This window comes from Cupriavidus sp. a3 (assembly GCF_051015765.1).
In the GTDB taxonomy this organism is placed as follows: Bacteria; Pseudomonadota; Gammaproteobacteria; order Burkholderiales; family Burkholderiaceae; genus Cupriavidus; species Cupriavidus oxalaticus_A.
The window spans coordinates 556,242-612,698 of record NZ_CP170643.1; the positions used below are offsets into that span (position 1 = coordinate 556,242).

Consider the following 56,457-nt stretch of genomic DNA (forward strand, 5'->3'; position numbering starts at 1 on the left):
CTATCGCATGCTCGCAACAATCAAAAAAATTTTTGTGAAATGTGCAGTTGCGAACGGTTTCGCTGAAACCCTTGTGTGTACTAGGCTCCCGGGCATGTGGCGCTGCCGCACGCGGCGGCCCGACCGCGAAACGACCCCGAAATAACGGTTGTCAAGACTGGTCATTCGGATTCGTTTCACTATACTTAGCCAAGTTTTCAGCAGTACCCACTATATCTAGTAGTCAAACCGGGGAGCTGGCCCAAGTGTGAGGTGCCGGTTGCACAGCGAGTGCAACCCGTCCGGAAACCTCCGCAAAGCTAGCGAATCACAAAGAGTCCCTGGCGAAATGTTCACGCAAAGGCAGTTTGTCCGTGCGCGGTCACACCGAAACGGATCCTTCTTTCCGCCGCATTTCGCCAGGGACTCTTTTGTCTCTTAAATCCAGGGTAAAAACAGGACTTCACATGCAAACGGCCCAGAACGAACTCACCACGGGTGGCGCCGCCGCCGGCGTTGCCAGCCAGGCACCGAACGCACAGACCTCCAGCGCCGCTTCCACCAGCTACCCGGATCACAAGATCATCCGTCGCAACGGCGCCGTGGTGGCGTTCGAGCCGTCCAAGATCAACGTCGCCATGACCAAGGCCTTCCTCGCCGTCAACGGCGGGCAGGGTGCAGCTTCCGCGCGCGTGCGCGAGATCGTCGAGCAACTGACCGACAGCGTGGTGCGCGCGCTGGTGCGTAGCCGCCCGAGCGGTGGCGCCATCCATATCGAAGACGTGCAGGACCACGTCGAGCTGGCCCTGATGCGCTCGGGCGAGCATGAAGTGGCCCGCGCCTACGTGCTGTACCGCGAGAAGCGCGCCCAGGAGCGCGCCAGCGCCAGCGCCCAGGCCGTGGCCCGCGTGCAGCAGTCCGGCATCCAGATCAATGTGACAGACGCCGGCGTGACCAAGCCGCTGGACATCGTCGCGCTGCACGCCCTGATCGACAACGCCTGCTCCGGTTTGGGCGATGCGGTCAGCGCCGAGCCGATCCTGAAGGAAACCCTGAAGAACCTGTACGAAGGCGTGCCGATGACGCAGGTGTACGACTCCGCCATCCTGGCTGCGCGTACCCTGATCGAAAAGGACCCCAACTACAGCCAGGTCACCGCCCGTATCCTGCTGCACACCATCCGCAAGGAAATCCTGGGCGCCGAAGTGACCCAGACGGAGATGTCGGCCCGCTACGTCGAGTACTTCCCCAAGTTCATCGCCCGCGGCATCGAAGCCGAGCTGCTGGACGAAAAGCTGGCCACCTATGACCTGGCCCGCCTGGGCGCCGCGCTCGACGCCGGCCGCGACTTCCAGTTCAACTACCTGGGCCTGCAGACCCTGTACGACCGCTACTTCCTGCATATCGATGAAACCCGCATCGAAATGCCGCAGGCCTTCTTCATGCGCGTGGCCATGGGCCTGGCGCTGAACGAGAAGGACCGCGAAGCGCGCGCCATCGAGTTCTACCAGCTGCTGTCGTCGTTCGACTTCATGTCGTCCACGCCGACCCTGTTCAACTCCGGCACCCGCCGCTCGCAGCTGTCGTCGTGCTACCTGACCACCGTGTCGGACGACCTGGAAGGCATCTACGAAGCGCTGAAGGAAAACGCGCTGCTGTCCAAGTTCGCCGGCGGCCTGGGCAATGACTGGACCAACGTGCGCGCACTCGGCTCGCACATCAAGGGCACCAACGGCAAGTCGCAAGGCGTGGTCCCGTTCCTGAAGGTAGTGAACGACACCGCTGTCGCCGTGAACCAGGGCGGCAAGCGCAAGGGCGCCGTCTGCGCCTACCTGGAAACGTGGCACCTGGACATCGAAGAATTCCTGGAGCTGCGCAAGAACACCGGCGACGACCGCCGCCGCACCCACGACATGAACACGGCCAACTGGATCCCGGATCTGTTCATGAAGCGCGTGATGGAAGGCGGCGAGTGGACCCTGTTCTCGCCCGCCACCTGCCCGGACCTGCACGACAAGGTCGGCAAGGAATTCGAAAAGGCCTACCTGGGCTATGAAGCCAAGGCCGCCAGCGGCGAACTGAAGCTGTTCAAGAAGCTGCCGGCGCTGCAACTGTGGCGCAAGATGCTGGGCATGCTGTTCGAGACCGGCCACCCGTGGATCACCTTCAAGGATCCTTGCAACATCCGCAGCCCGCAGCAGCACGTCGGCGTCGTCCACAGCTCCAACCTGTGCACGGAAATCACGCTGAACACCAACGACAGCGAAATCGCCGTCTGCAACCTGGGCTCGGTCAACCTGGTGGCCCACCTGGCCAAGCAGGCCGACGGCTCGTACGCGCTCGACCACGCCAAGCTGCAGAAGACCATCCGCACCGCCATGCGGATGCTGGATAACGTCATCGACATCAACTACTACGCTGTCGAGAAGGCGCGCAATTCCAACCTGCGCCATCGTCCGGTCGGCATGGGCATCATGGGCTTCCAGGACTGCCTGCACGTGCTGCGCACGCCGTACGCAAGCAAGGCCGCGGTGCAGTTCGCCGACACCTCGATGGAAGCGGTGTGCTACTACGCCTACCAGGCTTCGACCGAGCTGGCCGAAGAGCGCGGCCGCTACAGCACCTACGAAGGCTCGCTGTGGGACCGTGGCATCCTGCCGCAAGATTCGCTCAAGCTGCTGGCCGAAGAGCGCGGCGGCTACCTGGAAGTGGACCTGTCCAGCACCATGGACTGGGACAGCCTGCGCGCCCGCATCAAGCAGCACGGCATGCGCAACTCGAACTGCATCGCGATCGCCCCGACCGCGACCATTTCGAACATCATCGGCGTGTCCGCTTGCATCGAGCCGACCTTCCAGAACCTGTACGTCAAGTCCAACCTGTCGGGCGAGTTCACCGTGGTCAATGACTACCTGGTGCGCGACCTGAAGGAACGCGGCCTGTGGGACGAGGTGATGGTTGCCGACCTGAAGTACTTCGACGGCTCGCTGTCGCGCATCGACCGCATTCCGCAAGACCTGCGCGACATCTACGCCACCGCGTTTGAAGTCGAGCCGACCTGGCTGGTGGAAGCCGCCAGCCGCCGCCAGAAGTGGATCGACCAGGCCCAGTCGCTGAACATCTACATGGCCGGCGCGTCGGGCAAGAAGCTGGACGACACCTACAAGCTGGCATGGGTGCGCGGCCTGAAGACCACGTACTACCTGCGCACCATGGCTGCCACGCACGTGGAGAAGTCCACCGTGTCGCGCGGCTCGCTGAACGCGGTGTCGTCGGGCAGCGACAGCGGCTCGGCCCTGGACGCAGCGGCCGCCTCGGCCCCGGCCATGCCGGAAGCCGAAGGCGCGGTCTGCACGATGCGCCCGGGCGACCCCGGCTTCGAAGAGTGCGAAGCCTGTCAGTAAGCCTTACCTAACCCCCCGCTCCCCTCTCCCGCCCGCGGGAGAGGGGCCGGGGGAGAGGGCCGGCGCAACCACGAAGTTGCACAAGTCAAAAAACACTGACCACCGCCGCCCCCAAACCGAATCACGGAGAACCACATCATGCTGAGCTGGGACGACGACGTTCAAGCCACCCCGCAGGCCGCACCGCAGCCTGCCCTGCAACCCGCTGCATCGGCTGCCACCGCTGACCAGCAAGGCGTCCTGCCGCCGAGCGCCACGCAAGCCGGCATCCTGGGCAACAACCCCAACGCCGCCGCCGCGCAGAGCAACCGCCGCGTCAACGCCGCCGACAAGCGCGTCATCAACGGCTCAACCGACGTCAACCAGCTCGTCCCGTTCAAGTACAAGTGGGCGTGGGAAAAGTACCTGGCCGGCTGCGCCAACCACTGGATGCCGCAGGAAATCAACATGTCGCGCGACATCGCCCTGTGGAAAGACCCCAACGGCCTGACCGAAGACGAGCGCCGCATCATCAAGCGCAACCTGGGCTTCTTCGTCACCGCCGACTCGCTGGCCGCCAACAACATCGTGCTGGGCACCTACCGCCAGATCACCGCGCCGGAATGCCGCCAGTACCTGCTGCGCCAGGCCTTTGAAGAGGCCATCCACACGCACGCCTACCAGTACATCGTTGAATCGCTGGGCCTGAACGAAGCCGAGATCTTCAACGCGTACCACGAAGTGCAGTCGATCCGCGACAAGGACGAGTTCCTGATCCCGTTCATCGACACGCTGACCGACCCGTCGTTCAAGACCGGCACGCCGGAAAACGACCAGAAGCTGCTGAAGTCGCTGATCGTGTTCGCCTGCATCATGGAAGGGCTGTTCTTCTATGTGGGCTTCACGCAGATCCTGGCGATGGGGCGGCAGAACAAGATGACTGGGGCTGCGGAGCAGTATCAGTACATCCTGCGGGATGAGTCGCTGCACTGCAATTTTGGTATCGACCTGATCAATCAGATCAAGCTGGAGAATCCGCATCTTTGGACGGCGGAGTTCAAGGCCGAGATCACCGAACTGTTCAAGAAGGCGGTGGATCTGGAGTATCGCTATGCGGAAGACACGATGCCGCGTGGGGTGCTTGGTTTGAATGCGCCGATGTTCAAGTCGTATCTGCGGTTTATCTGCAATCGTCGTTGCCAGCAAATTGGTCTTGATCAGCTGTTCCCGAACGAGGAGAACCCGTTCCCGTGGATGAGCGAGATGATTGATCTGAAGAAGGAACGCAACTTCTTCGAGACGCGCGTCATTGAGTATCAGACGGGTGGGGCGTTGAGCTGGGATTGAGTTTTTTTGCTTTGATGATGAGAAATGGGAGCTGATGGCTCCCATTTTTTATGGACCTACCAAGACAAAAGGTGGCTGCAATCGGCCAGTTTGAGACATATCCCTACGCTCTTCGAATGTCCCATCTTGGCCAAAGCTGCCATTATGGGGCCTGAGTGGATACATTCTCAAAGCCCACGTTGTGTCGTAGGCCTTATAGGAAAAGAGTCCCGGCAAAGCCGGGACCCCCTCACTATCGATCAGTCTGCAAAGTCGGTAGCCTCGGACGAGCCCCTCCAGGTGTCGAGATCCTTTGCAACAGCGTTAGCTTTCGCAGCCGCAAGTTCATTGGCGATCTTGCCGGCGAACAGATGCAACGGCGCCGATTCGACCGCAGCGGCCTGCATGATCAGCAGGGCGAGCTTGTCAGGATCGCCGGCCTGATGGCCATGTAGAGTATCGAGATGCAGGTCCAGCGAAGCCTTGGCCTCCGAGTAGTCGTCGATCTGTCGCTTGGCCACTGCGAGCGCACCGTTCGACAGAAAGTCCGTGCGCACAGGCCCCGGATAGACCACAGTGGCTCGGATACCCAGTTCCGCGACTTCCGCCGCCAGGGATTCCGTCAAGCCTGACAGTGCGAACTTGCTCGCGACGTAGCTGCCCCAGCCCGCATACCCGCCCTGGTAGCCCACGATGGAGGAGATGTTGATGATGTGCCCGCTGCGCTGGCGACGAAGCTGCGGCAGCGCATGGCGCAGTACAGCCATCGGTGCGAAGAAGTTGACCTCGAAATTGCCGCGCAGTTCGTCGTCGGACAGTGCCTCGACCGTGCCTTGCTGGGCATAGCCGGCATTGTTGACGACCACGTCGATCACGCCGAACCATTGCACTGTCTTCTCGACGGCCGCCTGGACACTGCGGTCGCTGGTCAGGTCAACTTCCAAAGGTAGAAAGCGGTCGGATGCGCCACCAAATGTCTCCGTCAGCGATGCGGCTATGCGGGACGTTGCCGCTACCCGGTGGCCTTGCTCCAGCAGGTGGGCAACGAGTTTCTGACCGACGCCCTTCGACGCGCCTGTGATGAACCATGTACGGGATGCTTGTTTCATGATGAAAATTCCTTCAGATAAATATGCGGTCAAGACGTTGATCAAGGCAGGGCCACGCTCATGCCACCGTCGGCCATGACCACGGCGCCGACGATAAAGCTGGCCTTTTCCGATGCGAGGAAGGCGATTACCTCGGCGATTTCCTTGGGCTGTGCCGCGCGGCGGATCGGTGCCTTCTTGCCATGCTCTGCGAGGAACGCCTGGCCGTCGGCATGGATGTGGTTGGTAATGTTGGTAATGACATCGCCGGAGCCCACCGCATTGACGCGAATGCCGTGTTCGATGGCTTCCAGCGAAAGGGCCCGCGTCAACTGCGCCAGCGCGCCCTTCGACGCCGCATAGGCCGCAATCAACGGAAAAGCCTGATAGCAGGCGTAGGACCCCACGTTGACGATGGCGCCTGTCTTTGCCGGCAGCATGGCGCGCATGGCTTCCCGCGAGAATAGGAAAGCGCCCGTGGCATTGACGGCCTGAATGCCATTCCAGTCTTCCAGCGACATGTCCACCAGTGGCTTGTTGATGATGACCGCGGCGTTGTTGACGAGGATGTCGAGCTTGCCAAACCGGTCGATTGCCGTGGCAACGGCCTGTACGGCACTTTCCTCGCGCGCCACGTCGGCGACGATGGGAACGATGCCAGGTCGCGCCAGTGCTTCCACGTTGCTGCTGCGGCCAACGGCAATCACATTCGCGCCTTCGGCGTGAAGCAGTTCGGTCGTGGCCAGGCCGATGCCACTGGCTGCACCGGTAACGATGGCGACCTTGCCTGCAAAGGCGCCGCCTGCCGTGTTTCGTGATGTCATGATGTTCTCCTGATTGATTTGGGTTCCGCGTGCTGCCTGGATCAGAACGGGCTGGCGGTGGGCCGTACGACGATCTCGCTGACGTCGACTTCGGCGGGCTGCTCCACCGCGTATGCAATGGCGCGAGCGATGGCGTCGGGCGTAATGGCGATGCGACGGAACTCCTGCATCGCGCAACGCGCGGTGTCATCAGAGATCGAATCGGCCAGCTCGGACTCCACGACGCCGGGGCAGATCACCGTCACGCGGATCTTGTCGGTCTCCTGGCGCAGCCCGTCGGAGATGGCACGCACGGCGAACTTGGTCGCGCAGTAGACCGCGGCAGTGGGCGACACGGAGAGTCCACCAATCGAGGAAATATTGATGATCTGGCCGAGCCCTTGCGCCTCCATCGTCGGCAGCACGGCGGCAATGCCATGCAGCACCCCACGAATGTTCACGTCGATCATCCGGTTCCATTCGCTGACCTTCAGGGCGTTGAGGGGCGAAAGCGGCATCACGCCCGCGTTATTGATGAGGACGTCGATGCGGCCGAAGGCATCGAGCGCGAAGCGGGCGAATGCCGCCACGTCATCGGCCGACGTCACGTCGAGCTCGCGGTAACGAACCACGCCGCCGGAGGCTTCGATCGATGCCGCCAACTCGGCGAGCCGGTCGGTCCGGCGTGCACCGATCACGAGCCGGTGTCCTTGCGCGGCGAGCAGGCGAGCGGCGCCCTCGCCGATGCCGCTGCTGGCGCCGGTGATCAGAATAACTTTCGATTCGTTGGTGGCGATTGCCATGTTGCATACTCCTATTGTTGGTTCGGATCTGACCGCAGGGTTCAGCGCTTGATGCGGCGCGCTCTGCAGTCACGTTTCGGCCTTCAATGAAGCGGTATGGTTCGTCGGCCGGTGAATGAATGATAGGGATGACCTGCCTGCAGGCGAATACACGGACCGATGCCGTTATTGCCTATTCCTATTGATCCGGCTGGTACGGTGTGCAAGACGCGGCTAGAATGGCGGCTGCAGGCAAACAACAGGAGGCTTTGTGTCCAAGGTCCGCTCCCCCGCTTCCGTCAAGATGATTCGTTTGATCGAGAAACTGGCGCCCAACGAGGGCTACACGCAGTCGACGCTCGACAGCGTGCGGCTGATGCGTTCGGATCGGCCCCTTGGGCGCACACCGGTGCTATACGAGCCAAGCATCGTGATCGTGTGCCAGGGCCGCAAGCTTGGCTTTCTGGGCAATGAGGTCTATGTCTACGACGCGCAGCACTATCTTGTACTGTCGGTACCGCTGCCGTTTTCCACGGAAACCCAGGCTTCGCCAGAGGAACCCATGCTGGCGGTGTCCATCCGTCTGGACCTCCTCGAACTCAGCGAACTGATCACGCAGATCGGTGCAGCGGGAGATCTGCCTGAAGAGCCACCCAACGGCATGGTGTCTACGGAGCTGGACGAGAATCTGGCCGGTACAACCGTCAGGTTGCTGGAGGCATTGACCGTGCCGATGGATGCCCGGATCCTGGGTCCGGGCCTGGTGCGGGAAATCTGCTACCGCGTGTTGACGGGGGCACAGGGAGGCGCGATGCGTGCCGCTCTCGCTCACCACGGGCGCTTCGGCCGCATCGCAAGAGCGCTGAAGCGTATCCATGCGGATTATGCGGCGCCCCTGAATGTCTCATGCCTGGCTGAAGAGGCCGGCATGAGCGTGCCAGCGTTTCACGCCAACTTCCGCACGGTGACCCAGACGTCGCCAATCCAGTACATCAAGTCCACCCGCCTTCATCAAGCGCGCCTGATGATGATTCGCGACGGCGTCACGGCTGCGGCAGCATCGGGACGCGTCGGCTACGAGAGTACTTCGCAGTTCAGCAGGGAGTTCAAGCGGCTTTTCGGGCGAACGCCGGTTGAGGAGGCACGCGACATGCGCGAGTCTTTCACCCTGTCACCGGCGGTTCGCTTTGGCGCCTAGGCGCACTCTACTGGGCCACGGCCACAACGACCTTGCCTTTCACGTGGCCGCCCTTGCTGTGGTCGAGCGCCTGGCTAACGTCTGAGAGCACAAAGACCGAATCGATCTGGGTACGCAGATCGCCCGATGCATGGAGCGTAGCCAGTTTCTCGAGCTGGGGCGCGTCGCTACGCGTAGCGAAATGTCTGCCGGTCGCCTGCGTTCCTTTGGCTCGAGCTGCGTCGGGCCTTGCCACCGTCGACACCAGGGTGCCGCCCGGCTTCAGCACCGACCATGAACGCTCCTGAGTTTCACCGCCAATCAGGTCGAGGACGAGGTCCAATCCCGAGACCCGCGCGGCGAAATCCTCGGTGCGGTAGTCAATAAAGGCATCGGCGCCGAGGCTTGCTACATATTCGCGGCTCTGGGCTGAACCGGTGCCGATGACGTGGGCGCCGGCCAACTTGGCAAGCTGCACGGCCGCAGTGCCTACGCCGCCTGCGGCCCCGTGGATTAGGACCGACTGCCCGGCATGCAAGCCCCCATGCTCGTGGAGCGCCTGCCATGCCGTCAGCGTTGCAGCGGGAATCGCCGCGGCTTCCGCGAAAGCCAAGGACGCAGGCTTGCGCGCCAGGCGGGTGGCCTCCACGACGGCGCGCGTGGCGAAAGCCCCGACAATCCCGATGAATCCCATCACTTCATCGCCCGGCTTCAGTCTTGTGACGTTGCGCCCCACGGCGATGACGGTCCCTGCAGCATCAACCCCAGGGGTGAAAGGCAACGGCAGTGGAATAAACGCCCGCATGGCGCCACTGACGATCTTCCAGTCAATCGGATTCACCGATGCCGCGGCAATGTCGATCAAGACTTCGTTGTCGCCCGGTACGGGGTCGTCCGCCTCGACCAGCGTCATGCCGCTGGGGCTGCCGTAGCCAGTTACTTGGATGGCTTTCATCAGATGCTCCTGGAGGCGACGCCCACTACAGGCGCGTCAAGGGCAAGGGCTGCCTGAACCGGGTCGAAATACTCGCGCAGATGCACGATGCGACCGTCGCGGGCTGTCAGAAACACGACATACTCCTGGCGGTAGGTACGGCCGGTCGCCGCGATCAGGCCCTCCCCACGCACCCGAGCAATCGCCTGCTGCGGATCGTCCGTCGCAGTCACGATGGCATCGGAGAAGCGAAAGTTCCTGACCGCCCCCACGAACCAGCTCGCATGCCGCAGCACAGATTCACGTCCTTCGAGTTTCAGCGGATGACCCAGGCTGGGTGCGTACGGCAGATCCCAGACGATGCTGTCGGCGATTAGTTCCTGCCATTGCTCCGGCTTGTCGACTAGGAACTGGAGATGTTGCTCCAGAAGCGTTGTGGCAATGCTCATGATGTCTTCTCCTGCGATGTGTCAGGCGGCAACGCGCTTGGCCGGCGCGCGACGGTTGTCCAGACTGAAGGCGCCGGGGCCGAACGCCACTACCTGCAGGAGACCACCGGCCATCGCCAGGTTTTTCAGGAAATGGAACATCTGATTCTGGTCAGCGAGCGCGTGGTGAAAGATCAGCGCGGTCACGACAGCGTAGGCAGCAAGCAGGAGAGCCACCACGCGCGTCTTGTAGCCAATGACCAGGAGTGCGGCGCTCGCCAGTTCCAGCACCAGTGCGCCAATCAGTCCGAGCGCTGGCGCGGGCAGACCCAGCGATCCGATATAGGCCATCGTTGCGCCAGGTGCCATCAGCTTGCCGAAGCCGCTGATGAAAAAGATGACCGCGATGAGGGTGCGGCCAACGGCGGGGATGGCGGAGTTTTCGTTCAGCGAGGTGTTCAGGTTCGAGTTCATAGTGTTCATCCTTTCAAAGAGTGGATGAACGAAGATTAGAGACTTGACAACCATCAAGGTAGCCTATATTTCTAGATGCAATCCATCTACTCCATAGATATATGCTCGATGCCGTCTCGCTGGACCAGCTTCGCACCTTCATCGCTGCCGCCGACGAAGGCAGTTTCTCCGCCGCAGGCCGCAAACTCCGGCGAGCGCAATCCGTGGTCAGCCATACGCTGGCCAACTTAGAGAGTCAGATCGGCGTGCAGCTCTTCGATCGGGCGGGCCGTTATCCAAAGCTGACGGACGAAGGATCGGCCTTACTTGCGCAGGCGCGGCTGGTGGTGGGTGGCATGGACGGGTTTAAGGCGAAGGCGCGGACAATTTCCGACGGACTCGAGCCCGAGCTCTCTGTCGTGGTGGACGTCATGTATCCAATGACATCACTGACAGACGCCGTCGGTGCATTTCGAAGCGAGTTTCCGCACACACCATTACGCCTTTACGTCGAAGCGCTGGGTGCTGTCATGCAGCCGGTACTCGCCCAGACATGCCGGCTCGGAATCAGCGGCTCGATGCCATCGGTCCCAGAAATTCTCGATGCCGAGAAATTGCTGGATGTGCCAATGATTACGGTCTCTGCCTCGTCCCATCCCCTGGCATCAACGAATCGGATCCTAGGGCCGGTGGATCTCAAGGAGCACGTCCAACTCGTGCTGACGGACCGCACGACCCTCACAGAGGGCACCACTTTCGGCGTTTTCTCTCCACAGATATGGCGCCTTGCCGATCTAGGAGCCAAGCACGCATTCTTGCGCGCTGGCTTTGGATGGGGCCATATGCCGGTGGCAATGGTTCAGGATGACCTGGACAGCGGCAAGCTAGTGCCCCTGCGACTCGAAGCGTTCCAGCCACATACGCCGCCCATCGCCATGTTTGCAGTCTTTAGGAAGGACACACCGCCCGGGCCTGCTGGAAGGTGGTTTCTCAAGCGCCTCAGAGACGCAGGCGACACCCACTAACGAGCATCACTGCGGGGAGGCTATGTCTCCTAGTCATCCGTTGCCAGCCAGACGCAGTAACGACATGACGGACCAAGATGGGTCGGTAGGTGCCGTCGCCGGCGCCCACCGGATTGACTGTCTACGTTACTCCACCCAAATAACTATCCGCTTATGCTGAACTCTAACCTTCAGGGATTGGCCGACGCTGAATCCAGCCCGCTCCAACCAAAGACCTCGCAAGCGAATCCAAGGGATCGTCCGCAGACCAGTGAAGTTATTGTTGTTACTTGGAACAGCCGGGAATTGAGTCCGACTAATCTTGATAGTCCGTACGTGCGTGCCAGTGGATTTGATTTTCATGGCGGCTCCTGAGAGGATGACCGCAAGCTGTCCGGGTGCGGTAAGGCCGCTGCGAGAGTGTGTTCATCACTTGACGATGAAATAGGCTACGCATGACCGTTGCCGCTGGCAATCTCCTATAAGGGCACGTCAGGCACCACGATGGCCCGGCGATCGGCTAGGAGGCCAAGACGTCAAAGATCCCTCGGAAGAATTACGCGAAGGAGGCTGGGCACATGCTCCCCACGCGCGTGGGCCTGTTCATCGGGATAGCCGCTGCGGCCGCCGCGATTGCGCACGGGGCACCCAACTCGTTTGATGACGTAGTCTCGCTTCCGTCATGCGACATCGGCACCGCCATCGAAGCGCACCTCATCCGACAAGGGCCAAAACGCCCCAGCGAGCCTTTCACGCGGAAACGACGCAATCGCAGCTGTACTCAAGCCCTCACTGTCGACAGAAATGATCTGCTTAGCCACCGTCCGATATCCAGCACGGAAGTGGTTGGCCCCCTTGATCGCAACGAGCTTGTACCCAGTGACATCCAGCCCATGCAGCACAAACGGCTCGACATCAAAGATCTGCTCGGCACGCGAAGCCACGATGACATCGACACCGTTGATGATGAGGCGACACATCACCCCCAGGTCGAAGCGAACACCTTCGAACATCGATCCAGGGCGATTCACGAAGCGCCCGTCCGTGATGCATTTCACATAGGCATCGGCCTCAATGGGCGCGCCCTGGAAGCGGCCTTGCTTGCCACCCAGTGAGACCCTGATCGTGACGCCGACACCCGCGCGCTGTGCTTGTGCAACCACGGCAGCATCATTGATCGACGCGAAACAGCACGTGCCGGCGGGCGGATTGGCGTCCAGTAACGCACGAAGCAGATGCGTGCCGTCTCCGGGTGTGCCGCCGCCCGGGTTGTCTGCGTACTCGTTGACAACGACAGGCCCCTCTGCCGCCGACAGGGCAAGGGCGACGCCCTGTGCGGGGGGCGGAAACGTCGAACGGAACGCCTCGCGATGCGACCAGATCCATTGCGCGACTTCGTCGACGCAACGCTGCGCAAGCGCGGCGTCTCCGGTTGTGGTGCACACGACCGCCGGGCAGGGGGCCGCGATATCCGCGTAGGGGAAGCCGTGGAACCACGAGCAGTCGATGACGCCGGGCTGTGCGGCCAGCTTCCGGCAAACGTCGTTGACTTCCGCTGGGATGAACCCGTCTTGTGTCGTCACGATGTACGGCAGCATCGGCAGGCGTCGCATTGCGGTGACCGGTTTGAGCCCGCCCCGAATCATCTCAAGCAGCAGCTCGACGGCTTCGACGCCCCGGTCATGGAAGTCGGTATGCGGATACAGCTTGCACGGCAATGTCAGGTCGCAAGCGTCGCGCATCGCGTCCGTCATGTTGCCGTGCAAATCGTAGACCGCGGCAATCGGGACACCCGGCCCGACCAGCGCACGAACGGCAAGCGCCAGATCGCCTTCGACGTCTTCAGTGCCGTCGGCGACACCGGCGCCATGCAGGGCCAGCAGCACGCCGTCAACCGGCAGCGCAGCGCGAATGCATTCGAGGATGTCTTGCTTCATGGCGGCATACGCGCCGGCTTCGATCGTGCCCGAGGGCGTCGCCTGCCCGACATAGGTGGGAATGAGCGTGGCGCCGGTCCTGCGCGCGCCTTCGATAAAGCCGCCCACCTGATGATTCGATTTGTCGAACGCCGCCAGGATTTCGTCGCCCCGATACTGTTCGAACGCGCGCAGCGGCGTCATGCCCGCGAATTCGGCGGCGTACGTGTTGGTCTCGTGGATGAGTCCGGCAACGGCCAGGCGGACGGGCAATTGGTCTGAAGTCACGGGAATGCCTCCGGGAGCTATGTGTTGCGCGCGATCAGCGATTGACCTTCTTTGGATCAAAGCTTAGGGCGATCAGGGCGCTGGAGACAAGCGCGGCGGCGATGATGAAGATGGCAGGCGCGGTGCTGTGGTACGTGTCTCTTCGCCAAACGGGCCGCGTTCCCGCGCTTCAAGAAGAAGGGGCAACGCGACAGCTTCCGCTACTCGGACCCGAAACAGATCAAGCTGGATCAGGCCAACAGTCGTATCTTCCTGCCCAAACTTGGATGGCTGCACTACCGCAACAGCCGGAATGTGCAGGGCGAGGTGCGCAACGCTACAGTATCCATGAGCGCGGGCAAGTGGTTCGTCTCGATCCAGACGCAACGTGAGGTCGAGCAGCCCGTGCCTCAGGGCACCAGCGCCGTCGGCATCGATGTTGGCGTGACACGCTTTGCGACACTCAGCGACGGCAGCTACCTTGCACCGCTCAATAGTTTCAAGCGGCACGAAGCTCGGCTGGGCCGAGCGCAGCGGACGATGAGCCGCAAACAGAAATTCAGCAGCAACTGGAAGAAGGCGAAAGCCCGCGTCCAGCGCATTCTCGCCCGCATCGGCAATGCCCGCCGCGATTACCTGCACAAAGCCACGACCACGATCAGCCAAAACCACGCGATGGTGTGTATCGAGGACTTGCAGGTGAGGAGCATGTCCAGGTCGGCAGCGGGCAGTGCCGAGAAGCCGGGCAAGAACATTCGGGCCAAGTCCGGCCTGAACAAAGCGATTCTGGATCAGGGCTGGTTCGAATTCCGCCGCCAGTTGGAATACAAGCTGGTATGGAACGGCGGCTGGCTTGTCGCAGTGCCGCCCGAGAACACGAGCCGGACGTGTCCGGCGTGCGGTTGCGTAAGCGCGGACAACAGGCTTACGCAAGCTCGGTTCGCCTGCATCGAATGCGGTTTCGAGGAAAACGCCGACGTGGTCGGCGCGATCAACGTTTTGGCGCGGGGACACCGCGTTGCAGCCTGTGGAGAGCCGGTGCAGTTAGGCCGCTCTGCGAAACAGGAACCCACCGAAGTGGCTGCGCAGCTCACCGCGTAGCGCCGTAGGAATCCCCTTCCATTCCGCCGACAAGCGGCGACCGAAGGTCGAGGGAGAGGAGGATGTCAACGTCGGGGACGGTGAACACGCCGGCGAGTTGGGAACCCATCAACGGGCTGACCAGATGCGATGCCTGGCCGACGGCGAGGCCATCGGCGTCGGTCCGGTTATTCCAGGCCGATGTGGTAGACGGATACGGGAGCTTGCGCACCTGAGGCCAACTGCACCAGTACGCACGGGGAGGCCACGGGCTCGGCGAAGAAGCAGTGCACATGTTCGCCGAACAGTGCCTTGAGACCGTAAGTGATACCACCCGGTGCGCCGCCGACACCGCAGGGCAGATAGACGAAGAGCGGATGCGCGGCATCCACGACGCGGCCGGCTTCGGACGCGGAAGACATTGACGTGGCAGTTCGCTACGACCCCGTCCGCTACAGACAGTTGCACGCTGACGTTTTGCTGGATGAGTACCTGATTCCTGTGGCCACGCCCGAGTACCTCGCCCGGCATTCTGGGTTATCTGATGGCGCTTCGCTCGACGGCGTTGTGTTGCTGCATGACGCATCTCCATTGGTCGGCGCAGCCGAGTTCGTGGAATGGCGGACGTAGCTTGAGGCCTTTCATCCGGCATGGATTGCGCAGCTGGAGGGGCCGCAATTCAATCTGTCGAGCCTTGCCATCAGCGCGGCGCTGAACCACCAAGGGGGTGGCGATGGGGCGCACGGCCCTGGTCTATGACGAGATCAGGAGCGGACGGCTGGTGAATGTCTTCGGCAAGCACGTACGCGCGCCGGCGCGCTACATGCTGCATTCTCGTAATCCTGAGGATCGGCGCACGACCATTTTCTCTACGTGGCTTAAGGCCGAGTGTGCGCGCTTTGATGCTGCGCGAATGGAGTTGTTTTCGCTGGATGCCGTACCGCGAAGAGCCGGGTTGGGGGCGTTGATTCGATAGCCCCTTGGAGGAGAGCCCTTCCAAGCCAGGCTTGACGAGATTGCGGAGAAGCGGATAGATTGACGCAACCATGAGCCGCCGCCCCGCCTCCCTCTCTCTTGATCTCACTGCGAACCAGCCGCAGTGGGGCGCGCGCGCCAAATTCAAAAAACAGTCGCTCATCTGACCGGAGCGCGCTGTTCCGTCAGTTGAGCGACGGAACAGCATCAATGTAAAAGACGGTCTGCCAATCCCCCTTACTGTCTTGAGCGCATCTTGCTCCGTCGCTTGCCTGTGCGGTTTCCGAATCGGTCGATCCGGAGCATGCAATGCAAGAAGTGGAATATCTCTATCGTGGTATCTGGCTACCCCTGGTCACCCCTTTTCGCAACCATGAGGTTGATCACGTCGCGCTGCGGCGGCTAGTGGCCTATTACCGCTGCAGCGGCCTGGCGGGATTGGTGGTGTGCGGCAGCACCGGCGAAGCCGCCGCGCTCGATGAGGCGGAACAGTTGGCGGTGCTGGATACCGTGCTGGCCGAGGTCGGGGAGTTGCCGGTCATGATGGGCCTGGCTGGCAACAATCTCCGGCATGTGCTTGGCCGTCTGGACAGGATTGGCGAACGTCCGCTGGCGGGGGTGCTGGCGCCTGCACCGTACTACATAAGACCGTCGCAGGAAGGATTGAAGGGGTATTTTCGCGAGCTGGCCGACAGATCTCGGGCACCCTTGGTGCTTTATGACATCCCCTACCGAAGCGGTGTGACGCTGAGCGCCGAAACGCTGCTCTCGTTGGCAAGCCACGGCAATATTCGAGGAATCAAGGACTGCGGCGGCAATGCTGAAACCACGCAAGCGTTAATCGCCGATGGCCGCCTGGCAGTTCTCGCGGGAGAGGATCACCAACTGCTTGCCACGCTATGCATGGGCGGGCAGGGCGCGATCGTTGCGTCAGCGCACATTCGGCCTGATCTCTTTTCGGAGCTGTGGCGCGCTGTGGATGACCAGCGCCTGAGCGTTGCCCGCGAGCTTTTCCATGCCCTGATGCCGCTGATTCGGCTGATGTTTGCAGAACCTAACCCTGGACCGGTCAAGGCATTACTGGCCAGGCAAGGCTTGCTGTCTGAGGAACTGCGTTTGCCAATGATGCCGGCTTCAACAGCGCTCGCCGAGCAATTGGCAATTGTTTGTGATGCCTTGGACGCGGTACACGCGAATGCGTTGTAACTGAGCAGGTTAGATGTGGGCGTACGGTCGCCCGTATGCCTTCATAAGCGCAGCCCGGAGATATTCGGCGCAACACTGGACTATGGCCGCCGTGCTCAATCGACGGCGCTTCCTTAGCCATTGACTCCCGCCATCTTGCGACATCGGCACCGCCATCGACCCGCACCTCATCCGACGAAGGCCAGAATTCTCCAACGAGCCTTTCACGCGGAAACGACGCAATTGCAGCCGTACTCAAGGCATCTGCTTCGATCGAAGCAACAGGAAGCGGCCTTGCTTGCCGCCAAGTGACACCCTGATGGTGGCACCGACACCTGCGCGCTGTGCTTGTGCAACCTAAATTCTGATACGAATTCATTTCATTCAGATTCGGAACCGTCCTATGGCGGGGCGGGCGCCCCTAGTGGAAGCATGGCTGTGTCGAATTGGGTCGTTGAATGTTGGTCCGATTCGCTCATCCTTTTCCCTCTAAGGAATGCTAAACCTTGCGTAGCGCTGTCCACAGCGGCCCACCCTTGCGGACACATCCCCACACTACGCCGGACCTATGTATTTTGGTCCGCTACCAACCCAAAAAAGACGACGTCTTTTACGCCAACACCGCCATAAGGAGTTGTAATGCCTGATATTCGCTATGCTCTGCTAGATGGGGACAAGACCAACGCAAACGGTGTACTCATCGCCACCGGCGAGAGCATGTTCCATCACGGTGTGAAGGTGGGTGTCGAAGGCGACTATGCAACCTGTCTGGCCTGCAAGGCTGGCGGGCCTGTGATGAACGACTGTTACCCTGCCTTTGATCTGCGTGGGAAACAAATATTGGTGAGCGGCGCGCGCGTCTATTGCAAGTGCCCGACCAACCCGATAGTCATCCACTCCCAGACCAATTTCACCATAGAAGTAAACCGGATGGGGCACTATGCGCCGCCACTCTCATCGGGGCCAAGCTCCAGCGTAGTATCGGCAAGTCACGATACGCAAATCATTGAGCAATACTACGAGCTTGTTGATGCCGAGACCGGCGCGGGGGAGGAAGGTTATCGCTATGACCTATTTGTTGAGGGGCAGCGGATTAGCCAGGATACCCCGTTTGGCAGCGGAGCAACCCCGACGGTGCGCGGTGGCGTGTCCATGGAAATCGTCATGTGGCTGGACAAGGCAAAGGAAACACGAGCATGACAGAAGTATCAAGATCGGCGTCGGCAAGTTCAGCTCTGTCTTCTGAGGAGCGTCTGTTGGCAGCTATCGCCTATGGCGAGTCGTCAACAAGGGACCTGTACGAAGAAATGGCCGCACTGGCAAGTGTGATGGTCCGTCAGATGAAAGCCAGGGGCTATTCCACCATCGATGCCTTTACATCGAAGGACAAGAATTTTTCATTTGTGAGAGCAGACGGCAACGCGCGCTACGCTAAGTTAATGAAGGCCACGGAGAAAGACATTGAAAAGAGCCCGCCTATGTCCGATGCAGTCAAGGCCGCACGAAATGCTTTCTCAGGAGGCGTAGACTTCTCGAATGGCGCGTATTTTTGGGATGGAGCAGACATAAAGTCTAACTACAAGCATCACGCGAAAGTAAAGTCCGGAATCCATATCACGGATCCTGTTCACAATATTTACGGAATCAGCGACTCAGGGAAGACGAAAATTCTGTACAAAACAGTCAAGAAGAAGGTAGGCGGACAGGTGAAGACTGTGCGGGAGGAGGTTGGACGCTACTCCTGGGTCTATGAATCCACCGCAGGCGTAGGCGGCACCATCTTCTGGCGTTATGGCCGGGATTGGGTGACAGTCACCCGTGCGAAGGAGTACAGATGATACGGCCCACCATTCTGGCTTTGCTTGTCGCACTTTCAGTTTCTGCACATGCCGAACTGGTGCCGGAGGCGGTCATCGATAGTTGCCTGCTATTTGACAAATCGACTGACGCTTCGGTTTCTATTGTCCCAATTGAAGGGGAGGCGCATCTGATTGATGATGTAACGGTACCCGGCCATCGGCTATTTATACCTGCCAGCGACAGAAACAGGCTTCGGATTGGCTATGCGACCAGCAAGCGCGGACTCAAGGATTATATCTTCGTAGGTACACATCGTGGCTACATCATGCGAGCGGTTGCGGTCGGCAAATTCCGGCCAGCAAGAGTTGAGGAACCGGGCCTTGCAGCTTTTGCATTGTTGCGCCAGCGTGGACTTCAATATGTGTGCCTGATGGAAAGCAACGGCAACGGCAGTGCGGCTTTTGTGAGATCGGCCTTTGTAGGCCGAATTCCACCCTCGAAAGGCTCCGCACTGAAACTGTTCTACAAGGTGGCAGACGTGAAGAAGTTCAATGCATTCGATGGCGCAGAGCGCTTTTGATGCGGACTTAGCTTCCATCGCTTCAGACAACAAGCTTAGATGTAAGGAGGATGGCGGGACGACACAACGATTACAGTCCGGCCTAGCCGCGAAGCGCATCAATCATCAGCGGCTGCCCCGGTCCCGCCCAAATACTCGTTCGAGGGTTGCATGGGAATCTGCAATTGCCGAGATCGCTTGAGCGGTGGAAAATCGGGCCGCCACGGCTCTTTTTTCGAAGGGCCCAACCCCAGCCCGGCAGCCTTTCTTCCGCAACGACGCAGCAGATGCGACCATCGTGACGTCCTCCGCCTCCTCTCGCCTTCCTCGGCTGCATTTCGACCTGACCACTGTCCAGCTCTTCATTGCCGTCGCCGACCTGGGCAGCATCACCCGCGGCGCCGAACGCCTCCATCTGGCTCCCGCCGCCGCCTCCCGCCGCATCCTCGAACTGGAAGCCCAACTAGGCGTCTCGCTGTTCGAGCGCCTTCCCCATGGGATGGCTTGCACTGAAGCCGGCCGCGCACTGTTAGCCCACGCCCGCGGCATCACCCACACCGTCCAGCGCATGCAGGACGACGCCGCCTCCTTCGTCGGCGGCGACCTGGGCGTGGTACGCGTTGCCGCCCCAAAGTCAGCAGTCATCCAGTTCCTCCCCTTCGACATCCAGCGCTGCGCCACCGACTGCCCCGGCGTCCGCATCGACCTCCAGGAAATGAACAGCCTGGAAGTCCAGCAATCCCTGCGCCGCGGCACCGTGGACATTGGCATCTACGAAGGCAGCCTGGGCGTCGTGGACCTGCCGACCGCGCTCTACCGGACCGACAAGCTGGTGCTGGTGGTGGCGCGCGGCCACGCGCTGGCCAAGCGCAAGCAGGTCACCTCGGAAGACGTGCTCGACTGCGACCTGATCGTCCTCGGCGAAAGCTCGGCCATCTCCATCGGCCTTGAACGTCTGGCCGAGGAAGCCGGCCGCGTGCTCCATATGCGGATGCGCGTCGGCGGCTTCGACAGCATCGCCGCACTGGTGGCCCAGAACCTGGGCGGCGGCGTGATGCCGGAGGCGATTGCGCGCGAGGTGGCAGGCGGTAGCCGCTTCGTGCGTTTGCCGATCGCGGAAGATTGGGCGCGACGCCAGTTCGTGCTATGCCACCGGCCCCATGGCGCACTTTCCTCCGCCGCGCTCAGCGTCCTGGAAGTGCTTGCGCAAAACGCGAAACCAGAATCCCCAAAATAGCGATAGCCCTTGGCGCGCGCATTGCGGAAGATGGCTCCATAACGATTAGTACTACGGAGACACGCAATGCAGCGCAGACAATTCATCCTGGCCGCAGCGGCCGGACTGGCGATGCCCGGCCTGGCGCGCGCCGCCGCTGACGTACAAGGGCCGGTGCGCATCGTAGTGGGGTTTGCCCCCGGTGGCGGCACGGATGTGCTGGCGCGCGTGATCGGGCAGAAGCTCGGGGTCATGTGGAATACCAGCGTGCTGGTGGAGAACAAGCCCGGCGCGACCGGCGCGATCGCCGCTGCCTATGTGGCCAAGCAACCGCCGGATGGCACCACGCTGCTGATGGCGCATGTCAACAGCCATGCGATCGCCCCGGCGCTGCTGGACGTCAAGTACGACCCCCGCGCTGATTTCACCCCGATTTCGATGGTGGGCGTCACGCCCAATATGCTCACCTGCCGTCCGGAACAGAAGATGCGCACCGTTTCGGACATCGTGGCGCTGTGCCGCAAGAACCCGGGCAAGATTTCCTTCGGCTCGTCCGGCATCGGCTCGGCGCAGCATCTGGCGCTGGAGATGTTCCGGATGCAGGCCAGGATCGACGTGGTGCACGTCCCGTACAAGGGCTCGGGCCCGCTGGTGGCGGACCTGATGGGCGGCCAGATCGACTATGCGTTCGACACGATGACCGCCGCCACGCCCTTTATCCAGCAGGGCAAGGTGATCGCAATCGCGCAGACCCGGCTCAAGCGCGCGGCCAGCCATCCCAATGTGCCGACGCTGGCGGAGTCGGGCTTCCCCGGCCTGGACGCTGCGTCGTGGTACGGCCTGGTGGGGCCGAAGGGCATGCCGCCGGCGCTGGTGCAGCGCATGAACGCGGACGTCAACCGCGTGCTGGCGATGCCCGATGTGGCCGAGCGCCTCAAGAGCTTTGGCGCCGAGGACTCCGGCGGCACGAACCAGCAGTTCGGCGCCTTCATCGCGTCCGAGTCTACCAAGTGGGCCAAGGTCGTGAAGGACGCCGGCGTGAAGGCCGAGAGCTGATGGCGCGGAGCCGCCGCGCCCACATCCGCCGACTTGTCGAATTTCCCAGGAAGCACCCGATGACCGATTTCACCGATTCCGGCGCGCAAGCGCCTGCCACCAAACTGCCGCTGTCCGGCGTGCGCGTGCTCGACGTCAGCCAGGTCATGGCCGGGCCCTACGCGTGCATGCTGCTGGCCGACCTCGGCGCCGACGTGATCAAGATCGAACCGCCAGAAGGCGGTGACCAGACGCGCGGGGCGATGGGGTTCAAGATGAAGGGCCCGGACAGCATGGGCTTCCTCAACATGAACCGCAACAAGCGCAGTGTCACGCTGGACCTGAAGACCGAGTCGGGCCGGGAGGTGCTCTATCGCATGGCGGAATCGGCCGACATCCTGGTGGAGAACTACCGCCCCGGCGTGATGAAGCGCCTGGGGATCGACTACGAGACGCTCAGCAAGATCAATCCGAAGCTGGTCTATTGCAGCATCTCGGGCTTCGGCCAGAGCGGGCCGTGGGCCGGCCGGCCGGGCTTCGACCTGATGGCGCAGGCGATGTCGGGCGTGATGAGCGTCACCGGCTACCCGGGCGGCGCGCCGGTGAAGGCGGGCGTGCCGGTGGCCGATATCGGCTGCGCGCTGTTCGCGACCTACGGCATGCTGTCGGCCTATATCGGCGCCAAGGAGACGGGGAAGGGGCAGTATGTCGACGCGTCGCTGTTCGACTCGGCGCTGGCGTTCTCGGTGTGGGACACCTGCGAGTACTGGGGCACGGGCCGCGAGCCCGAGCCGCTTGGCACGGCCAACCGCATGAGCGCGCCCTACCAGGCGATGAAGGCCGCCGACGGCTACTTTGTGATGGGGGCTACCAACCAGAAGCTGTGGCAGCTTCTGTGCAACACGCTCGAGCGGCAGGACCTGCTGGCGGATGAGCGCTTTGCCACCGTGGCGCTGCGGCTGGCCAACCGGCAGGCACTGATCACGGCACTGGAAGAGAGCTTCGCCAGGCAGGGCGCCGACTACTGGATCGAACAGTTGCTGGAAGTCGGCATCCCGGCCGGGCCGATCCTGACCTACCCACAAGCCTTCGACAGCGAGCATGGCCGTCACCGCCAGATGCGTATCGAGATCGATCACCCGATCGAGGGCAAGGTGCCCAATATCGGCTTCGCGGTGAAGATGGGCGGCACACCGCAGCAGGTACGCCGGCCGCCGCCGCTGCTGGGCCAGCATACGGAAGAAATCCTGGCCGAGCTGGGGCTGTCGAAGGACGAACAGCAGTCGCTGGCCGCGGCCGGCGCGTTCGGCGCATGAACGCCGCGCAGCCGCCGGGAGGCGGTCAATCCGGGGCGAGCCAGCGTGAAGGCGGTGCTGGCAGCGACGGGCAAGTCCGGCTCACGGTGCAGGGGCAGGTCGCGACGCTGACCTTCGACCGCCCGGCCGCGCGCAACGCGATGACGTGGGCGATGTACGAGCAACTCGCCACGCACTGCCGCGCGCTCGCGGCGGATGGCAGCGAGGGCGTGCGCGTGGTGGTGCTGCGCGGGGAGGGCGGGGAGGCCTTTGTCGCGGGCACTGATATCGCGCAGTTCCGGCAATTCTCGAATGGCGATGACGGGGTGGCCTACGAAGCGCGCATCGACGAGGGCATCCGCCTGGTCGAACAGCTGCCGATGCCGACCGTTGCCGTGATCGAGGGCTGGGCGGTGGGCGGCGGGCTTGCCATCGCGACCGCCTGTGATTTCCGCGTGGCGACGCCCAAGGCCCGCTTCGGCGTGCCGATCGCCAAGACCCTCGGCAACACACTGTCGGCGATGAATCTTGCCAAGCTGCGTGCGGCGTGGGGTTTGCAGCCGGTGCGGCGCATGCTGCTGCTGGCGCAGATCCTGGATGCCGATGCGGCGTTGGCGTGCGGATTCCTGGAAGGCGTCTATGCTGCCGAGTCGCTGGAGAGCGAGGTCGCTGCGCTATGCAGCCGGCTTGCCGCGCTGGCGCCTGTTACGCAGACGGTCGTCAAGGAGGCCTTGCGGCGGCAGACCGTGGAGGCGGTGGCCGATACCGATGATCTCGTGCGCCTGTGCTACGGAAGCGAAGACTTCCGCGAAGGGGTGGAGGCGTTTGTAGGCCGGCGGCCGCCGGAGTGGAAGGGGCGTTAAACGTGCAGGCTGGCCCGGCGCGAATGATGGTTCGCGCCGGGCCATTATCGTTTACCGTCAAGCGGCCTTCCTCGCCTCGGAAGCATCCGGCTGTGTGCGCGCATCACCGCGCTGGCACTTCATAAATCAGCCGCACATATTTCGGCGCAGGCTGGCTGTCCACTACCACGCCGCCCATCGCCTCCGGAATCCGCCGGCTTGCCCAATTCTCTTCCGCCACCGGATAGATGAACCGCGGCGGCTGCAAGGCAGCCATCGCCCAGTCTTTCACCGCCAGCACGGCCTCCATTCCATAGCCGTGGCCGTGGGCGTCTTCCCGGATCCAGATGCCGAATTCCGGCGCGGGCGTATCGGCGTGATGCAGCCCGGCCAGTCCCAGGAATTGGCCGTCACTCGTGCGGCGGATGGTAAAGATAAAATCCGATCCGTCGTCCATGGCCGGCAGCCAGGCTTGCCAGACGTCACGGAATGCGGCCGGGGACGGGGCGGGTTCCCATTCCATGTAGCGTGCCAGGGTTGGCGTGATGCAAGGCCATACTTCGTCGGCATCGGCGCGGGAGAAGGGGATCAGGGCGAGGCGTGCCGAATGGATCGTTGGTGCGGACATGGCGTTCTCGATGGGAGATCAGGCACCTTCATTATTGCGCACAAGAATCCATTCGACCGGTACTACGCATTGCTTTGGGGGAATCAAGCGGCTGTCATTCGTTGACCGTACGCATGGGTGTACCTGGGCGTTACCCTGCCCGATCCAGCACTCCTTCCCGCGCCTGCATCGTCCGCTTTGCAATATTCAACTGGTGAATCTGCGTGGTCCCCTCATACAACCGGAACAACCGCACATCGCGATAAAACCGCTCCGCCACGGTACGCGCCATATACCCGCTGCCGCCAAAGGTCTGCACCGCACGATCCGCCACGCGTCCGCACATTTCAGAGGCGAACAGCTTGCACATCGATGCCTCCATAGTCACGTCCTCGCCGTTGTCGCGGCGGCGGGCGGTTTCCAGTACCAGCGCGCGCGCGGCGTGGATGTCGGTGTTGCTGTCGGCAACCATTTGCTGCACCAGCTGGTAATCGGCGATCGGCTTGCCGAACTGGCGCCGCTGGCTCGCGTAGCGCACCATCTCGTCCACCAGGCGGATGGCAGGGCCGATGCACAGGCCGGCCAGGTTGATGCGCTGCTTGTTGAGCGCCTTCATCGCCGTCTTGAAGCCGACGCCAGGCTGGCCGCCGACGATGGCGGTGGCGGGCACGCGACAGTCCCGCAGGTAGACGTCGCCCACCGGGGAGCCGTGCTGGCCCATCTTGCGTTCCGGTTCGCCGGTGCTGATGCCGGGCGTGCCGCGTTCGACCAGGAAGGCGCTGATGCCGTGCGCGCCAGGGGTATCGGAGTCGGTGCGCGCGAAGACGGTGAACAGGTCGGCGATCGGTGCGTTGGTGATGAAGCATTTGCTGCCGTTCAGCACGTAATGGTCGCCCTCGCGCCGGGCCGATGTCAGCAGCGAGGTGGCGTCGGATCCGGCTTCGGGCTCGGTCAGCGCGAAGCAGCCGGTCAGCTCGCCCGATGCAAGCCGCGGCAGGTAGCGCGTCTTCTGCGCTTCGGTGCCGTCGACGACCAGCGACTCGGAGGCGATGCCGGTGTTGCCGCCGAAGCGCGCGCGGAAGACGGTCGCGGCCTGCGAAACTTCGATGTTGACGAGCGTCAGTTCTTCGGACGTCAGCCCCGCGCCGCCATAGGCCTCGGGGATGCTGTGTCCGAACAATCCGAGTTGTCGCATGGCGTCGACCACTGGTTCAGGGATGACGTCGTCGCGGTCGATGTCGGCTTCTAGCGGAATGCAGGTATTGAGGACGAACTGGCGGAGGTCGGCAAGCAAGGCTTGCATGCGGGCGGCGTCGCGGATCATGGGAGTGTCAGCTGGGTAGGTGTCTGGGAAGGAGCGGGATGTGTCTTGCCGTGTGGACGACAGGCGCTACTGGGCGCTGATGCCGGCGGTCTTCAGCACGCGGGTCCACTTCTTCGACTCGCTGTCCAGGTAGCGGTCAAAGGCCGGTGCGGATTGCGGGGCTACGTCCATGCCGATGTCGGCCAAACGCTTGACCACGGCAGGATCGCTGACGGCCTGCGCCGCGGCGTCGGCGAGCTTGCGCACGACGGCGTCGGGGGTGGCGTGCGGCGCGACCAGTCCGAACCACGCGCCTACTTCATAGCCGGGCAGGCGCGCAACTTCGGCGACGGTGGGAATGTCCGGCAACGCCGCGGACCGCTTGGCGGAAGTCACCGCGAGTGCGCGCAGCTTGCCGCTCTGGACCTGCTGGCGGGCGATCGCCGCGGTCAGCGCCATCATCGACACGCGCGCGCCCAGCACGTCCGTCAGCGCCTCGGGCTGGCCCTTGTACGGCACATGCATCAGCTTGACCTCGGTCATTTGCGTGAGCAATTCGCCGGAGAGGTGGTTGGAGGTACCCACGCCGGCGCTGGCGTAGGTCAGCGCACCGGGCTGGCTGCGCGCGGCGTCAAGCAGTTCAGGCAGGGTGCGCAGGCGCGACGATGCGGGGACCACGATCACGTTGGGCACCACGCCAAAGCCGGCAACCGCGCGGAAGTCGCGGGTGCCTTTCCAGTTGATCGCGCTGTTGAGCAGCGGCCCGACCACGTAGCTGGGACTGACGGCAAGCAGGGTATAGCCGTCAGGCGTGGCCTTGGCAGCGATGTCGGTGCCGATGGATCCGCCCGCGCCGGTGCGGTTCTCGACGATGACAGGCTGGCGCAGCAGCAGGGCCATGCGCTCGGCGGTGACGCGGGTGACGGTGTCGACCACGCCGCCGGCCGAGAACGGCACGATGATGCGAATGGGGTGGGCGGGGAACCTGTCGGCACTGTCGGCGGCGCCAAGGGCCACGGCAGGCGCGAGCGCGGCGCAGCCGCACATGGCGGCCAGCAGGCGCCGGCGTGCTGTTTGAGAGGATTGCATCTTGTCTCCTGGTCTGGGATGTTCCCGTGGTTTCCCGATAAGGCCGCAATCTCGCCGGATCGCTTGGCGCCTCCTTGCTACAACCTCCGCGGCGTCGTCACCGCTTGTCGTCACTGCCTGGCATCACATCAACGCGCGCACGCCAGCTCGATCTGCCTGACGCCTTCGCGCAACTTCTGCGCGACCGTGCGCGCCAGCATGTCGTCACGGTCGCGCGCGGCGGCGACGGTGCAGTTCAGCGCGAACGGGTCTTCATGCAGCGATTGCCGGATCGGCACGGCTATCGCGTGGATGTCCGTTCGCCATTCGCCGCGGCTAAGGCAAAAGCCGTGCGCCGCGTAGTGCGCCTGTTCCGCAATCCACATCGGCTGCTCCCGTTCGAAGCGCCCGGCATCTTCCACGCGCAGCCGGTTCAGCACCGCGGCGCGCTCTTCCGCCCCGCACGCCAGCAGCACGGCGCGGCCGATCGAGGTGGACAGCAAGGGCCGCGTACTCCCGATGTCGGGCTGGTACACGTTGCCCGGATCGACGCGGCAGCTGTCCACGTACACCACCGTCAGCCGCTCGCGCATCCCCAGGTTCACCGTGCACCCGGTTTCGCGGGCGATGGCTTCCATATATGGCCGCGCGATCTGGCGGATAGCCAGCCCGGCAAGCATCGGATACGCCAGCGCCAGCACGCCAGCGCCGAGCCGGTACTTCTGGTTGCCCGGCACCCGGCTCAGGAAGCCAAGCAGGCTGAGCGTGTACGTCAGGCGCGACACCGTTGCCTTGGGCAGTCCGGTCCGCGCCACGATGTCCTGGTTGCCCAGCACCGGGCTGCCCGGCGTGAACGCCCGCAGCACGTCCAGCCCGCGAGCCAGGTTGCTGGCGAACTGGCGATCGGTTGAGAGTTCGTCGGCGCTGGCAAGGCCGGGCAGTGGAGTGCGTTCCATGTCTGGCGGCGGTCTGTTGGCATTCATGCTCGGATCCGTGAGGGGGGCTCGTCAATGTTGTAGCACGACGGTTCCGCACAGCGAAACCGTGCTTGCGCCCGGCGAGCGGGGCTGTCAGTTTGGATCGCAGCAACCTGCGCCCAACCCCAAAACGAAGAGACAGATCCCAATGCCGAACGCGCCACCCGACCACGCCGCCACGGCGGCAACGCCTTGCAACACCCACACCGACGCCGGCACCGGCCCGCTGGCGGGCGTGCGCATCCTGGACATGGCCACCGTGGTGGCGGCACCGTTCTCGGCCACGCTGTGCGGCGACATGGGCGCCGAAGTCGTCAAGCTGGAGCTGCCGGATGGCAGCGATCCGCTGCGCTCGCTCGAGCCCGTTACCGACGCGCACGCGCTGTACTGGAAAGTGACCAACCGAGGCAAGCGCGGCATCTCGCTGGACGTGCGCACACCGCGCGGCAAGGAGATCTTCCTGAAGCTGCTGCCGCAGTTCGATGTCCTGGTCGAGAACTTCCGCACCGGCACGCTGGCGCGCTGGGGGCTGGATATCGAGACCCTGCGCGCGGCCAATCCCGGCCTGGTGGTATTGCGGCTGACCGGCTTCGGCCAGACCGGACCGTATGCGCAGCGGCCCGGGTTTGCGCGGATCTTTGAAGCGATGAGCGGGTTCACCAACCTGGCAGGCTCGCCGGAGAGCGGGCCGATGCACATGAACTACCCGGTCGGCGACATGGTCGCTGGCTTGTTCGGCGCCTTTGCCATCGCCACCGCCGTGGCGGAGCGGCGCGCGCGGCCGGACCTGCCTGGCCGCGAGATCGACCTGGCCGCCACGGAAGCACTGTTCCGGCTGCTGGAGCCGCTGGCGGTCGAGTACGAGCAACTGGGCCGCGTGCGCCAGCGCGCGGGCAATCGGACTACCTATGCGGCACCGTCGAATATGTACCGGACCTCGGACGATGTCTGGGTCTCGGTGGTGGCCTCGTCCGATGCCACCTTCCGCCGCCTGGCAGAGGCGATGGCTGCGCCGCAGCTCGCGCACGCGCCCGACTACGCCACCAACGCCGGCCGCGTGCGTAATCTCGATGCGCTCGACGCGCAGATCGCGGCCTGGTTTGCTGCGCGGTCCTACGCGGACGCGGCGTCGGCGCTCGAGGCGTGCCAGGTGCCGTTCAGCAAGGTGTTCAGCATCGCCGACATTGTTGAAGATCCGCAGATGCGCGCGCGCGCGGCGATCGTGCGCCTGCCGGATGCCGAGCTTGGGTCAGTGCCGGCGCCATGCGTGGTGCCGAGATTCTCCGGCTACGCACCGGCCGCGCCGCGCTGCGGTCCGGCCGTGGGCGAGCACAATGCGCTGGTCTATGGCGCGTTGGGACTGGGGGCGAGTGAGTTGCGCGCACTGAGGGAAGCGGGCGTGATCTGAATCGTTTCAGTTCTTGCCGACTGGTGCCGCCGAAAGAACTTAGCGTGCGCGAAGGACACACCGATTGCAGTGTCCTCTCAGTGCCGCTTTAAGTCCCTATTTCACACTCCTTCGATTCATAGGCTTTCGTCTGCGTTAGTTGTCAGTTGACAACTAACGCAGACGCACTTAATCTTGGAGACAGGACCACGGTTCAATCTGCAGAAGGCGAAGTAGCTATGGAATATTCTTTCACCCTCAGATATCAACTATCACCGGACGATAACAATCCCGATGCCCTGGTCGAACGCCTGTACGAGGCGGGATGTGACGACGTAATCGTCGGGACGGGCGTGGCGGGCCGGATTGCAGTCGCCTTTGACCGTGATGCGGAGTCCGCCATGGACGCCATCATGAGCGCGCTCGCCGACATAAAGCGTGCCATACCATCCGCAATGCTGATCGAAGCCGCGCCGGATCTGGTCGGCCTGACGGATATTGCCGATGCGATCGGAATGTCCCGCCAGAACATGCGCAAACTGATGATCGGCCATCCCGAGTCATTTCCGCCGCCGGTGCATGAAGGCGCCAGTTCGCTATGGCACCTGCGCGAGGTCTTGTTGTGGATGAGCAAAAACAGCTACGAGATAGAGCGGACACTGATTGAAACGGCATCCACGACCATGCAAGTCAATCTGGCAATGCGCGTCAGGGACGTGAGCCCTGCAATGGAGCGCCGGTTCCGGCCGTTGGTGGCCTGATCAGCGCTTCCGGTTGCCCCTGTCAGCGCACCACACCCCGCTGCGGCATGCCGTAGCCAGTTGGTGCGCTGGTTCCGCAATTACGGCGTCTGACGCATGCCAGCTCAATCCAGCCGGATGTTGTACTCCTTGATCACATTCCCCCAATAAGCCTGGTCGGCCTTCGCCACCGCCGCGAACGCCGCCGGGCGCGAAGTCTTGACGATCAGCCCCAGGTCGGCCATGCGTTGCCGGATATCGGCCGCGGCCATCACGGTCTCCACATCCGCGGAAATCTTCTCGACGATAGCCTGCGGCGTCCCGGCCGTGGTGAACAGGCCGAGCCAGGCCGGGCCGTCCAGCCCCTTGTAGCCGAGTTCCTGGAAGGTGGGCACGTCGGGCAGCATCGGCGCGCGCGTGTTGCCGGTCACGGCCAGCGGCTGCAGCTTGCCGCTGCGCGCATGCTGGCGCACGGTCATCGGCGACAGCGTACCCAGCGAGATCTGGCCCCCGATCAGGTCGGTGGCGATCGGCGCCTCGCCCTTGTACGGGACGTGCAGCAGCTCGACGCCGGCACCGGTCGTGAACACCTGCATATAGAGATGGGCGCCGGTGCCGATGCCATAAGTGCCGTAAGAAAGCTTGTTCGGCTGCGACTTGGCCAGGCTCACCACCTCGGGCAGCGTGCGTGGCATGGCGCTGTTGGCGGTCAGCACCAGGCTGGAGGTGCACAGCTGGCCGATGGCGGTCAGGTCGCGCAGCGGATCGAAGGGGGGCTTGGCCACCATGTAGGGCGTCTGCACCAGGCTGGGCAGCGCCAGCAGCAGCGTGTAGCCATCGGGCGCCGCCTTGGCCACCACGTCGGCGCCGATCATGCCGCCGACGCCGGGGCGGTTCTCGACGATGACCGGGCGCTGCCACAGCTTGCCGAGCGGTTCGCCAAGCGCGCGTGCCAGCACGTCAGTGGCGCCGCCCGGCGGGTAGGGCACGACCAGCCGCACCGGCCTCGACGGATAGTTCAATACGGCGGACTGGGCTGACTGGGCCCGGGCATGGCCAAGGCCAAGCGCCGAGGCCGTGGCGGCGAGGGAACCTGCACCCAGCCACTGCAGGGCTTTGCGTCGGTCAGCTTGCATGGTGTTTCCTCCTGGTTGTGACGTCCTGGTTGTCTTGTAGCGCCTTGCGCGCATGTCAAACGGCAGCGTACGGGCCGCTGCCGGCGCGGCACATCGGCGCTATGGACGAGACAGTGGGACGGTATTTACCCCGAGGAGCAAACGGCGATGACAGCGCCGCCGTGAAATCTTTCAACACACTCGGCAAGAAATCTAAATTCCTTTTCAGTAACCGTTCTGTGACGATACCCGCAGGTGCGCTATTGCACCTTTTTGTCTTTTGGCGGAGGACGTCCTATGGCAACCGGCAAGCGCAACGGGCTTCATTCGCAGGCCCCGGCGCACGGCGCAGCGCAAGCGCCGCCTGCCTCTGCTGCGGCGCCGCATCGACGCCGCACGTTCCTGATTGCCGTGCTGGCCTGTGCCTGCATGGCGGCAGGCGCGGGCGGCAGCTGGTGGTACGCGCAGTCGCTCTCCGGCAAGGCGCCCGGGGTGGTGGAAGGCGAAGGCAAGAGCGGTCCGCTCGGCATGGTCCGCATACCCGGCGGCGAATTCCTGATGGGCAGCGACAGCAAGATGGCGCAGGCCAACGAGAAGCCGGCGCACAAGGTGCGCGTGCATGCGTTCTGGATGGACAAGCACCACGTCACCAACGGCGAGTTCCGCAAGTTCGTCGAGGCCACGGGGTACGTCACCACGGCGGAGCGGGTGCCGGACTGGGAGACCCTGAAGGTACAGCTGCCCCCTGGCACGCCGCGTCCGCCCGACAGCGCGATGGTGGCCGGCGGCATGGTCTTTGTCGGCACGCCGCGTCCGGTGCCGCTGCGGGACTATTCGCGCTGGTGGCGCTATGTGCCCGGCGCCGACTGGCGTCATCCGGGAGGTCCCGGTACCTCGATCGAAGGCAAGGACGACCATCCGGTGGTGCAGGTGTCGTACGAAGACGCCCAGGCCTATGCCAAATGGGTCGGCAAGCGCCTGCCTACCGAGGCCGAGTGGGAATTTGCCGCGCGTGGCGGGCTGGAGCAGGCCACCTACGCATGGGGCGACCAGTTCGCGCCCGCCGGCAAGCAGATGGCCAACGTCTGGCAGGGCCAGCAGAACCAGCCGTTCCCGGTTGTTAGCCCGGCAGTCAGCCCGGCGGTGAGCCAGGTAGTCAGCCCGAAGGCCGGTGGCGCGCTGGGCACCAGCCCGGTCGGCACGTTCCCGCCCAACGGCTACGGACTGTCCGACATGACCGGCAATGCCTGGCAATGGGTCGCCGACTGGTACCGCGCCGACCAGTTCCGGCGCGAAGCCGGCAAGGCGCAGCCGATCGAGAACCCGGCCGGCCCCCTGGCCTCATGGGATCCCAGCGAGCCTGGCGTACCGGTCAACGCGCCCAAGCGCGTGACGCGCGGCGGCTCGTTCCTGTGCAACGAAGACTACTGCCTGAGCTACCGCCCCAGCGCTCGGCGCGGGACGGATCCTTTCAACAGCATGTCGCACCTTGGCTTCCGGCTCGTGATGGACGACAGCCGCTGGGCCGAAATGCGCCGCAACGCGCCCCATCTGCCGCTGGCGATGGGCGGACAGCCGCAGCCGGCGTCACGCTGATGCCGGAGCGGTGCGACACGACACAGGAGCAAGTGCCATGAGCATGCCTGCCAACAGCGCCTTGCGCGCAAGCGCATCGCGCAAGACGATCGCGGCACTGTGCGCCGCGCTGGCGCTTGCGGGCCTGAAGCTTTCCGGCTGTACCGCGCCCGCCGGACCCGCGGCCCCCGCGGCACAGGCCACTGCCGCCCAGGCCCAGCCCGCCGAACAAGCCCTGCCATCGTGGCGCGATGGCGCCGCGCGTCAGGCGCTGCTCAAGTTCGTGGCCGACGTGACGCGCCCGGGCTCGCCCACCTTCGTGCCACCCGAGGCGCGCGTGGCGGTGTTCGACAACGACGGCACGCTGTGGAGCGAGCAGCCGCTGTATTTCCAGTTCTTCTTCCTGCTCGACCAGGTCAGGGCCGCCGCGCCGCAGCATCCTGAGTGGCGCAACAATGCCGCGTTCAAGGCGCTGATGGCCAACGACATGAACGCGCTGATGGCAAACCAGAAGCAGCTGCTCGGCTTGATCGCCACTGCCAACAGCGGCATGAGCGTGGACGAGTACGACCGCACCATCCGCGACTGGCTGTCCAGGGCGCGCCATCCCAGGTTCAAGCGGCCCTATACCGAGCTGGTCTACCAGCCGCAGCTGGAACTGCTGTCCTACCTGCGCACCAACGGCTTCAAGACCTACATCGTCTCCGGCGGCACCATCGATTTCATGCGGCCGTGGAGCCAGCAGGTCTATGGCATCCCGCCCGAGCAGGTGATCGGCTCGTCGCAGGCGGTGCGCTACATGGTGCGCGACGGCAAGCCGGTGCTGGTGCGCGATCCCAAGCTCGACTTTATCGATGACGGCCCCGGCAAGCCGGTCGGCATCTACCGCCATATCGGCCGCCGGCCCATCCTCGCCGTCGGCAATTCCGACGGCGACCTGCAGATGCTCGAGTACACCGCCGGCGGCGACGGTCCGCGCATGGCGGTGCTGGTGCATCACGACGACGCCGAGCGGGAGTTCGCCTACGACCGCCAGTCCAAGGTGGGCAAGCTGGACAAGGCGCTGGATGCGGCGCGCTCGCGAGGCTGGACCGTGGTCAGCATGAAGCAGGACTGGCAGCAGATTTATCCGGCCGGCAAGCCATGAGCACGATGCGAGCAGCAGTGAACCGACCGTAACGGGTCAATGAACGGAGGCGGAACATGCACCGAGATGAAGAAGGCATAGGGAAAGGGCGGGGCTCCAGGCTGGTGATGCTGGCCATGGCCGCCGCCGTGTTTGCGATTGCGGGCTGCGGCAAGAAGGAGACGCCGCCCAAGGAACAGCAGCCGGCGGCGCAGGCGCCCACGGCGGCGCCAGTAGCGGCCGAGCCAGCGCCGGCCAAGGAGAATCCGCCGGTGGCGGCCAACGCGCCGGTTGCCGCAGCTTCGGCGCCCGCGCTGGCGGCCACCGCGCCGTCCGGCAAGAAGCCGAACATCCTCGTCATCTTCGGCGATGACGTCGGGCAGACCAACATCAGCGCCTACAGCCACGGTGTGGTGGGCTATCGCACGCCCAATATCGACCGGATCGCGAACGAAGGCATGATGCTCACCGACTACTACGGCGAGAACAGTTGCACGGCGGGCCGCTCCACCTTCATCACCGGCGAGGTCGGGCTGCGCACGGGCCTGCTGAAGGTGGGTATTCCGGGCGCGCCGGTCGGCCTGCAAGCGCAGAACGTGACAATTGCCCAGGCGCTCAAACCGCTTGGCTATGCGACCGGGCAGTTCGGCAAGAACCACCTGGGCGACCGCAACGAGTACCTGCCGACCGCGCACGGCTTCGACGAGTTCTTCGGCAACCTGTACCACCTCAATGCGGAAGAGGAGCCTGAGCGTCCGTACTACCCGAAGAACGACACGGCCTGGGTCAAGGCGAATGGGCCGCGCGGCGTCCTCCACTCCTACGCCGACGGCAAGGTGGAAGATACCGGTCCGCTGAACCGCAAGCGCATGGAGACCATCGACGACGAAACCACGGCGGCGGCGATCGGCTTCATGGAGAAGCAGGTGAAGGCGGACAAGCCGTTCTTCGTGTGGATGAACACCACGCGCATGCACGCGTTCACGCACGTGCGCGAGTCGATGCGCGGACAGAGCGGCATGCCTGGCAATGAGTACGCGGACGGCATGCTCGAACACGACGGCGACATCGGCAAGCTGCTCAAGTCGCTCGACGACCTGAAGGTTGCCGACAACACCATCGTTGTCTACACGACCGACAACGGACCCAACCAGTGGTCCTGGCCGGACGCGGCAACCACGCCGTTCCGCAGCGAGAAGGACACCAACTGGGAAGGGGCATTCCGCGTGCCGGCACTGGTACGCTGGCCGGGCAAGATCAAGCCTGGCACGGTGTCCACGACCATGATGTCCGGTCTCGACTGGTTCCCGACGCTGCTTGCGGCCGCCGGCGATGCCGACATCAAGGACCGGCTGCTCAAGGGCGCCAGCATTGGCGGAAAGTCCTTCAAGGTCCACCTGGATGGCTATAACTTCCTGCCGTACCTGACCGGCCAGACCAATGCCGGGCCCCGCCAGGACTTCTTCTACTTCAACGATGACGGCGTACTGGTGGCAATGCGCCACAACGACTGGAAGTTCGTGTTCTGCGAGCAGCGTCACCCGGGCGGCTTCGAAGTCTGGGCCAACCCCTTTACCTGCCTGCGCGTGCCAAAGGTGTTCAACCTGCGCATGGATCCGTATGAACGGGCGGATATCGTCTCCGATCAGTACTATGACTGGACGGCGAAGAATGCCTATATGGTCAGCTATGCATCGTCACGGGTGGCGCCGTTCCTCCAGACGTTCAAGGACTACCCGCCCAGCCAGCGCCCGGCGAGCTTCACCATCGACCAGATGACCGAGGCGGTGATGAAGTCCCTCGACAAGGGGGCAGCCGGGAAGTAATTCCAGTGGCAATGGTTGGCCGGGTCATCCCGGCCAACCTCTTCACCAGGATCGCACCATGAGAGAAGCGCATGCCGGCGCCAACGCCGGCAAGCAGCAAGCGCGGCACAGTTCTGACAAGCTGCGGCGCGCGGGAGGCGCCGCCTTGCAGGCAGGGCAGGGTCAACTGGCGCATCACGGCGCCATGCTGACACCTGCCCTGCTGCTTTTCGTATCCGGTGCGGCCGGACTGATCTACCAGATTCTCTGGATAAAGCAGCTCGCGCTCGTGGTCGGCGTGGATGTGCACGCCGTCACCACCGCCGTGGGCGCATTCTTTGCCGGGCTCGCACTCGGCGGCTGGTTGTTCGGGCGTGTCGCGGACCGCCATGCGCGGCCGCTGCGGCTGTATGCGTGGCTCGAAATCGCCGTGCTGGTGCTGGCCATTGGCGCCACGCTGGCGCTGGCGCGCTCCGCCGCGCCGTTCGCATGGCTGGAGAGCCGCGCCGGGCTGCTGGCCTGGGCGTTGCCGTTCGTGCTGGTGATCGTGCCGGCGGCAGCCATGGGCGGCACGCTGCCGGTGCTGATGCGCGTGCTGGCGTCGCGCCCCGGCTACATCGGCACACATGGCGGACGCCTGTATGCCGCCAACACCGCGGGCGCCATTGCCGGCACGCTGCTGGCGGGCTTCGTGCTGATCCCGTGGCTCGGCATCACCGGCAGCGCGCTGGCCGCGGCCACGCTCAACGGTCTCGCCGCGGTCGCCGCGCTGGCCCTGGCTTCGCGCACCGTGCCTGCGCAGGAACCGGCCGCCACCGCTGCCACGCCAGCATCCGCAGGGCGCGTGCGCGATGCGGACGACGGGCGGCTGGCGCTGGTGCTTTATGCCGCCGCGGGCGGCATCGCGCTCGGCTATGAAGTGGTGTGGTCGCAGGCCATCGTGCAGTTCATCAGCACGCGCACCTTTGCCTTCACGGTGGTGCTGGCGACTTATCTTGCGGGCCTTGCCATCGGCAGCGCGCTGGCCGCGCGGCGGGCCGATCGGGCGCGCGACCCGTGGGGCGCATTCGCGATGCTGATCGCCGCCGCAGGGCTGGTGGCGCTGCTCGAAATCGTGGTGCTTGGCGAATGGCTGCTGCAGGCGCAGGCTGGGGTGTCGGCCTGGGTGCAATCGGCCACGTCGAGCGGCCTGGCGGCCGCCTGCGCGAGTTTCGCGGTGGCGGCGCTGTGCGTGGTGTTCGTGCCTACGCTGCTGCTGGGCGCGGCGTTCCCGTTCGTGCTGCGAGTGGGCGTGGACAACCACCGGCTCGGCGCCGGCGTGGGCGCGGTGGTCGCGCTCAACACGCTGGGCGGCATCGTCGGCACGGCGGTGGCGGGGTTTGTCCTGGTGCCGCGCATCGGCCTGGTCCATACGCTGTCGCTGCTGGCCGTGGGCGCCGGCATGGTCGGCATCGTCGCGGTCGCGCTCGGCTCGGGTGTGCGCAAGCTGGCGCGCTGGTCGGTGCCGATGGTGGCGGTGCTTGCGGTGATTGCCGCGGCGCTCGCGCCCGCGGACCGGCTCGCCACGCTGCTGGCGCGCGCACGTGGCGGCGAGATCGTGTTTTACGAGGAAGGCCGCGGCGCCACCGTGGCGGTGGTGAAGCAGTCGTCGCCGAGCCACACATTCAACCGCCTCTATATCCAGGGCGTGTCCAATTCCGGCGACACCATGACGTCGCTGCGCTACATGCGATTGCAGGCGCTGCTGCCGCTGATCGTGCATGGCGGCACGCCGCGCTCGGCGCTGGTGATCGGCCTCGGCACCGGCATCACGGCTGGCGCCACGCTGCCGTATCCGGGCCTGGAACAGCGCGTGGTGGCCGAACTGCTGCCGCCGGTCCTGCGTGCTGTGCCGCAGTTCCAGGGCAACTTCGGCGTGGCCGGGGACAAGCGCGTGGAGATCCGCGTGCGTGACGGCCGGCGCGAACTGTTGCAGAGCGAGCAACGCTACGACCTGATCACGCTGGAACCGCCGCCGCCTTCGGCCGCGGGCGTGGTCAACCTGTACTCGACCGATTTCTATCGCCTCGCCGCGGCACGGCTGCAACCGGGCGGACTGGTCGCGCAATGGCTGCCGTTGCCCACGCAGAACGATGAAGACACGCGCTCGCTGGTGCGTAGCTTCCTCGACGTGTTCCCGCACGCGACGCTGTGGACCACGGAGCTGCACGAGATGATGCTGGTCGGTTCGCCGTCGCCGATCACACTCGATGCAGTGCGCATCCGCCAGCGCTTTGCGGAGCCCGAAGTCGCGTCGGCGCTGCGCGCGGTGGGCGTGGCGTCGCCGGCAGCGCTGCTGGCGACCTGGGTGACGGACCGCGCGGGCCTGGAGCGCTATGCCGGCGATGCGCCCGCCGTGACCGACGACCGCCCGCGCATCGAATACGCTACCTGGGTGCGGCGCGCCGAGTTCCCGCAGGTCCTGCAGCGCCTGCTGACGCTGCAGACCGAGCCGACGGTGACGGGTGCCGATGCCGGGCTGATCGCCGACATCGGGCGCGAACGCGAAACGCTGCACACTTTCTACACTGCCGGCCTCGACGCCTATTACGGCGACCGCGACGCGTGGGCGCTGCATATGCAGCAAGTCATGCGTGCCGATCCCGACAACCCTTACTACGCCTGGTTCGGAGGTGGCCGCCGAACGCCCGGCCCGGCGCCATCGAGGAAAGCCCCATGAGCACCCGTGACGACGTGCTGGCACTGCAGCAGCGGATGGGCGAAGCCATCGTCGGCCAGCAGCACATGATCGAGCGCATGCTGCTGGGCCTGCTCGCCGATGGCCACCTGCTGGTGGAAGGGCTGCCGGGCCTGGCCAAGACGCGCGCAATCAAGGTGCTGGCGCGGAACCTGGAAGCGAAGCTGTCGCGTATCCAGTTCACGCCCGACCTGCTGCCGGCCGATATCACGGGCTCCGAGGTGTACTACACCGAGGGCGGCAAGGGCGAGTTCCGTTTCCAGCCCGGGCCGATCTTCGCCAACCTGGTGCTCGCCGACGAGGTCAACCGCTCGCCGGCCAAGGTGCAGGCGGCGCTGCTCGAAGCCATGGAAGAGCGCCAGGTCACCGTCGGCGGCGTCACCCACAAGCTTGATCCGCTGTTCCTGGTCATGGCTACGCAGAACCCGATCGAGCAGGAAGGCACCTACCCGCTGCCCGAAGCGCAGATGGACCGCTTCCTGATGCACGTGAACGTGACCTATCCCGAGGCCGACGCCGAGGCGCAGATCGTGGCGCTGGCGCGCGCCGAGGAGTCCGGGGCCGCCCCGGGCGCGCAGTCGGCCGCCGCGCAGAAGCTGGCGCCTGAAGTCATCTTCGCCGCGCGGGCCGAGATCCACGGCATCCACGTGAGCGAAGCGGTCGCGCGCTACATGGTGGCGCTCGTGCATGCCACGCGCGAACCCAAGGCCGTCGACGACGAGCTGGACCGCTGGATCCAGGTCGGCGCGAGCCCGCGCGGTTCGATCGGGCTGGACAAGGTGGCGCGCGCCCATGCCTGGCTGCGCGGTCACGACTTCGTCTCGCCCGAGGATGTGCAGGCCGTGGTGCACGAGGTCTTCCGCCACCGCCTGATCCTGTCGTACGAGGCGCACGCGGCCGGTGTCAGCGCCGATGCCGTGATCGACCGCCTGGTGCGGCAGGTGGCCGTGGCCTGACGCGGCGGGCGGCGCCATGCGCTCCCACCTTGCCTCGCTCGGCCGCTCGCCGGTGCCCGCCGGGGAGGGGCCTGATTCGCGCGCGCAGCCTGGTGTCAGCGTCGATGCCGCGGCGCTGGCGGCGCTCGAAGTTGCCGCGCGCGATTTCCATTTCCTGCCGCGGCAGCCCGTGCACAGCGTGCTGGCCGGCCGGCATGCCTCCAGGGTGCGCGGGCGCGGCCTGACCTTCGAGGAGGTGCGCGGCTACCTGCCCGGCGACGATATCCGCAGCATGGACTGGCGCGTCACGGCGCGTACCGGCAAGCCGCACGTACGCGTGTACAGCGAGGAAAAGGACCGGCCGGTGCTGCTGCTGGTGGACCAGCGCATCAACATGTTCTTCGGCAGCCGCCGCGCGATGAAGTCCGTGGTCGCGGCCGAGGCCGCGGCGCTGGCCGCGTGGCGCGTGCTGTCGGAGGGCGACCGTGTCGGCGGCCTCGTGTTCGGCGACGGTGAATGCACCGAGCTCGCGCCGCGCCGCAGCCGCCAGCCGGTGGAGCACATGCTCGGCGAGATCGCGCGCCATAACCAGGCGCTGCGCGCCGATGCCCCCGCGCGGCGCGGCGCCGGCCAGCTCAATGCCGCGCTCGAGCGCGCGGCGCGGCTCGCGCGGCATGACCACCTCGTCATCGTCATCAGCGACTTCGACGGGCATGACGCGGCCACGCGCGACCTGATGCTGTCGATGAGCGCCCGCAACGACCTGCTGACGATGCTGGTCTATGACCCGTTCCTGCTCGAACTGCCGGCCTCCGGCCACCTTGTCGTCAGCGACGGCGAGCTGCAGGTCGAGCTGGGATTCGGCCACGCGTCGACACGCAAGGGCATTGCCGAATTCGTCGATGCGCAGAGCCGCGACCTGCTGGGCTGGCACCGCGCCATCGGCGTGCCGCTGCTGCCGCTGTCGGCTGCGGAGGAAACGCCGCTGCAACTGCGCCGCCTGCTCGGGCAGGCGCTGCCGCAAGGCCAGGGAACGCTGCGCGCCCGGCAGGGAGGGCGGCCATGAGCGACCTGGTGCACAGCACGGCCGCGCCCGACAGCGCCACGATTGCCGGCGATCTCCTGCATATGGCCGAGGTGGTCGTGCCGCCGCCGCCGTCATGGCGGCCGCAGACCATCGGCTGGCCGGTGGCCGGCGCGATCGTGCTGGCGCTGCTGGCCTTCGCGGCCTGGCGCTGGTGGCGCCACTTCCGCGCCAACCGCTACCGCCGCGAAGCACTGGCCGAGCTGGCACGGTTGCGCGCGGGCATGTCCGCGTCGCCGCAGGCTCGCGCTCACGCGCTGGTTGCCATGGCGGAGCTGCTCAAGCGCACCGCGCTGGCGGCGTGGCCGCGCACAGAGGTGGCGAGCTTGGCCGGCGCCGAGTGGGCGCGGTTCCTGCAAGCCTATGCGGGCAAGGCCGGCGCGGCGGCACCGGTGCTCGCGACGCTGGTCAATGACGCGCAGTACCGCGATGCGGCCGCGCTGGCGCAATGGCCCGACAGCCAGGTGACGGCAACCGCCGCGGCCTGCCAGCAATGGATCGCCGGCCACCATGTACCAGTTTGAATACCCGTGGCTCTTCGTGCTGCTGCCGCTGCCCTTGCTGCTGTGGTGGCTGTTGCCGCCGTATCGCGAGGAAAGCCCGTCGGTGCGGCTGCCGTTCTTCGGCGAGGTGGCCAGCGCCGTGGGGCTGAAGCCGGCGCCGGGCGCGGTCGTGCCGCGCAGCAACTGGCTGCAGCGCATCCTGGCGCCGCTCGCATGGGCGCTGCTGGTGACCGCGCTGGCGCGCCCGCAGTTCCTGGAGGCGCCGATCGAGAAGGTGCAGCCGGCGCGCGACCTGATGCTCGCGCTGGACCTGTCGCAGTCGATGGATACGCAGGATTTCCGCGATCCGGCCGGCGCGCTGATTCCGCGCGTGCAGGCGGTGCGCGAGGTGGTCAGCAGTTTCGTGACGCGCCGGCCCGGCGACCGCATCGGCCTGATCGTGTTCGGCGACGCGCCGTACCCGCTGGCGCCGTTCACACTGGACCACGCGCTGGTGCAGGCCATGATCCATGACCTGCTGCCGGGCATGGCCGGGCCCAGCACGGCGCTCGGCGACGGCATCGGCCTTGGCATCAAGATGTTCGACCAGAGCCAGGCGCCCGAGAAGGTGCTGATCGTGCTGACCGACGGCAACGACACCGCCAGCAAGATGCCGCCCGAACGCGCCGCGGAGATCGCCAGGCAGCGGCACGTGATCGTGCATACGATCGGCATCGGCGATCCTTCCGCCGAGGGCGAGCAGCGCGTCGATCTGGGCGTGCTGCAGCGCATCGCCGCGCAGACGGGTGGACGCTATTTTTTCGGGGCCGACCAAAAGGGACTCGAAAGCATCTACGCAACGCTCGACCGCATTACGCCGCACAACCACAAGACGCTGTCGTGGCGGCCGCGGCGCGAGCTGTTCATGTGGCCGCTCGGCGCGGCGGTTGGCATGGTGCTGGCGTACCAGCTCATCATGGCGGCGTGGTCGGCATGGCTTGCGCGTCCGCGCCGGCGTGGCGCGCCGCAACCGGCGGCGCAGGAGTCGTGATGCAGGCGCTCGCGGATTTCCATTTCCTGCGCCCGTGGTGGCTGCTGGCGCTGGTCCCGGCGGTGCTGCTGGTGTGGGCCGTGCGCCGCCGCGGCGATGTGCGGCGGCGCTGGCGCGATGCGATTGCTCCGCACCTGCTGGACGCGTTGATGGTCGGCGAGCGGCGCCGGCTGGCCATCCGTCCCGTGCACCTGACTGCGCTGCTGCTTGCGCTCGGCGCCATTGCGCTGGCCGGTCCCGCGTGGGAGCGCGAGCGCCCGCCGTTTCTCGACGACAAGGCGCCGCTGGCGATCGCCATCGACCTGTCGCCGACCATGGATGCCATCGACGTGACGCCCACGCGGCTCGAGCGCGCGAAGCTCAAGGTCAAGGCGCTGCTGGCGCGCCGCGACGGCGGACGCACCGCGATCTGGGCCTACGCCGGCTCCACGCACCTGGTGCTGCCGCTGACCGACGACGCCATGCTGCTGCAGACTTTCGTCGATGCGCTGCAGACCCGTATCATGCCGGCGCCCGGCAGGGACACCGCACTTGCGCTGCGCACCATCGACACGGCGCTCGCGCACGAGGAGGTGCCCGGCACCATCCTGTTCCTGACCGACGGCGTGGAAACCGCCGCCGTGCGCGCGTTCAAGACCCGGGCAGGCAGCGGGCGCAGCCAGCCGGTGGTGCTGGCGATCGGCACCGAACGCGGCGGCCCGCTGCGCAGCGGCACCGACGGCTTTGTCGAGAAGGACGGCGTGCGCGTGTTCGCGCGCATGGACACGGCCGCACTCAAGCGCTTTGGCGACGACACCGGCGTGCCGGTCGCCACGTTCACGCCCGACAGCGACGACGACGTCGCCTGGGTGCAGCGCCATGTGCAGTCGCACCTCGCGCAGAAGCAGTCGGCGGACAACACGCGCTGGAAGGATGAGGGCTGGTGGCTGACGGTTCCCATCGCACTGCTCGGCGTGCTGTGGTTCCGCAAGGGCTGGACCGTGCGCTGGATCACCGGCGTGCTGCTTGCCGTGGCGCTGGCGGCGCCGCAGCAGGCGCTGCGCGCGCAGGCGCCGGCGCCCGGTGCCGAAGCGCCACGCGCGTCGCGCTTTGTCGACCTGTGGCTCACGCATGACCAGCAGGGCCGCCGGGCCTTCGAGCGCGGCGATTTTGCCGCCGCCGCTGCGCTGTTCGACGACCCCATGTGGCGCGGCGTGGCGCAGTACCGCGCCGGGCAGTACGCGCAGGCGGTGCAGAGCTTCGCGCTGATCGATTCGCCCGAGAGCGACTTCAACCAGGGCGATGCGCTGGCACGGATGGGCAAGTACAAGGACGCGGCGGCGCGCTACCGGGAGGCCCTGAAGCGCCGCCCCCAATGGCCCGCGGCAACGGCCAACCTGGCGCTCATGGAGAAGCTGGCCGCGAAGGCGGAAAATCCGAAGGAAGGCGAGGAGCCGCCCGACATCAAGCCCGACGAAGTGAAGTACGACAGCGAGTCCAGGCCGCCCGAAGGCGAGGGCAAGAAGCTGGAGATGGGCGCGGTCGAAAGCGCGGAGACCTGGATGCGCGCGATCCAGACCACGCCGACCGAACTGCTGCAACGCAAGTTCGCGCTGCAGCAGGGCCAGGCGCAGCCGGGCGCCGGAGCCAAACCATGACGCGCGCGGGTCGGGGCTTCGGCATCTGGCTCGCCGGCCTTGCGCTATGGCTGGCGAGCGCGCTCGCGCTGGCGGCCGATCCCATCGTGCGCGTCGACGTGGCGGCGCGGCAGCCCGTGCTGCCGGGCCAGCAGATCCGCATCGACGTGACGATACTGGCGCCCAACTTCTTCCTGTCGGCGCCTGCCTTCCCGACACTGCAGGTGCCCGGCGCGATCATCACCATGCCGGACGACCGCGGCCAGAACACGGTCGAGACCATTGGCGGCGTGAGCTATGCCGGCATCCGGAAGACCTACCTGTTTGCCGCGGAGCAGGGCGGCGAGTTCCGGTTGCCGCAGGTCTCCATCGCCTTCACTTATGCCGGCGACGACGGCAAGCCGCGCCAGGGCAGCGTGACGCTGCCGGCCACCACGATCCGTGCCGCGGGCGCAGCCGGCGCGCCGGCCGTTGCCACGCTGCCGGTGGCGCGCCTGAACGTCACGCAGCGCTTCGACCGCCCGGTCAGCGGCCCGCAGGCGCAATTCCATGCCGGCGACGCGCTGGTGCGCACTATCATCACGTTCGCGCCGCAGACGCAGGCCATGATGATCCGGCCGCCCAAGGTGGAAGCGCCGGCCGGCGTGCGCGTGTTCGCGGGCGATCCGCAACTCAGCGATGCCGCGCACGACAGCGCGGGCAACACGGGCGGCAGCCGCACCGACCGCATCACCTATGTGTTCGAGCACGCAGGGACCTATACGCTGCCGGCGATCAAGGTGGAGTGGTTTGACCCGGTCACGCGCAAGCCCGGCGAATCGGAGGCGCCCGAGGTGAAGGTGGACGTGGCCGCCGCGCCGCACCTTGCAGGATTGTCCCCGACCGGCCCCCACGCCGCGCCGTTGCCCGGGGAGGGCGGGACCGCGTGGCGCCTGTGGCTGTGGGCGGCCGGCGGCGCCCCGGTTTTGCTGCTGGGATGGCTGCTGCTGCATTGGGCACGGCCGCGCGTGGCACGCCTGCGCCGGGCGCTCGCGGCACGGCGCAGCGCCAGGGCGGCTGGCAGCGAGGCGCGGCTCGCGGCGCTGCTGCAGGCCTGCCGCGCGAACGACGCGCCGGCAGCCTATCGCGCCCTTGGCGTGTGGTCGCGCAGCGCGTGGGGCAAGGCACCATCGGAGTGGGCGGCAGGCACCGACGCGGCGCTGGCTTCCGCCGTCGATGGACTCGAACGGCGCCTGTTCGGTGCCGGCACCGGCACGGGGCAATGGAACGGCAGCGAACTGGCGGGCCTGTTGCCGAAGTACGGCCCCGCACACCGGCCTGTCCGGGCGGCGCATCGGGCCACGCCGGCAGCCCTGCCGCCGCTCAATCCCTGAGCCCCGCTGGCGAACCGGCCGGATCGACTATGATGGGCGCCTCGCCGCCAGCCTGCCCGGAATCGGATGGTCCTTATGCGTGCCTGGCGGCGGCTTCTTGTCCACTTTGCCCGATGCCGCCATGGCCCGCCTTCAACTCGATCTTCCCGACGACCAGTTCTGCTATTCGACCCACCTGACCGTGCGCGTCACCGACATCAACTCGGCCAACCACCTGGCCAACGATTCGATGATCTCGATGATCTCCGAGGCGCGCGCCCGCTTCCTCTATGAGTTCGGCAGCGAGGGAGACAAGGTGGAGGGTCTCGGCATCATCGTCACGGACCTGGCCACCATGTACCGCAACGAAGCGCACGCGCGCGACCAGCTGCTGTTCGAAGTCGGCGTGATGGACTTCAACAAGTACGGCGGCGACATCATCTTCCGCATCACGCGCCCGGCTGACGGCACCCTGATCGCCATGGCCAAGTCCGGCTTCGTGTTCTTCGACTACGTCGGCAAGACCGTGATGCCGATGCCGGCCGGATTTGCCGACCGCTTCCCCAAGGTGAACTGGGTAGCGTAACCGGCGTATCGGTGCGCCGGCGCGCGGCAGCGCGCGCCGCCAGCATCAGCTCTTGCGCTCGCCGCCCAGCGCTTCGGTCAGGTCGCCCAGCAGGCCCGACAGCTCGCCGGCCATCATGGCAAAGTCGGCGTCGAAGCGCTCGTCTTCGTCATGCGTGGTGCCGTCGGCCTGTTCCTTGATCACGTCCAGCGGCGCCACCTTCTTCACCACCAGCCCGTCGGTCAGCACGAACGAGACCCGGTCGTTCCAGGTCATCGCCAGGCGCGTGCAGCGCTTGCCGGCGGCAATGTGCCGGCGCAGGTCTTCAGGATCGAGGGGGTGGCGCACGTAGCGCACCGTGGCCTTGCTTTCGCTGCCGGACTGCAGCTCGATTTCCTGGTCGACGGTGAAGCCGCCCGGCGCGGCGTCGCCGGCCAGCCATTCGGTCATCGCCGCCACCGGCGACTGGTTGACATGCAGGTTGACCAGGGGCAGCGGATCCAGCGCCTTGAATAGCATGCCGCGCACTTCATCGGCCTTGGCCGCGGCAGCGGCGTCGATCGCCAGCCAGCCGTTGTCCGGGTCGATCCACACGCGGGTGTCGCGGCGGATGCTGAAGGCGCGCGGCAGCAGTTCCTCGGTGACCTGCTCCTTCAGTTCCTTCAGCTGCTTGCGGCCCGGCTTGTAGCCTTGCTGCTCCTCGATCTCCGCGGCGCGTGCGCGTGTGACCTGGTTGACCACGGTGGTCGGCAGCAGCTTCTTCTCGGTGCGCAGCGTCAGCAGCATCTGGCGGCCGACGGCGTGGACCAGCTGGCCGTTGTCACGGGGCGAGGCCCAGCCCTGCGTCTGCATTTCGAGGCTGGTGCCGGGGTAGAAGGCGTGCTTCGCCAGGCTGGCTTCGACCTCGTCGGCGCCGGGCGTCCACGGGGCGGAGAAACGATGGACCTGCAGGTTCTTGAACCACATGAGAATTCGGCCAAAGGGACGAATTCTATCCCCTCGCGGCGGATGGCCGCGAAAAACCGCCGCCGCACGACCGTCGGACCGTGCGGCGCAAGCCGGCGCCAGGCGCTTACAGGTCGAGCCGGGTGACCTTGCTGCCTTCGAGGCTCAGGCCTGCCATCAGCCCGGCATTGGTCATCACGAAACCGACGATCGGCTGCTGCGCGGTATTGGTGTCGAGCACGCCGCTGGCGCCGACCGTCGCCAGCGCGACGGTAGCGTCGACACCAGCGGTCCAGCCTGAACTGCGCACGAATTTGTCGTACGCGTCCTGCGTCAGGAACATCAGGATCACCGACTTGGACTGCGCGCCGATCTGCCAGCCGACCGAGCCGGAGACCAGGCGGTAATAGCCGCGCGTCGCGCCGCCCGAGCGCAGCGCGCCGTCCCCATATTCGCCGCCGACGATAAAGCCCGCCGACAAGGTCTTGGGGAACACCAGGATGCCGCGCGCGCGATTGCCGAGTTCACGCGAGCCGTTGACCGAGCCATACAGGCGCGACAACGTGGCATCGACGCCCGAGTCCAGCTCGCGGCGCCGTGCCGCCTTGTCGGTCGGTGCGTCGGGCTTTGTGGTGGTGCAGGCACCCAGTGCCAGGCTGCCCAGGGCAAGGCCCGCGCTGGCGGTCAGGAAGTTTCGACGTTTCATCTTGTCTCCTTGGGTGTTGTTGTCGTCTCTGAAGCATAGGCGGCAAAAGCACTCGGACAAAAGATCACGTGGTGACGAGTCGTTTCCATTTGTGACGAAGGTAGCCTCGCCCGGGCATTCATGGCAGTTTGTCGGCTCCAGAAATGACTACGCATCCATGCGGCACCGCCGCATCGCATCATCAAGGCATGAAGAAATTACTTACCGCCCTGCCACTGGCCTTGCTCGCCGCGTGCGCTTCCCAGCCCTCGACCGGACCCGCCAGTGAAACTACCAACGCTGCCGCCAGCGCCGCCACCGCCGACAGCAGCGGCTGGCAGGCGCTGCGCGCCAAATACATGGACTGCGTCAAGGAGAAGGCCGACGACAACCTGTCGTCCAAGGGCCAGTCGAAAGACGTGGCGAATGCGGCGCTAGCCGCATGCCAGTCCGACCTGAACGCCATGCACGACTCTTTCCGCAGTTACCTGGACGGTCAGATGTCGTCGGCGCACGGCAAGAACAGCGCCCGCCAGGCGGCGGCGCGCGTCACTGCCGATACCCGCGACAAAGCGCGCAACTACCTGGTGCGCTATGTCGAGAACCAACGCTACGCGTCGCGCGTGAACTGACGCCGCGCCGCGGGCGCGCTCACAGCATCTCCAGCGCCCCCGGCCCGTCCGGAGGCGGGAAGATGCGGTCGAGTTCGGCCAGCTGGGCCGCCGACAACGGGTGCGACAGCGCGCCGATATTCTCCTGCAGGCGCTCGCGCCGGCCGGTCTTGGGGATGGCGATGACGCCGTCCTGCGCCAGCAGCCAGGCCAGCGCCGCCTGCGCCGCGGTCATGCCGTGGTCGCGCGCGAAGCGCTTCAGCCCCGGGTTGCCCAGCAGCCGCGATTGCTCGATCGGCGAGTAGGCCATCACCGGGATGCCGCGCTGGCGCAGCCACGGCAACAGGTCCCATTCGATACCGCGCCGGCCGAGGTTGTACAGCAGCTGGTTGGTGGCCATGCCGTCGCCGCCGGGCGCGTCCCATAGCTCCTGCAGGTCCGCCAGGTCCAGGTTGCTGACGCCCCAGTGGCGGATCTTGCCGTCGCGCTGCAGCGCCTGCATGGCGGCGACGGTCTCTTCCAGCGGCACGCCGCCGCGCCAGTGCAGCAGGTACAGGTCGATGCGATCGGTCTGCAGCCGCCGCAGGCTGCGCTCGCACGCCTGCACGGTGCCGCGGCGGCTGGCGTTGAACGGATAGACCTTGCTGACCAGGAAGGCCTCGTCGCGCCGCCCGGCCACGGCCTCGCCGATCATTTCCTCGGACTGGCCCTCGCCGTACATCTCGGCGGTATCGATCAGCCGCAGGCCCAGGTCCAGGCCCAGCCTCAGCGTGGCGATCTCTTCGGCGCGCGCGGCGGGCGTCTCGCCCATGTTCCATGTTCCCATGCCGAGCGCGGGGATGCGCTCGCCGTCGGGCAGGGTGATCTGTTTCATGCGTCGGATTCCAGGATGGCCGGGTTGGGTGCCGGCGGCACCCAACTCACACTAGTTAACAACGCACTAAATGTACAAGCGGCGGGGCGCCCGATTGCTTCAGACCAGTCCGGTCACAAAATACATCCCGATTACAGCGCGATAACGCCGCCCTGCAGGCGACGCGCGCTTCATCCGTGCTGGTGCCGATACTCCTGCGTGCGGCCGCCGTAGCCATACGCCGCCGCGCGGGCATCGATCACATGCACATAAGAGACGGGATGCAGGTTGCCGAGCAGGCCCGCCATGGTCTCGAACACAGCCTGGATGAACTGCGCCTTCTCGGCTTTGGTATTGGTCTCATCGGTGACGCTGATATCGAGATGGAAGGCGTTGCGGCCCTGCTCGGACAGCGGCACGCCGCCGATGATCCAGCTGTCGTGCGGCACGTAGTGGACGGTGATGGCAATCACGTCGCGTTTCTTGCCGAGCACGCTTGCGGTCAGGTCGGCGATGGCGGCGGCGCTGCGGCGGGTGAGGGCGGCATCGGGCTGGCCGGACAGTTGCAGGACGATGTGGGGCATGGCTGGCTCCTGGTTTCGTGGGTGGGTGATGCCATGTTAGGAGCCGGTGTAGTATCGGAAAAGCGGGAATGTCCGATACCATCCATCGGATTTGCCGAAGTAACTGCGGCCGCCTTTGCCACCCTCTGCCAGCCTATGCCGGAGCGTCCCATCATGCGTGGATTCGACACAGACCAGTTGCGCACCTTCGTCACCGTTGCCGACTGCGGCAGCCTGTCCGCCGCCGCGCCCCGGCTGTTCCTGTCGCAATCGTCGGTCAGCGAGCAGCTGCGCAAGCTGGAAGAGCGCGCCGGCGTGCCGCTGCTGTCGCGCGGGCGGCACGGCGCGGTGCCGACGCCGGCCGGCGCGCGGCTGCTGGAGCACGCGCGGCGCATCCTCGCGCTGAACGAACTGGCGCTGCAGGAACTGCGCGGACACGCGCTGGAAGGCGACCTGCGGCTTGCCGTCACCGACTACTTCCGCCCGGGCGAAATCGCCGGCATGCTGCGGCGCCTGCGTGAACGCTATCCCTATCTGCGGCTGCACGTGACGGTGATGAAGAGTGCGGCAATCGATGCCGCCGCCGGGATGGATGCCTTCGATATCGCCCTGAGCATGCGCCTGCCGCGCGGCCGCGACACACAGGGCAAGAGCACGCGGGGCACGGTGCTGCGGCGCGAACCGCTGGCCTGGGTGGCGGCCTCCGGCGAGGCCGACGCCTTGCCCGCCACGCTGCCGCTGGTGCTGCTGCCCGACACCTGCTCGCTGCACCAGTTCGTGGTGCAGCTGCTGCTGCGCAAGCGCTTGCCGTTCGAGGTCGCGCACTCGGCCTCGGGCGTGGCGGGCCTGCATCTCGCGCTCGCGGCCGGGCTCGGGCTGTCCTGCCTGAATGCAGCGGCGATCGGGCCGGGCGTCGCGCCGCTGGACGGCGGCACGGTTGCGCGGCTCGGCTTGCCGCGCCTGCCCGAAGCGGAGTTCTTCCTGCTACCTGCCCGCCGCAACGAATCGCCGTTCATTGCCGAGGCTCGCAACGTGCTGGCCGAGCAGTTGGCCTGAGTCGGCCCACCTGAGTCGGCTCACAAGTCAAACACCAGCGTACTGCCCCCGGTCAACGCCGATCTGAAAACAACGCTCGCGCGGCAATAAATAGGAATAATTCGCAATCTCATTGACCCCTTCATTCTCATAATTGATAATGCACCGCTTTCTTAAAAAGAATTACAGTCAATTACAGGGAAATGAGAATAAAACTTCACCCGATCTGCGCCGCGGTGGCAGGGACCCTTGTTTTTCAACCGATGGCAGCCTGGTCGCAGGCGACACCGACGGCAGCGGCGCAGCTGCCCGAGGTCACCGTCAAGGCCGACGTCAGCCGTGAGCTGGGCGCCGGCTACAACCCGCCCAACGCGGTCAGCGCGACCAAGACCGAAGCGCCGCTGCGCGACGTCCCGCAGACCGTCAACGTGGTCACCGCCGAGGTAATGCGCGACCAGCACGCCACGTCGATGCAGGACGCGCTGAAGAACGTGCCCGGCGTGTCGTTCTCGCATGGCGACGGCCAGCGCGACCAGGTCTCGATCCGCGGCTTCACCGCGATCGCCGACCAGTTCGTCGATGGCATTCGTGACGATGCGCTGTACTTCCGCGACCTGTCCAACGTGGATCGCGTCGAAGTGGTCAAGGGCCCGGCGGCGGTGCTCTACGGGCGCGGTTCGGCAGGCGGTCTGATCAACCGCGTCACCAAGAAGCCTGGCATCGACGTCACCGATTTCGCGCTGAGCTATGGCATGTGGGCCGACCGCCGCGCCGAGGCCGACGTCGGCCGCGTGTTCGCCGACGGCGCCGCCGCGTTCCGCATCACCGGCGCCGTGGAGAAGGCCAACAGCTATCGCTCGCAGCAGTTCCTGGACCGCAAGGCGATCGCGCCGTCGCTGGAGCTGCGCGTCGCACCTGAGACCACCGTGCTGTTCCAGGCCGACTACCTGGAAGACCGCCGCGTCACCGACTTCGGCATCCCGGCCTACCAGGGCCGCCCGGTCGACGTGCCGGCCTCGCGCTACTACGGCGCGGCCAATGCGCGCGATGCCGACTACTCGCAGTCGCGCGTGTTCTCCGGCACCGCCACAATCAACCACCGCTTCAACCAGAACTGGTCGATCCGCAACGCCACGCGCTACTACCACTACTCGCTGGACCGCAACAACACGCTGACCGCTGCGGTCAACGAAGCGGCGCGCACGCTGACCATGAACCACGGCAATGTCCGCCGCGAGGAACATGGCTGGTTCAACCAGACCGACCTGACCCAGAAGGCCACCTTCCTGGGCATGGAGCACGAGATCCTGTACGGCATGGAGATCGGGCAGCAGAACAAGGACCAGGTCAACAACACCAAGCCGGTGCTCGGCGCCAACGGCCGCCCGGCAGTGTTCGACCTGTTCAACCCGGTGCTGATGACGCTGCCGCTGAAGGCGCCGGGCAACCCGACCACCTCGAACCTGGGCGTGTTCGACACCCTGGCGTTCTACACCCAGGACATGATCAAGTTCAGCGAGCAGTGGAAGGCGCTGGTCGGGGTGCGCTACGACAACTTCCAGCAGGAGACCAGGAACCGGATCGCCGGCCAGCGCGACCTGTCGCGCACCGACACCGCCTGGAGCCCGCGCGCCGGCCTGGTGTGGCAGCCGTCGAAGGCGCAGTCGTACTACGTGTCGTGGAGCAAGTCGTTCCAGCCGTCGGGCGAGGCTTTTGCGCTGGCGGCCAACAACGCCGACCTGGCGCCCGAGACCACCAACAACACCGAAGTCGGCGCCAAGTATGACTGGCTGAACGGCAAGGCCAGCACCACGATCTCGGTGTTCCGCCTGGAGCGCAGCAACATCAAGGTGGCCAACGCCACCAACACGGCACTGCTGCCGATCGGCGAGCAGCGCACCGACGGCATCGAGATCTCCGGCGCGGCCGAGCTGGGCGGCGGCTGGCGCATGCTGGCGGGCTACGCGTACCTGGATGCCACCATCACCAAGTCCACCGCCGCGCTGCAGGGCAAGCGCGCCACCATCACGCCGCGCCACTCGGGCAACGCGTGGGTGACCAAGGACCTGGGCCACGGCTTCGGCGTGGGCGCCGGCCTCAACCTGGTGGGCGCGCGCTATGCCGATCCGCTCAACACCGTGACGCTGCCCGGCTATGTCACCGCCGACGCCATGGCCTGGTACCGCCGCGGCGCCTTCGAGGCGCAGCTGAACGTGTACAACCTGTTCGACAAGGGCTACATCGTGTCGGCGCACGGCACCAGCCCTAACCTGAACATGCCGGGCGCCCCGCGCAGCGTGATGGCGACGCTGCGGTACCGGATGTAAAGCGCAGCATCGAGGACAAAAAACCGGGCGGTGAGAATCGCCCGGTTTTTTTTCGCCAGCCGCGTCGCCGCGCCATCGCATGCTGCCGGCGGTTGCGGAGAAACCCTGAGTCAAATGAGCCGTCGCACGCTCAGTGATCGCGCTCCCAGGTCTGGGTGCGGCCGATCAGGCTGATGCCGATGAAGCCGCGCACGTTGAGCTTGCTGCCATCCTCGGCGAGCGACATCTTGCTCTTGTAGACCTTGCCGTTCTCCGGGTCGAGGATCTCGCCGCCGCTCCACTCGTTGTCGCCGGTCTTGCGCAGGCCGGTCAGGATGGTCATGCCGATCAGCGGCTGGTCCTTGCGCGCGTCGGTGCACTTGTCGCAGACCCTGGGCTTGCCGTCGCCTTCGACGAAGGTCTTCACCAGGCGTCCGCTGTAGACGCCGTTCTTCTCGCTGATCTCCACCAGGCCGCGCGGCTTGCCGGTGCTGTCGTCGATGGTCTTCCACATGCCGCTCGGCGAGGCCTGCGCCATCGCGGCGGCGCTGCCGAGCAGGGCGGCGGCGAGCACCGCGGCACGCAGTGCCGGACGCACCAGCGGACGGACAGCGGCGAGGTGGGATGGGTTGCGCATGATGTCTCCTTTGAGGTTCGTTGCCACCGGCAGGGTGCCGGTGCGATGCGCCGCGCGGCGATTGCCGCCTGCGTCGAAGCAGCGGAGCCTGGGCGGCGGGCGCGCACGCCAATCTACTGTCGCAGCAGCGGCACTGCAATCGCCCGGCATGCTGCGCCGGTCCCCGCGGCGGCCTGCGCGCACGCCTTGCATGCTCCCCGCAAAGCCGCATGCAGCCGTTGTTTGCGGGTTATTGTGTTGCAGCAAATCGGGCCGCCGAGCGCGCTGCCGAAGCATTCCTCTAAGCGGACGTGCGGCGCATCGCCGGGCTCTCGCGGCGAGATCGGCAAGCCTGTGGCAAGCGCTGCGAAGCGTGCCGGCACGCTCGGCATCGCGCGATGCGCGCAGCGATCTGTGGTGCGTGATCGGAGTCATCCGAATGGATGAGAGCGGCGATCGCGATGCTGTCGGCGCAGCTGTGTCCCGACAAACGATCGAAGTGTTGCCGCGATGCTTCGCACGCGTCGCCGCTTTGCTCAATCGCAACGCTTTGATGTCCTCGCGCTGTTGCTTCGATGCAAACCGTTGCGTTCGCGCATCACTCTTCGTGGGCTTGTTCGGCGTGCTTTCGCGAGGTGAGTGGCGCGAGTCGTCGCAGTCAGCCGGACGCCCTTCGCGCGTGCGCGCTGACGACTGTGTAACGCATGCAGGCGACGAAGCGCGCCACCCGTTTCCGGCGCGAGCGCTTACGTGCTCGCGCACTGCCGCGCAGGTCGCGCGCGTATCGGTGCATCGCCCGCAAAGCCTTTGTCCATGCGGCTTTTCGGAAAGCGCGATGACGTGCGCAGCAGGGCGCGCGCAATCCTGCGATGCGCGTTGCGCGGGTTGTAATCGGGTGCCGTGCGGGTGTGTAAAAGCTGCGCGTGCGCGGGTCGGGATGGAGGGCCGCGACGCGTGTGCGAACGAGCGAAGCGCGTGTTCGCATCAGCGTGCGCGCGATGCATTGCGATGCCATCGGCAACGTCTTCGTGACGACGCGCGAGAGAACTAGTTTGAGTAATGCATGCAGGCAAGTTTTTTTGCACTTTTTTCTTAACATCATCGTGCAAACGAATTATGATTCGCCTTGACAAGAGTCTCACTTCATTGCAGAGAAGCAGGAAGCAAGATTGGAACGACGAGCGCGATGCGCGCTTCGATGCAGTGATGAAGGTTGTAGCTGAGGAGCACGAGAACTTTGACGCAGACCTGGCCGAGCCGGCTTCTTAAAACGCGTGCAGTCTCCCTTGGTCCATTGACGGGTTGGACCAGCTACCACCGAATGAATGCCGCTTGCCGTGCGCGAGGCCATGCCCGCACCGCAGGCCTGCTGTCCGATATCTCCTCTTTTCAGGCCGCGCGCCGACCCGACTGGCGGGGCGGGCCGATCGAATATTCCAGGGCGCGGCAAGTGCCCCGGTCCCGCTTGCGGGTCCGCGACTGCCGCGAAGTCACCGCCATGGGCGGTGCGCCTGCAACCGAATTCATTAGCGTGCAGCCGCAGTCGGGCCGCGCGCCGATGAATCGCTCGCTCGACTGGGGCCGCGCTGTGGTATCGCGCCTCGGGTCGGTCGGGTCGCCTGACTTAGGTCATTCGATATTCACTCTCTAGTGAAGGAGTTATCCATGGCAACTGCTGCAAAGAAAAAGCCGGCGGCTAAGAAGGCCGCCAAGCCGGCCGCCAAGAAGGCCGCTCCGGCCAAGAAGGCCGCAACCAAGAAGGTAGCCGCCAAGAAGGCAGCACCGGCCGCCAAGAAGGCACCGGCCAAGAAGGCCGCCGTGAAGAAGGTCGCCGCCAAGAAGGCTGCGCCGGCCAAGAAGGCTGCGGCCAAGAAGGCCCCCGCCAAGAAGGCCGCGGTGAAGAAGGTCGCCGCCAAGAAGGTTGCAACCAAGAAGGTCGCCGCCAAGAAGGCAGCACCGGCCAAGAAGGCCGCAGTAAAGAAGGTCGCCGCCAAGAAGGCCGCACCGGCCAAGAAGGCTGCAACCAAGAAGGTCGCCGCCAAGAAGGCTGCACCGGCCAAGAAGGCTGCTGCCAAGAAGCCGGCTGCCAAGAAGGCTCCTGCCAAGAAGGCTGCTGCGAAGAAGCCGGCTGCCAAGAAGGCTGCCGCGAAGCCTGCCGCTGCCCCTGCCGTTGCTCCCGCTTCGGCTGCCAAGACCGCGCTGAACCCGGCCGCTGCCTGGCCGTTCCCGACGGGCAACCGTCCGTAAGCTGCGCCGCCACGGCGTGGGACTTACGCGTTCCGTACGGAACCACATCGGCACGCAGTGCGTGCCAGCATGACCGGATACTGCGTATCCGGTCAGCAAGACGCCAGTCTTGCAGACCCGCCGATGGCCGCTGGCCCGGCGGGTTTTTTCATTGGTGCGCGAGCAAAGAAAAAGCGCCGCGGCCCTTGCGGGCGCGGCGCCTGGATGCGCTGCATGCTGGCGCCCGCCCGGGCGCAGCGGTTCAGTGCGTGACGCGGGTGACGCCGCCCGAGGACAGCAGCCGCACGCGCTCGCCCGGGCGGAAAACCTCGTCGGCCTCCTGCGTGATCGCGCGCATCTCGCCGTTGTCCAGGCGCACGGTGATCTCCAGGCCGCGCCGCTCGTTGACCTTGTTCTCGGCAGCGCTGCCGGCGATGCCGCCCAGGATCGCGCCGAGGATGCCCGCCGCCACCGCGCCGTTGCCGCTGCCGATGGTGCTGCCAGCGGCGATGCCGCCGATGGCACTGCCGGCGAGCGTGCCCGCGCCGGTCTGGCTGCGCTGGATGGCAACTTCGCGTATGCCCTCGACCACGCCATAGCGTACGGTCTGCTCGCGCTGCGCCTGCCCGGTGCTGTAGACGCTGTTGGAGTTCGACTCCGTCGCACAGCCGGCGACCAGGGCCGCGATGGCAATGGCGGCAAGCGCGCCGCCACGGAGCTGGTGGTTCATGTCAAATCCCGAAGAAGCCACGCACTGGCCGCAGGTCAGGCGTAGCGGTACCCGAATGCAGACTGGAACCGGTTGCCGATTTCCTCGCGCGACAACCAGTGGTTCTGCGGACCCTGCTGCGCGATCTTGACCGACCCCATCAGCGATGCCAGGCGGCCGGTCGTTTCCCAGTCTAAACCGTTTTCAATGCCGTAGAGCAGGCCGCCGCGGAAGGCGTCGCCACAGCCGGTCGGGTCGACGATGCGCTCGGCCCGCACGGCCGGGATCGCGTACTGCTGGCCATCGGCATAGATGCTGGCGCCGCGCTCGCCGTGCGTGACGATGAAGGCACGAACCTTGGCGGCAACCTCGGCGCTGGTCCATGCGGTACGGGACAGCAGCACCTGCGCCTCGTAGTCATTGACTGTCACGTAACTGGCGAGTTCAACGAACTCCCGCAGGTCTTCGCCGTTGAACAGCGGCATAGCCTGGCCCAGGTCGAAGATGAACGGAACACCCGCCTCGGCGAACTGGCGCGCGTGGTGCAGCATGCCTTCGCGGCTGTCCGGGGCCACGATGCCGAGCGCGGGCGCCTTGCCGCTGCCGAGCGCGTCCTTGACGTTGTTCAGCTGCGACTGGCTCATTGCGCCAGGGTGGAAGGCGGTGATCTGGTTGTTGTCCAGGTCGGTGGTGATCATGGCCTGCGCCGTGAAGCTCTGGGGCAGCACGCGGATGTGGCTGGTGGGAATCTCCAGCTTGCGCAGGTATTCCAGGTAGGGCTCGGCATCGGTGCCGACGGTGGCCATCACCACCGGATCGCCGCCCAGCATCTTCAGCGTGTAGGCGATGTTGCCGG

49 protein-coding genes and 2 pseudogenes (1 of these 51 cut by a window edge) are annotated in these 56,457 nt (G+C 65.4%); 30 read left to right on the forward strand and 21 right to left on the reverse strand.

Annotated features, from left to right (window positions below; all coding sequences use genetic code 11):
- Positions 1 to 446: 446 nt before the first annotated feature.
- Together ACAD63_RS02650 and ACAD63_RS02655 are read left to right on the forward strand one after the other, a co-directional pair.
- Positions 447 to 3,383 carry a ribonucleoside-diphosphate reductase subunit alpha gene (locus ACAD63_RS02650; RefSeq protein ID WP_434033382.1) on the forward strand — a complete coding sequence of 979 codons (2,937 nt, stop codon included), beginning with the start codon at positions 447 to 449 and terminating at the stop codon, positions 3,381 to 3,383.
- 138 nt (positions 3,384 to 3,521) lie between these two features.
- Positions 3,522 to 4,709 carry a ribonucleotide-diphosphate reductase subunit beta gene (locus tag ACAD63_RS02655; protein ID WP_227313555.1) on the forward strand — a complete coding sequence of 396 codons (1,188 nt, stop codon included), beginning with the start codon at positions 3,522 to 3,524 and terminating at the stop codon, positions 4,707 to 4,709.
- 239 nt (positions 4,710 to 4,948) lie between these two features.
- Here ACAD63_RS02655 and ACAD63_RS02660 read toward each other — a convergent pair whose 3' ends face one another.
- From ACAD63_RS02660 to ACAD63_RS02670, 3 genes are read right to left on the reverse strand one after another with little or no spacing between them, the layout of a single operon-like run.
- On the reverse strand, positions 4,949 to 5,797 hold the full coding sequence (locus ACAD63_RS02660; protein ID WP_135705961.1) for an SDR family oxidoreductase: 849 nt from the start codon (positions 5,795 to 5,797) through the stop codon (positions 4,949 to 4,951).
- A 41-nt stretch (positions 5,798 to 5,838) separates the two neighbouring features.
- Positions 5,839 to 6,600, reverse strand: coding sequence for an SDR family NAD(P)-dependent oxidoreductase (locus ACAD63_RS02665; RefSeq protein WP_135705960.1), 762 nt, complete (start codon positions 6,598 to 6,600; stop codon positions 5,839 to 5,841).
- A gap of 41 nt (positions 6,601 to 6,641) precedes the next feature.
- A complete protein-coding gene (locus tag ACAD63_RS02670) occupies positions 6,642 to 7,382 on the reverse strand; it encodes an SDR family oxidoreductase (RefSeq protein ID WP_434033383.1) in 741 nt (246 codons plus the stop codon).
- Positions 7,383 to 7,665: 283 nt separating this feature from the next.
- Between ACAD63_RS02670 and ACAD63_RS02675 the strand changes: the two genes are divergently transcribed.
- The gene (locus tag ACAD63_RS02675; protein WP_434033958.1) at positions 7,666 to 8,559 is read left to right on the forward strand and encodes an AraC family transcriptional regulator N-terminal domain-containing protein; all 894 of its coding nucleotides are present in this window, start codon (positions 7,666 to 7,668) and stop codon (positions 8,557 to 8,559) included.
- 7 nt (positions 8,560 to 8,566) lie between these two features.
- Here the strand turns inward: ACAD63_RS02675 and ACAD63_RS02680 are convergent, their stop codons facing one another.
- From ACAD63_RS02680 to ACAD63_RS02690, 3 genes are read right to left on the reverse strand one after another with little or no spacing between them, the layout of a single operon-like run.
- Entirely contained in the window at positions 8,567 to 9,493 is a 927-nt protein-coding gene (locus ACAD63_RS02680; protein WP_135705959.1) for an NADP-dependent oxidoreductase, read from the reverse strand.
- Entirely contained in the window at positions 9,493 to 9,921 is a 429-nt protein-coding gene (locus tag ACAD63_RS02685; protein ID WP_135705958.1) for a nuclear transport factor 2 family protein, read from the reverse strand. Before ACAD63_RS02685 ends, ACAD63_RS02680 begins: the two co-directional genes overlap by 1 nt.
- 21 nt (positions 9,922 to 9,942) lie before the next feature.
- A complete protein-coding gene (locus ACAD63_RS02690; RefSeq protein ID WP_135705957.1) occupies positions 9,943 to 10,374 on the reverse strand; it encodes a DoxX family protein in 432 nt (143 codons plus the stop codon).
- Between the two features lie 101 nt (positions 10,375 to 10,475).
- Between ACAD63_RS02690 and ACAD63_RS02695 the strand changes: the two genes are divergently transcribed.
- Positions 10,476 to 11,378: a LysR family transcriptional regulator gene (locus tag ACAD63_RS02695; RefSeq protein ID WP_135705956.1), complete on the forward strand. Its 903-nt coding sequence runs from the start codon at positions 10,476 to 10,478 to the stop codon at positions 11,376 to 11,378.
- Positions 11,379 to 11,504: 126 nt separating this feature from the next.
- Here the strand turns inward: ACAD63_RS02695 and ACAD63_RS02700 are convergent, their stop codons facing one another.
- On the reverse strand, positions 11,505 to 11,720 hold the full coding sequence (locus ACAD63_RS02700; protein WP_434033384.1) for a SymE family type I addiction module toxin: 216 nt from the start codon (positions 11,718 to 11,720) through the stop codon (positions 11,505 to 11,507).
- Between the two features lie 317 nt (positions 11,721 to 12,037).
- Positions 12,038 to 13,561 (reverse strand): M81 family metallopeptidase, encoded by a 1,524-nt coding sequence (locus ACAD63_RS02705; RefSeq protein ID WP_434033385.1) that lies wholly within the window; start codon positions 13,559 to 13,561, stop codon positions 12,038 to 12,040.
- 141 nt (positions 13,562 to 13,702) lie between these two features.
- On the opposite strand from ACAD63_RS02705, the pseudogene ACAD63_RS02710 reads away from it, so the two are divergent.
- A pseudogene (locus tag ACAD63_RS02710) lies at positions 13,703 to 14,641 on the forward strand (RNA-guided endonuclease InsQ/TnpB family protein); the annotation flags it as partial.
- 49 nt (positions 14,642 to 14,690) lie between these two features.
- Here ACAD63_RS02710 and ACAD63_RS02715 read toward each other — a convergent pair.
- Positions 14,691 to 15,030 (reverse strand): annotated as a pseudogene (locus ACAD63_RS02715) (D-serine ammonia-lyase); the annotation flags it as partial.
- Positions 15,031 to 15,904: 874 nt separating this feature from the next.
- On the opposite strand from ACAD63_RS02715, the gene dapA reads away from it, so the two are divergent.
- The 8 genes from dapA to ACAD63_RS02755 all read left to right on the forward strand — a co-directional run bounded on the left by dapA (position 15,905) and on the right by ACAD63_RS02755 (position 23,548).
- Entirely contained in the window at positions 15,905 to 16,801 is an 897-nt protein-coding gene (gene dapA, locus ACAD63_RS02720; protein WP_434033386.1) for a 4-hydroxy-tetrahydrodipicolinate synthase, read from the forward strand.
- 618 nt (positions 16,802 to 17,419) lie between these two features.
- Entirely contained in the window at positions 17,420 to 17,980 is a 561-nt protein-coding gene (locus tag ACAD63_RS02725; protein ID WP_135705952.1) for a PAAR domain-containing protein, read from the forward strand.
- The gene (locus tag ACAD63_RS02730; protein ID WP_434033387.1) at positions 17,977 to 18,618 is read left to right on the forward strand and encodes a hypothetical protein; all 642 of its coding nucleotides are present in this window, start codon (positions 17,977 to 17,979) and stop codon (positions 18,616 to 18,618) included. The genes ACAD63_RS02725 and ACAD63_RS02730 overlap by 4 nt, the downstream gene beginning before the upstream one ends.
- Positions 18,615 to 19,160: a hypothetical protein gene (locus ACAD63_RS02735; protein WP_240745899.1), complete on the forward strand. Its 546-nt coding sequence runs from the start codon at positions 18,615 to 18,617 to the stop codon at positions 19,158 to 19,160. The genes ACAD63_RS02730 and ACAD63_RS02735 overlap by 4 nt, the downstream gene beginning before the upstream one ends.
- 277 nt (positions 19,161 to 19,437) lie before the next feature.
- Positions 19,438 to 20,376 (forward strand): LysR family transcriptional regulator, encoded by a 939-nt coding sequence (locus ACAD63_RS02740; protein WP_135705950.1) that lies wholly within the window; start codon positions 19,438 to 19,440, stop codon positions 20,374 to 20,376.
- A gap of 66 nt (positions 20,377 to 20,442) precedes the next feature.
- Entirely contained in the window at positions 20,443 to 21,411 is a 969-nt protein-coding gene (locus tag ACAD63_RS02745; RefSeq protein ID WP_434033388.1) for a Bug family tripartite tricarboxylate transporter substrate binding protein, read from the forward strand.
- 59 nt (positions 21,412 to 21,470) lie between these two features.
- The gene (locus ACAD63_RS02750; RefSeq protein WP_434033389.1) at positions 21,471 to 22,706 is read left to right on the forward strand and encodes a CaiB/BaiF CoA transferase family protein; all 1,236 of its coding nucleotides are present in this window, start codon (positions 21,471 to 21,473) and stop codon (positions 22,704 to 22,706) included.
- Positions 22,703 to 23,548: an enoyl-CoA hydratase/isomerase family protein gene (locus ACAD63_RS02755; RefSeq protein ID WP_135705947.1), complete on the forward strand. Its 846-nt coding sequence runs from the start codon at positions 22,703 to 22,705 to the stop codon at positions 23,546 to 23,548. The genes ACAD63_RS02750 and ACAD63_RS02755 overlap by 4 nt, the downstream gene beginning before the upstream one ends.
- Before the next feature lie 103 nt (positions 23,549 to 23,651).
- Here the strand turns inward: ACAD63_RS02755 and ACAD63_RS02760 are convergent, their stop codons facing one another.
- From ACAD63_RS02760 to ACAD63_RS02775, 4 genes are all read right to left on the reverse strand, one after another.
- A complete protein-coding gene (locus ACAD63_RS02760) occupies positions 23,652 to 24,155 on the reverse strand; it encodes a GNAT family N-acetyltransferase (RefSeq protein WP_195431200.1) in 504 nt (167 codons plus the stop codon).
- Positions 24,156 to 24,285: 130 nt separating this feature from the next.
- Positions 24,286 to 25,458 (reverse strand): acyl-CoA dehydrogenase family protein, encoded by a 1,173-nt coding sequence (locus tag ACAD63_RS02765; RefSeq protein WP_195431203.1) that lies wholly within the window; start codon positions 25,456 to 25,458, stop codon positions 24,286 to 24,288.
- A 66-nt stretch (positions 25,459 to 25,524) separates the two neighbouring features.
- Positions 25,525 to 26,526 carry a Bug family tripartite tricarboxylate transporter substrate binding protein gene (locus ACAD63_RS02770; RefSeq protein ID WP_434033390.1) on the reverse strand — a complete coding sequence of 334 codons (1,002 nt, stop codon included), beginning with the start codon at positions 26,524 to 26,526 and terminating at the stop codon, positions 25,525 to 25,527.
- Between the two features lie 128 nt (positions 26,527 to 26,654).
- Positions 26,655 to 27,461, reverse strand: a complete 807-nt coding sequence (locus ACAD63_RS02775; protein WP_133092362.1) for an IclR family transcriptional regulator — start codon at positions 27,459 to 27,461, stop codon at positions 26,655 to 26,657.
- A gap of 271 nt (positions 27,462 to 27,732) precedes the next feature.
- Between ACAD63_RS02775 and ACAD63_RS02780 the strand changes: the two genes are divergently transcribed.
- A complete protein-coding gene (locus tag ACAD63_RS02780; protein ID WP_434033959.1) occupies positions 27,733 to 28,890 on the forward strand; it encodes a CaiB/BaiF CoA transferase family protein in 1,158 nt (385 codons plus the stop codon).
- Positions 28,891 to 29,108: 218 nt separating this feature from the next.
- The gene (locus ACAD63_RS02785) at positions 29,109 to 29,630 is read left to right on the forward strand and encodes a DNA-binding protein (RefSeq protein ID WP_434033391.1); all 522 of its coding nucleotides are present in this window, start codon (positions 29,109 to 29,111) and stop codon (positions 29,628 to 29,630) included.
- A gap of 104 nt (positions 29,631 to 29,734) precedes the next feature.
- Here the strand turns inward: ACAD63_RS02785 and ACAD63_RS02790 are convergent, their stop codons facing one another.
- A complete protein-coding gene (locus ACAD63_RS02790) occupies positions 29,735 to 30,745 on the reverse strand; it encodes a Bug family tripartite tricarboxylate transporter substrate binding protein (RefSeq protein ID WP_135705942.1) in 1,011 nt (336 codons plus the stop codon).
- A gap of 276 nt (positions 30,746 to 31,021) precedes the next feature.
- Between ACAD63_RS02790 and ACAD63_RS02795 the strand changes: the two genes are divergently transcribed.
- From ACAD63_RS02795 to ACAD63_RS02845, 11 genes are all read left to right on the forward strand, one after another.
- Positions 31,022 to 32,320, forward strand: a complete 1,299-nt coding sequence (locus tag ACAD63_RS02795; RefSeq protein ID WP_434033392.1) for a formylglycine-generating enzyme family protein — start codon at positions 31,022 to 31,024, stop codon at positions 32,318 to 32,320.
- A 43-nt stretch (positions 32,321 to 32,363) separates the two neighbouring features.
- Complete coding sequence (locus ACAD63_RS02800; protein ID WP_434033960.1) at positions 32,364 to 33,446, forward strand: HAD family hydrolase; 1,083 nt, start codon at positions 32,364 to 32,366, stop codon at positions 33,444 to 33,446.
- Between the two features lie 56 nt (positions 33,447 to 33,502).
- Positions 33,503 to 35,251, forward strand: coding sequence for an arylsulfatase (locus ACAD63_RS02805; protein ID WP_255519901.1), 1,749 nt, complete (start codon positions 33,503 to 33,505; stop codon positions 35,249 to 35,251).
- 58 nt (positions 35,252 to 35,309) lie between these two features.
- Positions 35,310 to 37,949 carry a fused MFS/spermidine synthase gene (locus ACAD63_RS02810; protein ID WP_434033393.1) on the forward strand — a complete coding sequence of 880 codons (2,640 nt, stop codon included), beginning with the start codon at positions 35,310 to 35,312 and terminating at the stop codon, positions 37,947 to 37,949.
- Complete coding sequence (locus tag ACAD63_RS02815) at positions 37,946 to 38,923, forward strand: AAA family ATPase (RefSeq protein WP_434033394.1); 978 nt, start codon at positions 37,946 to 37,948, stop codon at positions 38,921 to 38,923. Before ACAD63_RS02810 ends, ACAD63_RS02815 begins: the two co-directional genes overlap by 4 nt.
- Positions 38,924 to 38,939: 16 nt before the next feature.
- Positions 38,940 to 39,968, forward strand: a complete 1,029-nt coding sequence (locus ACAD63_RS02820; protein ID WP_434033395.1) for a DUF58 domain-containing protein — start codon at positions 38,940 to 38,942, stop codon at positions 39,966 to 39,968.
- On the forward strand, positions 39,965 to 40,510 hold the full coding sequence (locus ACAD63_RS02825; protein ID WP_195431232.1) for a DUF4381 domain-containing protein: 546 nt from the start codon (positions 39,965 to 39,967) through the stop codon (positions 40,508 to 40,510). Before ACAD63_RS02820 ends, ACAD63_RS02825 begins: the two co-directional genes overlap by 4 nt.
- Positions 40,497 to 41,519 (forward strand): vWA domain-containing protein, encoded by a 1,023-nt coding sequence (locus ACAD63_RS02830; RefSeq protein WP_434033396.1) that lies wholly within the window; start codon positions 40,497 to 40,499, stop codon positions 41,517 to 41,519. Before ACAD63_RS02825 ends, ACAD63_RS02830 begins: the two co-directional genes overlap by 14 nt.
- Positions 41,519 to 43,156 carry a vWA domain-containing protein gene (locus tag ACAD63_RS02835; RefSeq protein WP_434033397.1) on the forward strand — a complete coding sequence of 546 codons (1,638 nt, stop codon included), beginning with the start codon at positions 41,519 to 41,521 and terminating at the stop codon, positions 43,154 to 43,156. Before ACAD63_RS02830 ends, ACAD63_RS02835 begins: the two co-directional genes overlap by 1 nt.
- Complete coding sequence (locus tag ACAD63_RS02840; protein ID WP_434033398.1) at positions 43,153 to 44,508, forward strand: BatD family protein; 1,356 nt, start codon at positions 43,153 to 43,155, stop codon at positions 44,506 to 44,508. The genes ACAD63_RS02835 and ACAD63_RS02840 overlap by 4 nt, the downstream gene beginning before the upstream one ends.
- Positions 44,509 to 44,629: 121 nt before the next feature.
- Entirely contained in the window at positions 44,630 to 45,073 is a 444-nt protein-coding gene (locus ACAD63_RS02845) for a thioesterase family protein (protein WP_133092349.1), read from the forward strand.
- A gap of 45 nt (positions 45,074 to 45,118) precedes the next feature.
- On the opposite strand, the gene ACAD63_RS02850 is transcribed toward ACAD63_RS02845, so the two are convergent.
- Both ACAD63_RS02850 and ACAD63_RS02855 read right to left on the reverse strand, forming a co-directional pair.
- Positions 45,119 to 46,018, reverse strand: a complete 900-nt coding sequence (locus ACAD63_RS02850) for a recombination-associated protein RdgC (protein ID WP_133092348.1) — start codon at positions 46,016 to 46,018, stop codon at positions 45,119 to 45,121.
- A 106-nt stretch (positions 46,019 to 46,124) separates the two neighbouring features.
- Entirely contained in the window at positions 46,125 to 46,703 is a 579-nt protein-coding gene (locus ACAD63_RS02855; RefSeq protein ID WP_133092347.1) for a BPSL1445 family SYLF domain-containing lipoprotein, read from the reverse strand.
- A 188-nt stretch (positions 46,704 to 46,891) separates the two neighbouring features.
- Here ACAD63_RS02855 and ACAD63_RS02860 point away from each other — a divergent pair, with 188 nt between their 5' ends.
- Positions 46,892 to 47,314, forward strand: a complete 423-nt coding sequence (locus tag ACAD63_RS02860; RefSeq protein WP_135705932.1) for a hypothetical protein — start codon at positions 46,892 to 46,894, stop codon at positions 47,312 to 47,314.
- A 19-nt stretch (positions 47,315 to 47,333) separates the two neighbouring features.
- Here the strand turns inward: ACAD63_RS02860 and ACAD63_RS02865 are convergent, their stop codons facing one another.
- Together ACAD63_RS02865 and ACAD63_RS02870 are read right to left on the reverse strand one after the other, a co-directional pair.
- Positions 47,334 to 48,167, reverse strand: coding sequence for an aldo/keto reductase (locus ACAD63_RS02865; protein WP_133092345.1), 834 nt, complete (start codon positions 48,165 to 48,167; stop codon positions 47,334 to 47,336).
- 170 nt (positions 48,168 to 48,337) lie between these two features.
- A complete protein-coding gene (locus ACAD63_RS02870) occupies positions 48,338 to 48,730 on the reverse strand; it encodes a tautomerase family protein (protein WP_135705930.1) in 393 nt (130 codons plus the stop codon).
- A gap of 153 nt (positions 48,731 to 48,883) precedes the next feature.
- Here ACAD63_RS02870 and ACAD63_RS02875 point away from each other — a divergent pair, with 153 nt between their 5' ends.
- Together ACAD63_RS02875 and ACAD63_RS02880 are read left to right on the forward strand one after the other, a co-directional pair.
- Complete coding sequence (locus ACAD63_RS02875; RefSeq protein WP_434033399.1) at positions 48,884 to 49,765, forward strand: LysR family transcriptional regulator; 882 nt, start codon at positions 48,884 to 48,886, stop codon at positions 49,763 to 49,765.
- A 182-nt stretch (positions 49,766 to 49,947) separates the two neighbouring features.
- Entirely contained in the window at positions 49,948 to 52,071 is a 2,124-nt protein-coding gene (locus ACAD63_RS02880; protein WP_195431247.1) for a TonB-dependent receptor, read from the forward strand.
- Between the two features lie 130 nt (positions 52,072 to 52,201).
- Here ACAD63_RS02880 and ACAD63_RS02885 read toward each other — a convergent pair whose 3' ends face one another.
- Positions 52,202 to 52,687 (reverse strand): DUF2147 domain-containing protein, encoded by a 486-nt coding sequence (locus ACAD63_RS02885; protein WP_133092341.1) that lies wholly within the window; start codon positions 52,685 to 52,687, stop codon positions 52,202 to 52,204.
- 1,644 nt (positions 52,688 to 54,331) lie between these two features.
- Here ACAD63_RS02885 and ACAD63_RS02890 point away from each other — a divergent pair.
- Complete coding sequence (locus ACAD63_RS02890) at positions 54,332 to 54,913, forward strand: histone H1-like DNA-binding protein (protein WP_133092340.1); 582 nt, start codon at positions 54,332 to 54,334, stop codon at positions 54,911 to 54,913.
- Between the two features lie 241 nt (positions 54,914 to 55,154).
- Here the strand turns inward: ACAD63_RS02890 and ACAD63_RS02895 are convergent, their stop codons facing one another.
- Together ACAD63_RS02895 and ACAD63_RS02900 are read right to left on the reverse strand one after the other, a co-directional pair.
- A complete protein-coding gene (locus tag ACAD63_RS02895) occupies positions 55,155 to 55,622 on the reverse strand; it encodes a hypothetical protein (protein WP_434033400.1) in 468 nt (155 codons plus the stop codon).
- A 35-nt stretch (positions 55,623 to 55,657) separates the two neighbouring features.
- Positions 55,658 to 56,457, reverse strand: the 3' portion of a protein-coding gene (locus tag ACAD63_RS02900; protein WP_434033401.1) for a carbohydrate kinase family protein. It continues 148 nt past the right edge of the window; the window shows 800 of its 948 coding nt (coding positions 149–948); its start codon lies beyond the right edge, outside the window — the gene reads right to left on this strand; it ends in the stop codon at positions 55,658 to 55,660.

Coding starts and splice junctions, on each gene's coding strand:
- ACAD63_RS02650 (WP_434033382.1), top strand. CDS start 447: ATGCAAACGGCCCAGAACGAACTCACCACGGGTGGCGCCGCCGCCGGC.
- ACAD63_RS02655 (WP_227313555.1), top strand. CDS start 3,522: ATGCTGAGCTGGGACGACGACGTTCAAGCCACCCCGCAGGCCGCACCG.
- ACAD63_RS02660 (WP_135705961.1), bottom strand. CDS start 5,797: ATGAAACAAGCATCCCGTACATGGTTCATCACAGGCGCGTCGAAGGGC.
- ACAD63_RS02665 (WP_135705960.1), bottom strand. CDS start 6,600: ATGACATCACGAAACACGGCAGGCGGCGCCTTTGCAGGCAAGGTCGCC.
- ACAD63_RS02670 (WP_434033383.1), bottom strand. CDS start 7,382: ATGGCAATCGCCACCAACGAATCGAAAGTTATTCTGATCACCGGCGCC.
- ACAD63_RS02675 (WP_434033958.1), top strand. CDS start 7,666: ATGATTCGTTTGATCGAGAAACTGGCGCCCAACGAGGGCTACACGCAG.
- ACAD63_RS02680 (WP_135705959.1), bottom strand. CDS start 9,493: ATGAAAGCCATCCAAGTAACTGGCTACGGCAGCCCCAGCGGCATGACG.
- ACAD63_RS02685 (WP_135705958.1), bottom strand. CDS start 9,921: ATGAGCATTGCCACAACGCTTCTGGAGCAACATCTCCAGTTCCTAGTC.
- ACAD63_RS02690 (WP_135705957.1), bottom strand. CDS start 10,374: ATGAACTCGAACCTGAACACCTCGCTGAACGAAAACTCCGCCATCCCC.
- ACAD63_RS02695 (WP_135705956.1), top strand. CDS start 10,476: ATGCTCGATGCCGTCTCGCTGGACCAGCTTCGCACCTTCATCGCTGCC.
- ACAD63_RS02700 (WP_434033384.1), bottom strand. CDS start 11,720: ATGAAAATCAAATCCACTGGCACGCACGTACGGACTATCAAGATTAGT.
- dapA (WP_434033386.1), top strand. CDS start 15,905: ATGCAAGAAGTGGAATATCTCTATCGTGGTATCTGGCTACCCCTGGTC.
- ACAD63_RS02725 (WP_135705952.1), top strand. CDS start 17,420: ATGCCTGATATTCGCTATGCTCTGCTAGATGGGGACAAGACCAACGCA.
- ACAD63_RS02730 (WP_434033387.1), top strand. CDS start 17,977: ATGACAGAAGTATCAAGATCGGCGTCGGCAAGTTCAGCTCTGTCTTCT.
- ACAD63_RS02735 (WP_240745899.1), top strand. CDS start 18,615: ATGATACGGCCCACCATTCTGGCTTTGCTTGTCGCACTTTCAGTTTCT.
- ACAD63_RS02745 (WP_434033388.1), top strand. CDS start 20,443: ATGCAGCGCAGACAATTCATCCTGGCCGCAGCGGCCGGACTGGCGATG.
- ACAD63_RS02750 (WP_434033389.1), top strand. CDS start 21,471: ATGACCGATTTCACCGATTCCGGCGCGCAAGCGCCTGCCACCAAACTG.
- ACAD63_RS02755 (WP_135705947.1), top strand. CDS start 22,703: ATGAACGCCGCGCAGCCGCCGGGAGGCGGTCAATCCGGGGCGAGCCAG.
- ACAD63_RS02760 (WP_195431200.1), bottom strand. CDS start 24,155: ATGTCCGCACCAACGATCCATTCGGCACGCCTCGCCCTGATCCCCTTC.
- ACAD63_RS02765 (WP_195431203.1), bottom strand. CDS start 25,458: ATGATCCGCGACGCCGCCCGCATGCAAGCCTTGCTTGCCGACCTCCGC.
- ACAD63_RS02770 (WP_434033390.1), bottom strand. CDS start 26,526: ATGCAATCCTCTCAAACAGCACGCCGGCGCCTGCTGGCCGCCATGTGC.
- ACAD63_RS02775 (WP_133092362.1), bottom strand. CDS start 27,461: ATGGAACGCACTCCACTGCCCGGCCTTGCCAGCGCCGACGAACTCTCA.
- ACAD63_RS02780 (WP_434033959.1), top strand. CDS start 27,733: ATGGCCACCGTGGTGGCGGCACCGTTCTCGGCCACGCTGTGCGGCGAC.
- ACAD63_RS02785 (WP_434033391.1), top strand. CDS start 29,109: ATGGAATATTCTTTCACCCTCAGATATCAACTATCACCGGACGATAAC.
- ACAD63_RS02790 (WP_135705942.1), bottom strand. CDS start 30,745: ATGCAAGCTGACCGACGCAAAGCCCTGCAGTGGCTGGGTGCAGGTTCC.
- ACAD63_RS02795 (WP_434033392.1), top strand. CDS start 31,022: ATGGCAACCGGCAAGCGCAACGGGCTTCATTCGCAGGCCCCGGCGCAC.
- ACAD63_RS02800 (WP_434033960.1), top strand. CDS start 32,364: ATGCCTGCCAACAGCGCCTTGCGCGCAAGCGCATCGCGCAAGACGATC.
- ACAD63_RS02805 (WP_255519901.1), top strand. CDS start 33,503: ATGCACCGAGATGAAGAAGGCATAGGGAAAGGGCGGGGCTCCAGGCTG.
- ACAD63_RS02810 (WP_434033393.1), top strand. CDS start 35,310: ATGAGAGAAGCGCATGCCGGCGCCAACGCCGGCAAGCAGCAAGCGCGG.
- ACAD63_RS02815 (WP_434033394.1), top strand. CDS start 37,946: ATGAGCACCCGTGACGACGTGCTGGCACTGCAGCAGCGGATGGGCGAA.
- ACAD63_RS02820 (WP_434033395.1), top strand. CDS start 38,940: ATGCGCTCCCACCTTGCCTCGCTCGGCCGCTCGCCGGTGCCCGCCGGG.
- ACAD63_RS02825 (WP_195431232.1), top strand. CDS start 39,965: ATGAGCGACCTGGTGCACAGCACGGCCGCGCCCGACAGCGCCACGATT.
- ACAD63_RS02830 (WP_434033396.1), top strand. CDS start 40,497: ATGTACCAGTTTGAATACCCGTGGCTCTTCGTGCTGCTGCCGCTGCCC.
- ACAD63_RS02835 (WP_434033397.1), top strand. CDS start 41,519: ATGCAGGCGCTCGCGGATTTCCATTTCCTGCGCCCGTGGTGGCTGCTG.
- ACAD63_RS02840 (WP_434033398.1), top strand. CDS start 43,153: ATGACGCGCGCGGGTCGGGGCTTCGGCATCTGGCTCGCCGGCCTTGCG.
- ACAD63_RS02845 (WP_133092349.1), top strand. CDS start 44,630: ATGGCCCGCCTTCAACTCGATCTTCCCGACGACCAGTTCTGCTATTCG.
- ACAD63_RS02850 (WP_133092348.1), bottom strand. CDS start 46,018: ATGTGGTTCAAGAACCTGCAGGTCCATCGTTTCTCCGCCCCGTGGACG.
- ACAD63_RS02855 (WP_133092347.1), bottom strand. CDS start 46,703: ATGAAACGTCGAAACTTCCTGACCGCCAGCGCGGGCCTTGCCCTGGGC.
- ACAD63_RS02860 (WP_135705932.1), top strand. CDS start 46,892: ATGAAGAAATTACTTACCGCCCTGCCACTGGCCTTGCTCGCCGCGTGC.
- ACAD63_RS02865 (WP_133092345.1), bottom strand. CDS start 48,167: ATGAAACAGATCACCCTGCCCGACGGCGAGCGCATCCCCGCGCTCGGC.
- ACAD63_RS02870 (WP_135705930.1), bottom strand. CDS start 48,730: ATGCCCCACATCGTCCTGCAACTGTCCGGCCAGCCCGATGCCGCCCTC.
- ACAD63_RS02875 (WP_434033399.1), top strand. CDS start 48,884: ATGCGTGGATTCGACACAGACCAGTTGCGCACCTTCGTCACCGTTGCC.
- ACAD63_RS02880 (WP_195431247.1), top strand. CDS start 49,948: ATGAGAATAAAACTTCACCCGATCTGCGCCGCGGTGGCAGGGACCCTT.
- ACAD63_RS02885 (WP_133092341.1), bottom strand. CDS start 52,687: ATGCGCAACCCATCCCACCTCGCCGCTGTCCGTCCGCTGGTGCGTCCG.
- ACAD63_RS02890 (WP_133092340.1), top strand. CDS start 54,332: ATGGCAACTGCTGCAAAGAAAAAGCCGGCGGCTAAGAAGGCCGCCAAG.
- ACAD63_RS02895 (WP_434033400.1), bottom strand. CDS start 55,622: ATGAACCACCAGCTCCGTGGCGGCGCGCTTGCCGCCATTGCCATCGCG.